The sequence below is a fragment of the Spirillospora sp. NPDC052269 genome (assembly GCF_040679435.1).
Taxonomy (GTDB): Bacteria; Actinomycetota; Actinomycetes; order Streptosporangiales; family Streptosporangiaceae; genus Spirillospora.
The window spans coordinates 167,813-222,277 of the sequence record NZ_JBFAUU010000001.1 but is presented as its reverse complement, the minus strand read 5'-3'; the positions used below and the strand labels follow the sequence as shown (position 1 = coordinate 222,277).

The following is a 54,465-nucleotide window of genomic DNA, read 5'->3' as shown; positions in this document are numbered from 1 at the left end:
GAGCCGACGGACCTGGAGTCCGTCGGCTCATGTCCTTGAGGCTGTTCGGCGGCTAGCGCGGTCCCCTGGCGCTGTAGGGGGAGACGACGGTGAAGCGGCCGGTCTTGCGGTCGAAGAGTGAGCCGTTCAGGTTGCAGTGGCCACCGGCCGTGCCGTCTATCGGGCGGCTCTGCCCATTGATGCTGACGGTGCCGCACTTGTAGACGGGCCTGCCCCTCCAGGGCACGCTCACATCGATGTCGACGCAGACGGGCCCCTTGCCTCCGTTGGGAAGGTGGGCCGCCACGCCGGACGGGACGCTCAGTTCTCCAGGTGCGCACCGCACGTCACGCGTCCTGTCGGTGGCGTCGGGCTCGACGAAGTCGGGCCGCCAGTCGACGTAGACGACCCCGTGAACGCTCAGGGCGCCGTTGACGTGCCGGGCGTCGTAGACCCTCGTGGTCGAGGAAGCGGTCGAGGAGCCCCCGGCGTCGGTCGGCGGCGATGTCTCCGCGAGCGCCGGACGAACGCCGACCAGGCTCACGGCGACCCCGAGGGTCGTCCAGGCGAGGGCGGTGCGACAACGCTTTGCTGACATGACGATTCTCCCTTTCGTGACGTCCAACGTGACGCGCCGATCCGCCCCCGGACACTCAAAGTCATCGCTCGTCGCAGTCGGTGACTGACGTACTTCCCGCCCCCTGACCAGGCAAAACCCCAGGGTGAGCCAACCCGACCCCTCCAGCCGCACGCGCCCCGCCGCGAACACTCCAGGAACGCGGAAGCCCTCCCGTGGACGTCGCCACGAGGAGGGCCTGCGACTCGCCGAGCGAGGTCAGCCCACGGCGCGGGTCACGAGCTCGGAGATCCGAGCTTCGATCTCGGGCGTCAGGCCGGTCAGCGCGAAGGCGGTCGGCCACATCTCGCCGTCGTCCAGGGACGCCACGTCGTTGAACCCGAACGTCGCGTACCGGGCCTTGAACTTGTCGGCGGCCTGGAAGAAGCAGAGCACCTTGCCGTCCTTGGCGTAGGCGGGCATCCCGTACCAGGTCCGCGGCGCGAGGGACGGCGCGACGTCCTTGATGATCTTGTGCAGCCGCTCGGCGAGGGCGCGGTCCTCGTCCGGCATCTCGGCGATCTTCGTGAGGACGTCCTGCTCCGCCTCGGCCGCCTTCTCCGCAGCCTTCGACTCCCGCGCGTTCCGCCGGGCCTCCTTCCTCAGCTCGGCGGCGTGCTCCTTCATCGCGGCCCGCTCCTCGGCCGAGAACCCCCCGCCCGCCCCGTCCCCACCTGCGCCCATGACCGGCGCTCCTTCCGCCCAACAAAACGATCTCGGCCGGGAACCTACCCCGAACTCGACGCGCCGCCCCGGCCCGCGCCCGGTGATCGTTTCGCGTGGGGGCGAAGGTTTGGGGGTTGGGCGGCCGGGGCGGGAGGGTTTGGGGCATGACGACTGATGTGATCGAGGCGGCGGGTGCCGGGGTCTGGACGCTGGGGGACGTGGAGGTTCGGCGGGTCGGGTTCGGGACGATGCGGCTTCCTCAGACGGGGAAGGCGCTGATCCCGGACGCGGTGCCGCGGGATCGGGGGCAGGCGGTCGCCGTGCTCCGGCGGGCCGTCGAGTTGGGGGTCAACCACATCGACACGGCAGCGTTCTATTTCTCGCCGCTGCTGTCGGCGAACGAGCTGATCAACAGCGCACTGTCGCCCCACCGGGACGAACTGGTCATCGCGACCAAGGTCGGCCCCATGCGCGATGCCAATGGAGAGTGGGGCACGCATGCCATGACACCCGGTGCGCTGCGTGGGCAGGTCGAGGAGAACCTGCGGCAGCTGGGGACCGACCACCTTGATGTTGTAAACCTGAGGATTGTCCGGGATGACCAGTTCGCCGAGCGGTTCGGAGCGCTGGCGGAGATGCGGGACGCCGGGCTCATCCGGAATCTGGGGCTGTCCAACGTGCGGCCGGAGCATCTGGTGACGGCTCGGGCGATCGCGCCGGTCGTGTGCGTCCAGAACCCGTTCGGGTTCGGCGCGTTCGCCGAGCAGCGGGAGATGCTGCGGCTGTGCGGCGAGCTGGGGATCGCGTTCGTGCCGTTCTACTCACTCGCCGGGACGCGGCGGGAGGCCGGAGCGGCCGAGGGCGAGGACGGCCCGGAAGTGCTGGCGGTCGCGCGTGCGCACGAGGTCACCCCGGCGCAGGTCCGCCTCGCCTGGACGCTCCACCAGGGCGCGCACGTTCTCATGATCCCGGGCACCGGAGACCTCCGGCACCTGGCCGAGAACGTCGCGGCCGGGGACATCCGGCTCACCGAGGACGATCTCCAGCTGCTCAGCGCCGCGGACAGGACCGGGCAGGCACAGTAGGCGGCCCAGAGATCATCCGCGGGCGGTGTCGTCCTCGGGGGCGGGGGCGGTCAGTCGGCGGCGAGGCGGTTGAGGATGGCGCCGAAGACGCGCAGGTCGTTCTCGTCCAGGCGGCCCAGGACGTACTCGCGGACGCCCCGCTGGTAGGTCGGGGTCGCCTCGGAGAGGCGGGTGCGGCCGGACGGGGTGAGGACGGCGAAGAGGCCGCGCGCGTCGCTGCTGCACGTCTCGCGGCAGACCAGGCCGTCCCGCTGGAGCCGGTCGACCAGGCGGGTCAGGCCGCTGCGGGACAGCAGGACGCGGTCGGCGAGATCGTTCATGCGGAGCCGGCCGTCCTCGGCCTCGCCCAGGTGCAGGAGCACGTCGTAGGAGGCGAGCGCGAGATCGTGATCGGCGAGCAGGTCCGCCTGCAGCCGCCGGGAGATCTTCGCCTGCGCGCGCAGCATCGTCCGCCAGACGGTCAGCTCGGCGGGGCTCATCGGCCCGTCCGGCGCGCCGGTGGACGGCTGGACGGGCTGCTGCGGGGCCGCCGTAGCGGCGGACGGCACTGTCACGTCCCCCAGGGTACGCCCGACCACCCCTGTGACCTAGCCAACTTTTGGGGCCTTGACCTGCGGCGACACGAGTCACACCCCGGGATTCGCGAGGGGTGGTATGGACTTCGTAGCATGGGGGGTATGGCCTCCCCATTGACGACCGAGCAGGTGACCGCGGCTCTCGCCACGGTGAACGACCCTGAGATCCGCAAACCCATCACCGAGCTCGGCATGGTCAAGAGCGTCGACATCGCCGCGGACGGCTCCGTGCGCGTCGGCATCTTCCTGACCATTGCCGGCTGTCCCATGAAGGACACCCTCACCAAGAGCGTCACCGAGGCCGTCTCGAAACTCGACGGGGTCGCGTCCGTCCAGGTCGAACTGGACGTCATGAGCGACGAGCAGCGCAAGGCCCTGCGCTCCCAGCTCCGCCCCGACGAGTCGGCGAAGGAGATCCCCTTCGCCAAGCCGAACTCGCTGACCAAGGTGTACGCGGTGGCGTCCGGCAAGGGCGGCGTCGGCAAGTCCTCGGTCACGGTGAACCTGGCGGCGGCCCTCGCCGCCCAGGGCCGCAAGGTCGGCGTCGTCGACGCCGACATCTACGGCCACTCGATCCCGCGCATGCTCGGCGTCGAGCACTCGCCCACCAAGGTCGAGGACATGATCATGCCCCCGACCGCCCACGACGTGAAGGTCATCTCGGTCGGCATGTTCACCGCCGGGAACCAGCCGGTCGTGTGGCGCGGGCCGATGCTGCACCGCGCGCTCCAGCAGTTCCTCTCGGACGTGTACTGGGGCGACCTGGACGTCCTGCTGATGGACCTGCCGCCCGGCACCGGCGACATCGCGATCTCGGTCGCGCAGCTGCTGCCGTCCGCGGAGATCCTGGTCGTGACCACGCCGCAGCAGGCCGCCGCCGAGGTCGCCGAGCGCGCCGGCGCGATCGCCGCGCAGACCCACCAGCAGGTCGCCGGCGTGATCGAGAACATGTCCTACCTGACCTGCGCGCACTGCGGCGAGCGTCAGGAGATCTTCGGCTCCGGCGGCGGCGCGGCCGTCGCGGACGCCCTGACCCGCACCCTCGGCACCCAGGTGCCGGTGCTCGGCCAGGTCCCGATCGACGTCCGGCTGCGCGAGGGCGGCGACGAGGGCAAGCCGCTCGTCCTGTCCGACCCGGACGCCGAGGCCGCCAAGGAGCTGCGCTCCATCGCCGACAAGCTCGGCGCCCGCTCCCGCGGCCTGGCCGGAATGTCCCTGGGCATCTCCCCCAAGGGCCGCTGACGCCCCACGTGAAAAGGCCCGGCCGTTTGGCCGGGCCTTTCTTCGTCTTCGTCGTGAAGTACCGCGCCTTGATCGGCGATCAGGTGGCTTCGGTGTCGTACGGGGGACGCTCGCCGTACTCCAGCTGGCTCGCGGTGGACGCGGCGTACGAGGTGTCGCCGAAGGAGGAGCCGTTGCGGTGCTCCGGCTCGGAGTCGAGGTCGTCGAGCAGGTGCTTGCGGACGAACGTCTTCGGGTGCAGGTCGGCGATGTCGAAGTCCTTGAACTCCGGCCCGAGCCCGTCCTGGAGATCGGCCTTGGCGCTGTCGGCCATCTGGCGGAGCTGGCGGAGCGCGCGGCCCGCCTGGCCCGCGACGGTCGGCAGCTTGTCCCCGAAGATCACCAGGGCGAGTACGACGAGCACGACCATCTCGCCGAGTCCTACGTCGAACAACCCGTCCTCCACACGTGCCAAGGGGACCGGACACCTTCACCGCGTCCGATCCCCCAGCGTATCCGCACTCGGCCGAGCACGGCTCCCGCGGTCCGGTGCACCGGGACCGCCGCAGCCGGGATTCCCCGGCCCGGCAGCCGCCCTTTGCCGCCGCGACGCCCGGACTTCACCCTCGGCCTTCACCTGGAGCGTGTCCGGCGCCGGGACGGCCGCGGCCGGCGGCCCCTGGTGGGGACGCCGGCCGGCGGTCGTCGCGGTGGTCGTCAGCCTGCGGTGAGGGTGACGTCCACGGTCTTCTCCTGGCCCTTGCCACCGGGCAGGTAGGACACCTTGATCACGTTGCCGGGGGCCCTGCTCCGGATCGTCGCGATCAGATCGGAGGCGTTCTCGATCGGACGGCCGTCGACCTTGGTGATCACGTCGCCGGGCTTGAGTCCGGCGCGGTCGGCCGCGCCGCCCTTGGTGACCGGGGCGGTGCCCTGCTGCGCCTGGGTCATGATCTTGGCGCCGCCGCCCTGCCACTGCGGGTCGGGCAGCACGCCGAGCTTGGCCTGCTTGACCGTCCCGGTGTTGATGATCTCCTCGGCGACCCGGCTGGCCTGGTTCACCGGGATGGCGAAGCCGAGCCCGATCGAACCCTGCTGGTCGGAGCCACCGGTGAGGATCGCGGTGTTCATCCCGATCACGCGGCCCTTGGCGTCCACCAGCGGGCCGCCCGAGTTGCCGGGGTTGATCGCCGCGTCCGTCTGGATCGCGTTCATCACCGTCGACTCGCCGCCGCCCTCGCCCCGGGTCGGGACGGCGCGGTTCAGCGAGGACACGATGCCGGTCGTCACCGACCCCTGGAGGCCGAGCGGCGAGCCGATCGCGATCACCGGGTCGCCGACGGCGAGCTTGTTGGAGTCGCCGAGGGCCAGCGGCGGCAGCGCGTGGCTGCCCGACGGCTTGATGACGGCCACGTCCGAGGACGGGTCGGTGCCCTTGACCGTCGCGGGCAGCGACGACTTGTCGTTGAACACCACGCGGATGGACGAGCCGGCGCCCAGCCCGGACACCACGTGGTTGTTGGTGATGATGTAACCGCCGCTGACGATGAACCCGGTGCCCGCGGCGTCCTCGCCGTTCGCGCCGGACACGCGGATCATGACGACGCTCGGCAGGACGCGCTGCGCGACGCCCGCGACCGAGTCCGGCGGACGGTTCTGCACGGGCGCGTTGTCGTTGCCGCTGCTGAAGCTCACCTTGCTGCCGTCACCGTTGCCGTCGCTGGTGCCGAGCGCCACGATGCCCGCGCCGAAACCGCCCGCGACCAGCGCGATCAGCAGTCCGATGAGCGCCAGGGCGCCGAGGCCCGGCCCGCCGCGCCCCGCGGACGGCGGGGAGGGCACCGGCGCCCAGTTGGGGCCGCCCGGCGGCTGGCCGAACGCGCCGGGGCCACCCGGCCCGCCCGGCATCGTGCCACCGGGACCGCCCGCGGCCGGACCGGCCGGAGCCGGGCCGCCCGGAGCACCCGGGGGGTGCGGCATCGGCCGGGGCGCTCCGGGAGCGGGCGGCGGGCCGCCCATCGGCGGACGCGCCCCCGGCGGAGGCGGCTGGGGCGACGCCTGCCCGCCCCAGCCGTACTGGCCCGCCACTCCGGCGGAACGCGGGTCCTGCTCGTGCGGCGCGAACGCCGGGCGGGCCCGGCCGTCCTCCAGCGGCTCCTGCTGCGCGGCGTACGGCTCCTGGCCACCCGCGCCCGGCGCTCCGGGCGTCCGGTAAGGCTCCTGGCCGCCCGCGGCGGGCGTCGCGTAAGGCTCCTGGCCGCTCGCGGGCGCTCCCGGAGTCGGGCCGCCGTAGGGCTCCTGGTTCGAGGCGGCGTAGGCGTCCCTGAGGGCGCCACCCTGGGCGGGCTGCGCCGGACCGCCGTAGGACGGCTCGTCGGACGCGCCACCGGCGGAGTCCGGCGGGGCGAACCCGCCCTGGTCGCCGTCGGTCATGGTCGGAAGCGGACCGGACGTGGCGGCCGGGGCGTCGGCGCGTCCCGGCTCGGCTCCGGCGGCGGACGGCTCGGAACCGGCGTCCCCACCGGGGACGGTGTCCGTGGGCTGCTCCGGGTCGTGGTCGGTCAGGGTCTCCGGCGGAGCGCTCGCGGGCCGCGCGGCCCTCCCGGCCACCGGGCGGTCACCGGGCGACGGGGAGTCGTCCACTCCGACGCCCCCGCGGCCGTTCGCCCGCTCGGCCGCGGCACCCGCGGCGCTCCCGGATCCGGAGGCGTCCTGCCGCCCGTCCCCCTGGCCGGGGGCGAGGTCGTCCCGCTCCGTCCCCTCGACCGGTCCGCGGCTGTCTTCGGTCATCCCCACACTCCTACCGGGCATGAATCTCACTGATCCACGCTTATCGTCGCCGACCCGGCGTGTGATGAGCGTAAAGCTCTGGGCAACCTCCCCCGGGCCTCCGACCCATTGTCGAGGATCACCACCCCGGCCGCGCACAACACACCCCACAAGCCCCTCGCCACGGCCTCCCCCACACGGCCTGGGAGCGCCACGAAAACGCCTCCCGCCCTGGCGGCCATAAACCTGGCGGGGTCCGGAGGGCGACCCCGCGCGGCTGGTCGAAGGGACCCGCGGACGTCATACGAGAACGCCACGCGCCCCTGGCAGCCACCAAAACCTGGCGGGGTTCGGGTGGGACGCCCCCGCGGGGTTGGTCGAAGGGCTCGCGGGCGTCAGTCGAAGGGGTTGGCCCAGGAGATGAGACGGCCGAAACCGCGGCGCACGCGCGTCCAAGCGGAGGTGTGGACGACCGGGAAGGCCTCGGCGACGGCCGACGCCGTGCTCTCCGGGGCGTCCGTGAGCACCGTGTAGACGTAGTCGCCGCGCTGCTCGACCACCCAGTTGCGGACGGCGTCGCGGCGGTAGGCGGGGCGGCCGTCCAGTTCGTCCCGCTTCCAGCCGGTCATCTGGCGCTTGTTCAGCCCGCCGTGCTGCACGAACACCGACACGACGGCCAGCCCGTCGGAGTAGCTGAGGTGCAGCGCCTCCCCGCCGGACGGCACGGTCGAGCGGCGCGCGTCGTACAGCGCCAGCCGGCCGGGCAGCTTGCGGGGCACCGGCCAGCCGTCCTGCCGCAGTTCGTCGACCTGCGCGGACGTGAGCCGCACCTCGGACGGGACGGGCGTCACACGGCCGGACGTGGTCCGGTACGGCTCGGGCGCCACGTCGCCCGGATCGTCCCCGCGGACGGACGAGCCGCGGAGCGGCGTGCGCTCCAGCGCCGCCGACTTGACCACCTGGAACCGGTTGAAACCGACCACGACGACCGCGCGGCCCGCCGCGTCGAGCAGCTCGCGGTGCAGCATGAGGCCCGTCTCGTCGTCGAGCCAGAAGCGGCCGGCGGTCGAGCCGTCCGGGCGGCGGGCCTCCACGACGGCGGCGGGGCGGCCGCACATCGTGCCGTCGGCGCGCCGCACCAGCGAGTAGTTGCGGACGAGCAGCGTGATCGTGGCCTCCGACACGCCGACCGGGACGTCCACGCCCGCCGCGTGCTCGACCGCCGCGGTCGAGGTGTGCGTGCCGTGCCGTCCCCAGGTGGTGAGCACCCGCTCGCCCTCGTAGGACACCGAGCTCGCCGCGTCGGCGGCGTCGCGCAGCAGGCGCAGCGCGTCCGGGTCGCTCGGCGCGGGACGGCCGGCGTGCGCGTCGCCGGTCAGCACCGCCCCGGCGCAGACGGCGCCGGCGAGACCGAGCGCCGCGAGCACACGACGCCCCCGCCTCCCGCCGTCCCGATGCGGACGGCGCGGACGCGGGCGGACGGTCCCGATCACGGCCCCGGGGCGGACGGAACGGCGGTCCGGAGCGTGCCCGGATCGGTCAGCGGGTCGGTGATGGGCGTGTCGCCCGAGGTCAGCGCGTGCTGGACGGCGAACCGGTCGAACGCGGGCGTGACGGTCGGCGCGTCCTGGTCGCCGCCGGCCACGTAGGACGCGACGCCGAGCCCGAGGAACAGCGACGCCGCCCCGACGGCCAGGTAGCGCCGCCGGTGGGTGCGCCCGGCCCGCATGGGCCCGGCGGGAACCGACCCCATCGCCGCGGCGCCGGCCATCATCCCGGCGCCCACGGGCGCGCTGCGGGCCCGGGCCCGTCCGGCGGAGACCGGCGGACGGTTGTCACGCGGCCTGCCGGGCCGTGTCGTGCCTCCGGACGGCGAGACCCACGGCGTGCGGCTCCTCGCCGGCGGCACGATCCACGGCCCGCCGGGATCGGGCAGCTCGTCCGGCCGAGTCACGTCGGCCGGGCGAGCGGATTCCTCCCGCGCGTCGAAACCGCTTTCGGCCCTGGCCCGCTCGCCGGTCCCGTCGAGGTCGCGCCGTTCGTCCGCGGCGTCGGATGCGGCGAGGGTCTCGCCCAGGCCGCGCAGGCGGGCGAGGAAGTCGGGGGTCGGCATGTCGTCCGGCACACCGGCGGACGAGGCGGCGGCGCGGTCGGCGCCCGCGTCGCGGCCCCCGAGACCAGGGGTGGACGCACCGGGCGTGCCCGGCGCCGCGCGACCCGGCAGCCCGGAACCGGCGAGGTCGGACAGGCCGGGACCAGCGAGATCAGACAAGCCGGGACCGGTGAGGTCGGACAGGCCGGATGCGGCCAGATCGGGCAAGCCGGGCGTCGTCAGACCCGGTAGGCCGGGTGCGGACAGGTCGGGCAGGCCGGGTAGACCGCGGTCGGGGGCGGAGAGGTCGGGCGGTGTGGCCAGGCCGCGAAGCCGGGCCTTCAGGCGTCGCAGCGCGTCGGCCTCGGCGCGGCACGACGCACAGCCCGCGAGATGGCGCAGAGCGCGCTCGCGCTCCTCATGCCCCAGCTCGCCGTCGACCAGAGCGGTCAGACGCTCCCCCAGACAACTCACGCGGCTCCCTCGTCGATCAATTCAGGTGTGGCGCCCCGGCGCGCCGGACCACCCGTCAGCGGCCCTCCGCGACCGCCGCCACCACCGGTTCGGCGGTGGACCCGGCCGCGGCGGACCCGGCTGCCCCGCGACGGGGCGCCCGGTGTTCCAACGCGGCGCGCAGCTGCGCCCTTCCCCGGTGGATGCGGCTGCGCACGGTTCCCAGTTTGACATCCAGGGTCGCGGAGATCTCCTCGTAGGAGAGCCCCTCGATGTCGCACAGCACCACGGCCGCCCGGTACTCGGGGGCCAGGGCGTCGAGCGCGGCCTGGACGTCGGAGTCGAAGTTGCGGTCGTCGTACGCCTGCGCCGGGGTGGGCTCGCGGCCCTGGAGGCGCTCGGCGGCGTCGTCCGCCAGCCCCTCGAACCGGATGCGCTGCTTGCGCCGCGCCTGGTCGAGGAACAGGTTCGTGGTGATGCGGTGCAACCAGCCCTCGAACGTGCCGGGCGTGTAGTTCGACAAGGAACGGAACACCCGGACGAAGACCTCCTGGGTGAGGTCCTCAGCGTCGTGCTGGTTGCCGGTCAGGCGGTAGGCGAGCCGGTAGACCCGGCTCGAGTGCTCCCGGACGACCTCGTCCCAGGACGGCGGCGCCCACTCGGCTTCGGGTGCGTTGTCGCGCGTACGCGCCGCCGCGTCGGCCCGGCTTCTCCCGGAGCCGACCCCGACGGCACTCTTGAACGTCAGTGCTGCCACTCCCATGGTGCCGGGCTGTTCCTCTCTTCAAAGGTGGAACGACACGGTCGCGCCTGGGCTGGGGCGGTTGCCGTACGTGCGATCCACACCCACCCCTTGCGGGGCGGGCGCCATCGAGAGATAGAACGTGCTGAAACGCCAGTTGGTTCCCCGTCAGCGATATTGTCTTTCCAGCATGAGCCAGGCGGGGGTCCCGCGAGGAGGCAGCCATCGACGCCATTGAGGCCACCCTGACCTACGTGGAGGAGTTCCTCCCCGAGGACGAGGCGACCGCCAACGCCCGCCAGCGGGGCCAGGAGGTCGGCGCGACGCCGATCGGTCCCGCCGGCGGCGCCGCGCTGCGCTTCCTCGCCACGCTGATCGGCGCGCGCACGGTCGTGGAGATCGGCACGGGCTGCGGCGTGTCCGGGATCTCCCTGATGCGCGGGATGCCGAAGGACGGCGTCCTCACGAGCGTGGACGTCGACCACGAGAACCAGCGCCTGGCCAAGCTCGCCTACCGCGAGGCGGGCCTCGGCTCGTTCCGCACCCGCATGATCGTCGGACGCGCGCTCGAGGTGCTCCCCCGCCTCACCGACGGCGCCTACGACATGGTCTTCTTCGACGCGGTCAAGGCCGAGTACCCCGAGTACTTCACCGCCGCCCTGCGGCTCCTGCGGCCCGGCGGCGTCGTGGCGTTCGACGACGCCCTCTGGCACCAGCGCACCGCCGGCTCCGCCTACCGCAGCGCCCCAGCGACCGAGGCGATCCGCGACGTCCACCATATGATCCGCGAGGACGAGCGGCTCGTCCCGCTCCTGCTCCCGGTCGGCGACGGCCTGCTCTGCGCCGTCAAGCGCGACTGACCCCCATGCCCGCCCCCCGGGACCCGCGCGCCGACACGCCCACGAGCGAGGACGGCCCGGTCCGCAGGGCCAGATGGGTCGACACCGCCCACGACGTCGAACCGCCCGCGCCGGAGCCCCCGCCCGCCCCCGAGCCCCTCGTCCAGGACGAGGACGCCTCGGACGGCGCCTCAGCCCTGGGCGGCGCCTCCGAGACGTTCGCGGTCCGGATGGGGATGACGTGGCGGACGGCCTGGCGCGGCGTCGCGTTCGGGATCCTGATGCTGGCGTCGGCCGGGTTCGTGGCCGGTGGCCTGATGCGCGGCGGGTTCGGCGTGGGGAGCTTCGCCTTCATCGTGCTCGGCGCGGTCGGGCTGGCGGCGTTCGGCGGCGGTTTCGTGGCCGCGGTCGGGGGGCCGCTGGCGAGGCGTCCCGTCCTGGAGCTGTCGCCCGAGGGCGTGCGGCGTCCGGCGCGCTGGCCGCTGCCCCGCTCGCGCGACCGCGTCCTGCCCTGGACGGACGTGAGGGCCCTCGCCGCGGTGCGCCGCGGCGTCGCGGGCACCAAGCGCGGCGAACAGGACCACCTGGTCTTCCTCGGCACGGACGAGCTGGTCGAGCTGGCCCGCACCGCCGAGCGCCCCGCCCTGATCGTCTTCACCCTCGCGGACGTCCCGGAGACGACGCCGGGTATGCCCGAGGCGACCCGCTGGTGCTTCGGCGTCGAGCCCGGCTGGGACACCACCCTGCCCGCCCTGGTCAAGGAGATCCGCCGCCGCCACCCGGTCCCCGTCATCGACCGCCGCACGCGCTGACCCCACCCCGCACAGCGAACGCGCTACCAAACGTGCGAGGGGCGACGCCGAAGGCGAGCCCCTCGCACGTTTGATCGCGAAGCGATGTCGCGTTCGCACGAGCCTCCGGGCCGAGGGCGAGCCGCCAGGCGAGTCCTCGGAGCCGGAGGCTCGATCAGCTCGCGGAAAGCCATTCCAGGAGGAGGCGGGTGGAGAAGCCCGTGGCGCCCTTGGTGATCTCGAAGTCGTCGCCGGTGGCGCGGGCCGGGCCGGCGATGTCGAGGTGGGCCCAGGTGCGCTTGCCGACGAACTCGCGGAGGAAGAGCGCGGCCATGATGGAGCCGCCGCCCATGCCGCCGCGCTCGATGTTGGCGACGTCCGCGACGTCGGACTCGATGGCCCTGCGGTAGTCCTCGATGATCGGGAGGCGCCAGAGCGGCTCTCCGGCGGCCTCTCCGGCCTCGGTGAGAGCCGTGGCGAGGGCGTCGTCGTTGGCGAACAGGGCGCCGTGGCGGAGGCCGAGGGCGACCTTGGCGGCGCCGGTGAGGGTCGCGACGTCCACGACCAGGTCGGGGTCCAGCTCGGCGTCGGCGTAGGCGAGCGCGTCGGCGAGGACGAGCCGGCCCTCGGCGTCGGTGTTGAGCACCTCCGACGTCCGGCCGCCGAAGTGGGTGATCACGTCGCTCGGCCGCATGGACGACCCGGACGGCATGTTCTCGGCCGCGGCGACCAGCCCGGTGACCTTGGCGCGGACGCCGAGGTCGCGCAGGGCGGCCATGACGGCCATGACGATGCCGCCGCCCTGCATGTCGGTCTTCATGAGCTTCATGTTGTCGTTCGGCTTCAGCGACAGGCCGCCGGAGTCGAACGTGATGCCCTTGCCGACCAGGACGATGTGCCGGTCGGCGCCGTCCGGCTCGTAGGTGAGCTCGATCAGGCGCGGCGGGTGCAGCGGCGAGCCGGCGCCGACGGCGAGGAGGCCGCCGAAGCCGCCCTCGGAGAGGTCGCCCTCGTCCCGGACGCGGACGGTCAGGCCGTTCTCGGCGGCGAGTTCGCGGGCCCGGTCGGCCAGCCACGCCGGGGTCTTCTCCGAGGACGGCGTGTTGGCGAGGTCGCGGGCGAGGCCGGTGGCGCGGGCGAGGGCGGCGCCACGCTCGATCCCCGGCGCGGCGGCCTCGGGGCCGGACTCGGTGAGGACGGTCAGGGCACCCAGCGGGCCCTTCTTCGGAGCCTCGCCGATGCGGAAGTCGTAGGACGCCAGCAGCGCGCCGACCACGAACGCGGACAGGTCGCCCTCGGGGACGCCGACGACGAGGTTGTCCCGTCCGCGCGCGCGACGGGCGAGGGCCGCACCGGCCTTGCGCAGGTCGGCGGGGGTGGCGTCGCCGACGCCGTAGAGCAGCAGCTCGCGGATCTTGTCGCCGACGCGGACGGGCGTGGCGACGATCTCACCGGGCTCGCCCTTGGCGCCGTGGAGGGAGAGCACCTCGTCCAGCGCGAACGGGAGGGCGGCGGCGATCTCGGCGGCGGGCGCGACCGGGCCCCGCCGGACGGGGATCGCGGCCAGTTCGGCGTCGAGTTCGGTCACGGCCTGCGTGACGGTCCCGCCGGCGGTCGCGACGCTGGTCTGGATGGGCATGCTGGACGCTTCCCCCTGTGCTGGAGCCCGTGGAGCCGGAGCCCCCGGGCTGTGCTGCTGTGCTGAGCCGTACCGCTGTGCTTGTGCTGGAGCCAGCCGTGCTGGCCGGCTGCTGAGGGGTCTACCCGGGAGCCGCGCCCCCGAGAACGGCGAAGGCCCCGGCGTCACCACCGGGGCCCGCCGTCAACGCCGAAGCGAGCAGGAGGTCAGCCCACGACCTGCTTCAGGGCCTCGCCGAGTTCCTTCGCCTCGTCGGCGGAGAGCTCGACCACGAGACGGCCGCCGCCTTCGAGCGGGACCCGCATGACGATGCCGCGTCCCTCCTTGGTCACTTCGAGCGGACCGTCTCCCGTCCGCGGCTTCATCGCCGCCATGCGTGCATCCCCTTCCTGCCCAGGACCGCGTGGGGCCTCTCGGGCACCGTTGGCCGCCTGGCCGCCTGTGCATCCGCGTCATCAGTGGTAGTGGTCCATTATCTCGCCTTCCGAGCGCGAAGTGGTAACGATCAGCCTCCAGATCGCGGGACTCGCCCCAAAAAATCCCCTTTTGGGGCGCTACCTACCAACCCATTCGTCCGGGATTCGGGGGCCCGTCCGGAGGGGGCCCGAAGGGCGTCGCGAAAGTCCCCGAACGGCCCCTCGCCACGGACGACGCGGACCTCGCCGGAAGCGGTTGGGGGCTTGCCCTCCGGGGCAGTGGTCGTCGAGGGTGGCGGAGGCGAGACCGTGAGCAGATTGTGAGGACGAGGATGTCCGACGCGACGACGGAACCGGTGCGGTACGAGGTGGACGAGGGTGTGGCGACGATCACACTCGACCGTCCCGAGGGCATGAACGCGCTGACGGAGGCGACCAAGGAGGCGCTGCGGGCGGCCGTCGAGCGCGCCGCCGCGGACGCCGCGGTGCGCGCCGTCGTGCTCACCGGCTCCGGACGGGCCTTCAGCGCCGGGCAGGACCTGCGCGAGCACGCCGACAATCTCGCCGCCGGACGCGGCCTGGACGACACGCTGCGGCGGCACTACAACCCGACCGTCGAGGCGATCACGGGCATGCCCAAGCCGGTGGTCGCGGCCGTGAACGGCATGGCCGTCGGGGCCGGGATGTCCCTCGTCCTGGCCTGCGACCTGGTGGTGGCCTCGGAGAAGGCGTCCTTCGCCACCGCGTTCAGCAAGATCGGCCTGGGCCCGGACAGCGGCCTGTCGTGGACGCTGCAGCGCCTGGTGGGCCGTGCGAGGGCCACCGAGCTGATCATGCTCGCCGAGCCCCTGCGCGCCCCGGACGCGCTCGCCCTCGGCCTGGTGAACCGGGTCGTCCCGCCGGAGGACGTGCTGCCCGCCGCGACCGAGCTGGCCCGGACCCTCGCGTCCGGCCCGACGGTCGCGTACGCCGCGATCAAGACCGCGCTCGTCCACGCGGCCTCGCACGACCTGCCGTCCGCGCTCGAACGCGAGGCCGAGCTCCAGGACGCCCTCGCCGAGACCGCCGACCACAAGAACGCCACCGAGGCGTTCCTCAAGAAAGAGCAGCCGACCTTCGAGGGCCGCTGATTCGAGGGCCGCTGAGCCGAAGGCGCTGAGCCGGAGGAGAGCGCCGTGACGAAGGAGACCGCGTCCCCGGTCCGGGCGCGGTCTCCGGGTGCGGTCTGCGGGGCGCTGAGGGTCAGCTGTAGGCGCCCCGGCGGTGGCAGGCGGCCAGATGGTCGTCGACCAGGCCGCAGGCCTCCATGAGGGCGTAGGCCGTGGTGGGGCCGACGAAGCGGAAGCCGTTCTTCTTCAGCTCCTTCGACAGGGCCTTGGAGCCGGGCGTGGACGGCGGGACGTCGTCCATCGTCTCCGGGACGGCCGCCCCGGGGTCGGCGTAGCGCCAGATGATCTCCGCCAGGCCGTCCTTCAGCTCGAGGGCGGCGCGGGCGTTGTTGATGGTGGCGTCGATCTTCATCCGGTTGCGGACGATCCCGGCGTCCGCCATCAGCCGCTCGACGTCGTGCTCGTCGAACGCGGCGACCTTCTCCATGTCGAAGCCCGCGAACGCGGCGCGGAACCCCTCGCGCTTGCGCAGGATGGTCAGCCAGCTCAGCCCCGACTGGAACGTCTCCAGGCAGAGCCGCTCGTAGAGGCCCTGGTCGTCCCGGATGGGACGCCCCCATTCCTCGTCGTGGTAGGCGACGTACTCGGGCGCCGACAGGCCCCAGGGGCAGCGAGCCAGACCGTCCTCGCCGATGACCGCGGTATTCACCCGCCCGTTCTACCGCATACCACCGACAGAACCGGTTCCGCCGAGTGCGGCCGGGCGGCCCGGCGGCCGCCGGGAGCCGCTCAGAACTTGCGCGGCTTCTCGTTCTCCAGAAGCTCGCGGCGGCCTTCGAACAGGCCGCCCCCGAACGAGTCCGAGCCGTCGCCGCCATCGCCGAGGATGCGGTCGCCGCCATCCCGGTACCCCTCGGACGCGTCGTCCCGGCGGCCGGGGCCGTCCTCGAAGGGCCCCGCGGCAGCCGGGATGTCGGCGGCCGTCGCGGGCGCCTCGCCCGGCATCGGCCAGCCCCCGGACGCCTCGGACGGCCCGTCGGGGGACTCCTCGTCCGCGAGGCGGCGGCGCAGGTCGGCGATCCGCTGCTCCATCGCCGCCATCCGCGTGTCGCGCTCGGTGAGGGCGTAGGCGAGCCGGTGCAGGGCCTCGTCGGTGACGTTCATCTGGTAGCCCCAGAGCGCGCGGGGCAGCCGCAGCATCGCGACCTCGGGCCCGGTCACCCGGGCCCCGTCCAGCAGGGGCAGGGGCGGGACGTCCGGATGCGTGCGGCCCAGCTCGCCGCCGCGCCCCATCGCGAGCACGACGACGGCGCCCAGCACGGCGACGCCCGCCAGTACGAGGACCACCATCACCACGGTCTTGCTCCCGTCTGTCTGTTCGTCCCGCAGGACGATCGTGCCATGCCGGACGCCTCCGTGCGGGCAGCCCCGCATCCCCGGTCCCGTCCCGCGCCCTCCGGGACGCATTCCGGAGGGCGGGGCCCGGCCCTTACGGCTGTGCCTCGGAGAAGTCCTCCGGGGTGGCCTCGATCCGGGGGCGGGACCGTTCGAGCAGGTCCATGGCCTCGTCGAGATCGGCCGTCCAGCCGATCGCGTCGAAGATCTTCGGCCGGGCGAAACCCAGCTCGGTCAGGTTCTCGGCCAGCTCGCGCAGCGGCGCGTAGACGCCGAGCGGGTCGAGGACGACGAGGGGCTTGTCGTGCATGCCGAGCGTCCGGGAGGTCCAGATCTCGAACAGCTCCTCCAGCGTGCCGATGCCGCCGGGGAGTACCAGGAAGGCGTCGCTGCGCCGGTCCATCTCGCCCTTGCGGGACCGCATGTCGGGGGTGATGACCAGCTCGTCGCTGTCCTCGTCGGAGACCTCGACGTCGCGCAGCGCCTCGGGGATCACGCCGATCGTGCGGCCTCCCCCGGCGCGGGCGCCGCGCGCGACGGCGCCCATCGAGGAGATCCGCCCGCCGCCGCTGACCAGGGTGTGGCCGCGCTCCGCCAGCGCCCGCCCGACCTGCTCGGCGAACTCGACGTGCACCGGGTCGATGCGGGTGGACGAGGCGCAGAACACGCAGACCGCGATGCCCATCAGGTCGCGTCCCCGGCGCGGCGGGCGGTCTCGGCCACGGCCTCGAGCTCGTCGCGCTTGCGCTCCTCCTCCTCGTGCGCCTCCACGATCACGCGGACGGCCTCGTCCGGGTCGTCGGTGAGGTGGATGAGGTCCAGGTCGTCGGCGGAGATGTTGCCGGCGGGGAGCACCGACTTCTTGACCCAGTCGAGCAGCCCGCCCCAGTAGTCCACGCCGACCAGCACGATCGGGAACCGGGTGATCTTGCCGGTCTGGACGAGGGTGATCGCCTCGAACAGCTCGTCCAGGGTGCCGTAGCCTCCGGGCAGCACGACGAACGCCTGGGAGTACTTCACGAAGACCGTCTTGCGGACGAAGAAGTACCGGAACTGGACGCCGATGTCGATGTAGTCGTTGAGCGACTGCTCGAACGGCAGCTCGATGCCGAGCCCGACCGACAGGCCGCCCGCCTCGTGGCAGCCCTTGTTGGCGGCCTCCATGATGCCGGGGCCGCCGCCGGTGATCACCGCGTAGCCCGCCTCGTGCAGCTTCGCGCCGATCTCCATGCCGAGCTTGTACTCGGCGGTGTCCGGCTTCGTCCGCGCGCTGCCGAACACCGAGACGGCCTTGGGCAGCTCGGCGAGCAGCCCGAACCCCTCCACGAACTCGGCCTGGATGCGCAGCACCCGCCACGGGTCGGCGTGCACCCAGTCGGTGGGGCCGCGCCGGTCCAGCAGCCGCTGGTCGGTGGTCGTCGGGGGGATGGCCTTGCCTCGCAGGGTCGCCGGTCCCTGCCTCCTGGTGCGGATCTCGCGCTTCATGGCCTCACCTTAGCCACGCCAGCAGGCGGTTCTCGGCGTCGGTGATCAAGGGCAGCTCGACGTACTCGTCCTTGGTGTGCGCGAGGGTGGGGTGGCCCGGCCCGTAGTTGACGGCCGGGACGCCCAGGGAGTCGAACCGCGCGACGTCGGTCCAGCCGAGCTTGGCGCGCACGTCCGCGCCGGTCTCGGCCACGAACGCCTGCGCGGCCGGACGGTCCAGACCGGGCCGCGCGCCGGGGGCGGCGTCCACGGGCTTCACCTCGAAGCCATCGAAAAATGTTCGGACGTACTCCTCCGCTTCCGCCACGGACTTGTCGGGCGCGAAGCGGTAGTTCACGGTGACGACGCACTCGTCCGGGATGACGTTGCCCGCGACGCCGCCGCTGATGAACACGGCGTTGAGGCCCTCATGGAACTCCAGGCCGTCCACGACCGGCTTGGCGGGCTCGTACGCGCGCAGGCGGTCGAGGATCGCGGCGGCGGCGTGGATGGCGTTGGAGCCCATCCAGGCGCGCGCGCTGTGCGCCCGCTCCCCGCGCGCGGTCACCTCGACGCGGAGCGTGCCCTGGCAGCCGCCCTCGATGAGCCCGCCGGTGGGCTCCATCAGGACGGCGAAGTCGGCGGCGAGCAGCTCGGGACGGGTCTCGGCGATCCGCTTCAGCCCGTTGCGCTCGGCCTCGATCTCCTCGCACTCGTAGAAGACGTAGGTCACGTCCCGGGAGGGCTCGGACAGCGCGGCGGCCAGCTTGAGCTGGACGGCGACCCCGGCCTTCATGTCGGTCGTGCCGCAGCCGTAGAGCCGGTCGCCCTCGCGGCGGGACGGGAGGTTCCCGTTCAGCGGGACGGTGTCCAGGTGCCCGGCGAGCAGGACGCGCTCGTCCCGGCCGAGGTCCGTCCGCGCGATGACGCAGTCGCCGTCCCGGACGACCTCCAGGTGCGGAAGGGCCCGCAGCGCGGCCTCGACGGCGTCCGCGAGCGCCTTCTCGTTCCCGCTCACCGACTCGATGTCGACGATCGCCGCCGTCAGGTCCGTCACGTCCGTCTGGAGATCGAGAGTGGTCATGCCGAAACCCTATGCAAAGGGGACGGCCGCATGGACCGTCCCCCCGGTGCGTGTGCGCGCGGCCGTCAGGTGTTGATGCCGTGGTCGCGCAGGATGTCGTTCAGCTCGGCCTTGTTGTGCCGCTGGCCGGGCTCGAGCCTCTTGAGGATCAGGACGGCGGGCATGCCGAAGCTGCCGCCCTTGAACTCCTTGATCCGGGTGCCGCCGACGGCGACGCACCAGTCGGGGATGCGGCCGCGGCCGATCTCCTCGCCGGTCTCGACGTCGATCACCGGCATGGACGCCGACAGGTTCGTGCCGGAGCCGACGACCGCGCCCGTCCCGACGCGCGCGCCCTCGACGATCATCGAACGGGAGCCGATCATGGCCTCGTCCCCGATGACGACGGGCTTGGCGTTCGGCGGCTCGAGCACGCCGCCGATGCCGACGCCGCCCGACAGGTGCACGTTCTTGCCGACCTGGGCGCAGGAGCCCACGGTCGCCCACGTGTCGACCATCGTCCCGGAGTCGACGTAGGCGCCGATGTTGGTGAACGACGGCATGAGCACGACGCCGGGGGCCAGGTAGGAGCCCCAGCGGGCGATCGCGCCCGGGACCACCCGGACGCCGTCCAGGCGGCTCTTCAGCGGGATGCGGTCGTGGTACTGGAAGTCGCCCACCTGGGACCGCACCATGCCGAGCACCTTGAAGCTCAGCAGGATCGCGCGCTTGGCGCGCTCGTCCACGACGACCTCGTCGGTCGCGGGGTCGACGAAGGCGACCCGGGCCTCGCCGGCGTCGATCTGGTCCACGGCGGCGACGATCGCCGCGCGGGCCTCGGTGTCGTCCGGCCCGAGGTCGGCGCGGCGCTCCCAGAGCTCGTCGACGGCGGTGGAGATCGGGCTGGTGAACGTCTCGGTCATGGACATTGAGCTTACCGACGGCCGGAGCCCGGTACGGTCAGGGCGTGGCAGTGTGGGCGAAGCTGGGATCCGGCCCCCGGCAGGAATCCGGCGGCGGGCGGAGTGGACGGCGTAAGCGCTGGTGGATCGTGGCGCTCGTCGCCGTCATCGCGCTGTCCGCGGGTGGCTGGGTGCTGTACACGCGCGCGCGGCCCTACCTTCACGGGTCCGGCTGCGAGGTGCGGACGTCGCTGGGCAAGATGCCCCTCGATCTGGACCAGGGCGCGAACGGCTCGACGATCGCCGCCGTGGTCATCCGCAAGGGGCTGCCCGAGCGGGCCGCGGTGATCTCGTACGCGACCGCGATCCAGGAGTCGCACATGCGCAACCTGGCGGGCGGCGACCGCGACTCGGTCGGCATGTTCCAGCAGCGGCCCTCGCAGGGCTGGGGCTCGCCGGACAAGCTGCGCGACCCCGTCCAGTCCACCAGCAAGTTCCTCGACGCCCTGGTCAAGGTCAAGGACTACCTGGACCTCGACCTCCACGACGCCGCGCAGCGCGTCCAGCGCAGCGCCGACGGCAACGCCTACGCGCAGCACGAGGGTGACGCGAAGGTGCTGGCGCAGGCGTTCGGCGGACGGTCCGCCGCGGGCGTCCGCTGCTGGTACCCGCCGAACAAGCGCACCGACGCACGCCGCGCCGACGCCCTCCGCGAGATGCGCCGCGCCTTCGGCAGCCGCCTCCAGGTCGTCGCGCCCGCCGCGCCCGACTACGCCGCGGTGCGCGCCCCCAACGAGCGGACGGGCTGGGCCGTGGCGTCCTGGGCCGTGACCCACGCCCAGACCTTCGGCCTGAGCGAGGTCCGCTTCGCCGGACGGCACTGGCGGGCCACCGAGGGCCACGACGGCTGGACGCACGACGCCAAGGCCCCCGCCACGACCGTCATCGTCCGCTAGCCCGTCCGGGGCGCCCGTCCGGGGACGCCCGCCCGCGACCGGGCCTACAGCGCGACGAACTGGAGGCCGCGCTTCTTGAGCTGCGGCAGGACGGTCTTGAGCGCGTCGATCGTCTGGATGCGGTCGCCGCCGCCGTCGTGGCAGAGCAGGATGTCGCCGGGCTGGGCGCGCAGCATCGCGCTGGTGATCTTGGCGATGCCGGGACGGGCCCAGTCGCGCGGGTCGATCTTCCAGTCCACGCAGATCAGTTTGTGCTGGTCGGCGACGTCGAACACCGCCTGCGACCAGTTACCGCCGGGCGACCGGAAGAACCGGGGCGCGACCCCGGTGGTCTGCGCGATCTGGTCGTGCGCCTCGCCGATCTCCTTGGAGATCTTCGCGGTGCTCAGGGCGGGCAGGTTGAGCGGGTGGGTGACGGTGTGGTCGGCGATCTGGTGGCCGTCCGCGACGATCCGCTGGACGATCTTCGTCTGCTCCACCACCTGCTCACCGATCATGTTGAAGGTGGCCTTCACCCCGTGCGCGGCCAGCAGGTCGAGCATCATCGGCGTGTACTTCGGGTGCGGGCCGTCGTCGATCGTCAGCGCGATCGCGTTGGGGGGCGCGGCCGGGGTGAGGTCGGCCAGGCTGCGGACGGGCTTGTGCAGGGCCTGCATGGGCTGCCCGTGGGCGTAGCCCGGGTCCGGCGGCTGGGCGGGGCCCTTCCCGTGATGGCCGCCGTGCCCGCCGCGCCCACCGTCCGCGCGGGCCGATCGCGACGGGCCCGCGTGCCACAGCTCCGGGGCCGCGGCGGCGGCGATGCCCGCCGCTCCGGCGGCGAGCACCCCGAGGGCACGGCGGCGGTCCACGTTCGGCATGAGTACTCCGGTGTCTGTCTGGTGGTCGGCTGATCACAACGTTGGACGCCGCCCGCGGCGCATGTGTTCGATCGCCCGACATCGTGACAGATGTTGAGAGACGGATCCCATTTTCACCGGCGATGTCACACTTCGGTGGTCGGCGCACCTCAGGGTGGCGGCGAACAGGAGGATCCATGTCCCACCACATGCCGACGGCGACCCCCTCGACCGAGCCCGTCCCGCCGGATGAGACCGTCCTGCCGGACGATGCCGTGACGATCTCGGACGAGGTGACGGCGGTCTACGCCGAGCACCGCGAACTGCTGTTCTCGATCGTCTACAACCTGCTGGGAAGCGTCGCCGACACCGAGGACGTCCTCCAGGACACCTGGATGGCGTGGGCCGCCCACGGCATGGACGACGTGGAGAAGCCGCGCGCGTACCTGGTGCGGATCGCGGTCAACATGGCGCTCACGCGGCAGGCGGCGGTCGCGCGGCGGCGCGAGTCGTATCCGGGGCCGTGGCTGCCGGAGCCGCTGGTCGGAGCGGCCGGCGCCGGCACCGGGCCCGGGGAGGACGCGGCGGAGGACGTGGCGCGCGGCGAGGCCGTGTCGCTGGCGATGCTGGTCGTGCTGGAGACGCTGACCCCGCTGAGCCGGGCGGTGTTCATCCTGCACGAGGTGTTCGGCTACCCGCACACCGAGATCGCCGAGATCCTGGGCCGCTCCCCCGCGTCCGTCCGGCAGGTGTCGCATCGCGCGAAGCTGCACGTCCGGTCCAGGCGGACGCGCCGGACGATCGACCCGCGCACGCAGCGCGCGGCGACCGAGCGGTTCCTCGCCGCCGCGCTCGGCGGCGACCTGGCCGAGCTGATGAGGATCCTCGCGCCCGAGGTGACCATGTGGACCGACGGCGGCGGCATCCGCCGGGCCGCGCTGCGCCCGATCACGGGCCGCGACAAGATCGCCCGGCTCATCGCCGGCCCGGCCTACCACCTTCCGGACGGCCTCGACATCCGCTACCGGACCGTCAACGGCGAGCCGTCCGCGGTGCTCTTCGCAGAGGGCGCGCCGTTCGTCGTCATGGTGCTCGACCTGTCCGAGGACGGTCAGCGCGTCGAGGGCATCTACGCCCTCAGCAACCCCGACAAGCTCACCCACCTCGTCGACGACGAGGAGGGTGCGGAGGAGGGCTGAGCCTCAGGCTGGCGGGGTGATGCGGATGCCGCCGAGCAGGCTCGTCAGGACGGTGGCGTACTCGGCGCGGAGCCGCTCCTTGTCCTGCTCGGGGGCCTCGGCGATGGCGGTGCCCGCCGCGCCGAGGACGTGGAAGGCGACGCGCGCGAGCGGCTGCCGGGGCAGCGGCGGCAGCTCCCCGGCCTCCTGGAGGGACGCGACGAGCCGTTCGACCAGGCCGTAGCCGTACTTCTCCTCGCACTCGCGCCAGAGCCGCCAGCCGAGGGCGAGCGGGCCCTCCTGCCAGATGATGCGGCCGTGGACGGGGTCGCAGCAGTGGTCGAGGTAGGTGTCCTGCGCGATGACGGCCGCGGACCAGGCGTCCGGGGCGTCCGCGGCGGCGCGCAGGATGCCCTCGATCGACGCCTCCTCCAGGCGTTCGAACACGGCCTGGAACAGCGCGGACTTGCTCGCGAAGTGGTGGTAGACCGCGCCGCGCGTGGCGTTGATGTCGGCGGCGACGTCCTCCAGGGACGTGCCCGCGAACCCGTGCTCGGCGAACCGCCGGGTCGCCGCGTCCAGCAGGGCCGTGCGGGTCTCCTCCGAGTACTTCGCCCGGCGGCTCTTGACGTCCGACATACGCGGAGCATACTACATACACAGCGTATGTGACCGACGCGGAGTAGGTCAGCGTCCGCGTGTCCGCGAGTCCGCGACCGGGAGGCCCCCGATGTCCGAACCGGCGATGTCCGAACCAGCGATGCCTGAACCGGCGACACCTGAACCGGAACTGCTGTTCAACCCGTTCGAGCCCGGCTTCACCGACGACCCGTACCCCGCCTACCGCCGGCTGCGTGAGGCGGACCCCGTCCACCAGAGCCCGTTCGGCATCTGGATCATGACCACCCACCGGGACGTCGAGGACCTGCTGCGGTCCGACCATTCGGTGGACGAGCGAAAGGCCGCCGAAGGCCTGGTCGTGGACCAGATGCGCGCGTACGACAGCGCCCTGGAGGGCCGCGGCCGCTCGCTGCTCGACCGCGACCCGCCCGACCACACGCGGCTGCGCGGCCTGGTCTCCAAGGTGTTCACCCCGCGCCGCGTCGCCGCGCTGGAGCCCGAGATCACCGCCCTGGTGGACGAGGCGCTCGACCGGATCGAGGACGCCGGGACCGCCGACCTGGTCGAGACGCTGGCGTTCCCGCTGCCGTTCGCGGTGATCTCCTCGATGCTCGGCATGCCGCCGACCGACCACGCGCGCGTCCGAGAGTTGAGCGGCTGGGTCGTCCGGTCCCTGGAGCCGCTGCCGGACGAGGCGACCGTCAAGCGCGTCGGCGAGGCGGGCATCGAGCTGTACGAGCTGGTCAGGGGCCTGATCGCGGACAAGCGCGCGCACCCGGGCGACGACCTGCTGAGCGCGCTCATCGCCGCCGAGGCGGAGGGCGACCGGCTCACCGACGACGAGCTGGTCGACCAGGTCGTGCTGCTGTACGTGGCGGGGCACGAGACGACCGTCAGCCTGATCGGCGGCGGGACGCTCGCGCTCCTCGAGAACCCAGGTGAGCTCGCGAGGCTCCGCGCGGATCCGGGGCTCGCCCCGAACGCGGTCGAGGAGCTGCTGCGGTTCGTCAGCCCCGTCCAGCAGAGCCGCCGCGTGACCCTCACCCCGTACAAGGTGCGCGACAAGGAGATCCCGCCGCGCGCGTTCGTGGTGGCGGGTCTCGCCGCCGCCAACCGCGACCCCTCCTTCTGGGGCCCGGACGCCGAGGAGTTGCGCCTGGACCGTCCGAACGCCCGCCGGCACGTCGCGTTCGGCGGCGGACCGCACCACTGCCTGGGCGCGGCGCTGGCCCGCCTGGAGGCGCGCGTGGCGTTCGAGCGCCTGACGGGCCGTTTCGGCGGCCTGGCGCTGGACGGTGACGCCACGTGGAACGGGCGCGTCAACCTCCGGGGTCCCGCGACCGTCCCGATCACCGTCTGACACCCGATCACCGTCCGGCACCCGATCACCGTCCGGCACCGGTTCCCCACGGCCCGCGCGAGTCAAGGCCGGGCCGTGGGGACGGTGCCGGGGGTGCTCGGACCTGGGTCAGTGGTGCCTTATCGTGGACAGATGCCCCAGTCAGCGGAGGAACGGACGGCTCGCCCGACGCCGCGACGGCTGCCCCGGGGACGCCACGCGCTCGCACCGGAGGAGGTCGAGCGCATCCACCGCGACCGGCTCTACGCGGCGATGGCCGAGGCGATGGCCGAACGCGGCTACGTCCGGACGTCCGTGGAGGACGTGCTCAAGCGCGCGGTCGTGTCCCGGCAGAGCTTCTACCGGTTGTTCGATTCCAAGCTCGACTGCTTCATGGGGGCGTTCGAGCGCGCGGGCGAGATCCTGGTGGCGCACGTCCTGGAGGCCCTCGGGCTCTACCAGAAGTCCGGCGCTCCGTCCGGGGACGCGGCGAGCGGCGTCCCGGCCGACCGGCTGTCGGCGGTCGAGCACGCGCTCACCGCGTACCTGGACGTCCTCGCCAAGGAGCTGCCGTACGCGCGGCTGTTCCTGGTCGAGGTGTTCGCGGCGGGGCCCGAGGCCGTCCGGCAGCGGACGGCCATGCAGGCCGGCCTCGCCGGGGTGTTCGCCGACCTGATCGGGGCGGAGGACGAGGCGGGCCGCTACACCTGCCAGATGATCGTCGCCGCGACCAGCGCGATGGTCACGCCGGCCGTCGCGGCGGGCGACACCGCCGCGCTGCGCGCGCTCGGCGCGCCGCTCATGGAGCACATCCGCCGGCTCTGGGACAAGGGCATGTTCGCCGCCGAGCCCGCCTGACCCGGTCGTTCCCGCCTGACTCAGTCGGTGAGCCATCCCGGGCTGACCAGGCCGGACTCGTAGGCCAGCACGACGAGCTGGGCGCGGTCGCGCGCGGCGAGCTTGGTCATGATGCGGCTGATGTGCGTCTTGGCCGTGGTCGGGCTCAGGACGAGGTGGGCGGCGATCTCGTCGTTGCTCAGCCCGGCGGCGGCGAGCCGCAGCACCTCGCGTTCGCGGTCGGTGAGGGCGCCCATCCGCGGTCCCGGGTCGGGCGCGCGGACGCGTCCGGCGAACTCGCCGATCAGGCGGCGGGTGATCCGCGGGGTGATGAGCGCGTCGCCGCGGTGCACGACCCGGACGGCCTGGATCAGCTCCTCCGGCTCGGTGTCCTTCAGCAGGAACCCGCTCGCCCCGGCGCGCAGCGCGCCGTAGACGTACTCGTCCAGGTCGAAGGTGGTCAGGATGACCACGCGGATGCCGGACATGCGCGGGTCGGCGGTGATCGTCCGGGCCGCCTCCAGGCCGTCGGTGCCGGGCATGCGGATGTCCATCAGCACGACGTCGGGACGCAGCTCGCGGACGCGCTCGACGGCCTGCGCGCCGTCCCCCGCCTCTCCGACGACCTCGATGTCGTCCTCGCCTGCGAGGATCGAGCGGAAGCCCGCCCGCACCAGCCGCTGGTCGTCGGCCAGCAGAACCTTGATCATGCCGTCCTCTTCTCGTGGGGCAGGCGGGCGCGCACGCGGAAACCGCCGTCCGGGCCGGGGCCCGCCTCCAGGTCACCGCCGAGCGCGCGGGCGCGCTCGCGCATCCCGCCGATCCCGCTCCCCGACCCCCCGCCCGCGCCCCACCCGGACGCAGCGCTGCGGGCGGATACGCCGCTGCGGGCGGGGACGGCGCGGCGTTCGGACACAGGGCCGCGGCCGTCGTCGGTCACCTCGATCGTGACCGCGTCGGGGGCGCGGTCGACGCGGACGGCGACGCGGTTCGCGCGGGCGTGCTTGACCACGTTGGTGAGCGCCTCCTGGACGATCCGGAACGCGGCCAGCTCGACCTCGGTCGGCGGACGTCCCGGACCCGACACGTCCGCGCGGACGTCCAGTCCGGCGGAGCGGGCGCGGTCGACGAGCTCCTCGACGCGGTCGAGGCCCCGGGCGGGCGCGGTCGGGGCGTCCTCGCCGTCCATGCGGAGCATGCCGAGCATCGTGCGCAGCTCGCGCAGGGCCTCGGTGCTGGTCTCGCGGATGGCGGTCAGCGACTCCTCGGCCATCTCCTCGCCGCGCCGCCGGTCCTTGCCGAAGCGGCGCAGCGCGGCCGCCGACTGGACGCTGATGAGCGACAGGTGGTGGCCGACGACGTCGTGCAGTTCGCGCGCGATGCGCAGCCGCTCCTCGGTCGCGGCGCGTTGCTCGACCTCGCGCGCGTGCGCGGCGGAGGTGTGGCGCAGCCATCCGATCAGGACGACCGCGACCAGCCAGCCTCCGAGCATGAACAGCGCGATGCCGTTGATCGAGCCGTTGCCCGCGGCGGTGCCCGCGCCGACGAGGGCGATGGCGAGGGCGGTGAGCCCGGCGGCCACGCGCGGACGGCCCGCCTCCGCGACCGTGTACAGCGCGAGGATGAACGCGACGAGCAGCGGCCCGTCGTAGGTGCTCATCACGTAGTAGACGATCGTCACCAGCAGCGTGAACACGGCGACGGGGACGGGGTGGACGCGCCGCAGGGCGAGCGAGCCGCACACCGCGAGGATCAGCACCCAGCCGACGGCCGTGATCGACCAGGGCTCCTCGCGCGGCCCGTACAGCGACTGCGCGCTGCCGGCGGTGACGAGTGCCAGGACGCCGCCGGCGATCACGACGTCGGCCGTCCGTCCGCGAGGCCAAGCGACCACCATGGCCCCACCCTAGAGTCGACCGCACACCGGGAGGAAACCGGCATTCCACCGGACGGAACACGCCGAGCCGGGCGTTGACCCGGCAGTGGAACCGGTTCTACTCTCGGCGCGGAACCAAGCTAACGCTTGACCGACACGATCCGGGAGGTCCGGTGGCCGCGGAACCCGAAGGACCCGAACCGCCCGGAAGGCCCGGGAGCTGGGACGATCAGGCGACCGAGGGGTTCGCGCGGGCGGTCGCGGAGGCGGAGCGGATCATCCGGTCCGCGCCGCACGTCCGGTCGGAGCTCGACCTGGCCGAGGGCCTGGAGTACCTGGCCGGAAGCGTCAGGGCGTCGCTGCACATGGCGTGGGCGTACGAGCGCGACTTCCCGTTCTTCGCGTGCTCGACCGGGCCGCACTCCAAGCTCGGCCTCGACAACCCCGACACCCTCTACTTCAACGCCTACCTGCGCGACGACGCCGAGTACGTGGTCACCGGACGCCGCGGGACCACCGCCGACCTGAGCTTCCAGGTGCTGAACGGCGACTACACCCCGTCCTCGTCCCCGCACAGCCTCAACGCGTTCGACGACCGCGCGTTCGACATCGCCCCGGACGGCTCGTACGAACTGCGCCTCGGTCCGGAGAACCCCGACCGCAAGGACGACCCGAATTACGTCACCCTCGGGACGGGCGCGGCGATGCTGCTCGTCCGGGAGGTGTTCAGTGACTGGGCGGACGAGCGTCCCGGCGAGATCCGGATCCACCGCGCCGACCGCCTCGGGTCCGCGCCGGACGCGCCGACCGCGCGCCGCGAGGCGAAGCGCTTCGACGTCGCCGGGAAGATGCTGGTCTCGCGGCTGCGGACGTTCCTCGCGTTCCCCGAGTGGCACTACCTGAAGCTGCCGGTGAACACGATGACCGAGCCGCGTCCCACGCCCGGCGGCCTCGCCACGCAGTACTCGTCCGCCGGGCACTTCGACCTCGGCCCGGACGAGGCGCTGGTCGTGACCGTCCCGCGCTCGGACGCGCCCTACCAGGGCTTCCAGCTCGGCAGCCGGTGGTACGTCTCGCTCGACTACGTCCACCACCAGACGAGCCTCACCGCCGACCAGGCCGTCCCCGACCCGGACGGCATGATCCGCATGGTCGTCGCCGAGCGCGATCCCGGTCTGGCGAACTGGGTCGAGCTCACCGGGCACGACCGCGGCTTCCTCCAGATCCGCTGGCAGCGGCTCTCGCGCGCGCTCACCCCCGGGGACGGGCCGCGCGTCGAGGCCGTGCCGTTCGCGGACCTCCCGGCGCGCCTGCCGTTCCACGACCGGCAGCGCGTCACCCCCTCCGAGTGGGCGGAGCGGATCGCCGCCCGCCAGATCTCGACCGCGCGAAGGATGCTGGGCTGATGCTGCTGGACGGCCGTGTGATCGTCATCTCCGGGGTGGGCCCCGGCCTCGGGCGCGGGCTCGCGCTCCAGTGCGCGAGGGCGGGCGCGGACGTCGTGCTCGCCGCCCGCACCGAGTCGCGCCTGGCGGACGTGGCGAAGGACGTGCGCGCGCTCGGCCGGCGCGCGACCGTCGTCCGCACCGACATCCGCGACCAGGAGTCCTGCGAGCGGCTCGTCCGGGAGACGCTCGACGCGCACGGGCACGTCGACGGCCTGGTCAACAACGCGTTCGCGATCCCGCCGCTGCAGAACCTGCTGGAGGTGGACGTCGCCGCCGTCCGGCGCGGGTTCGAGACGAACGTCCTCGCCGCACTGTCGCTGACCAGGCTGTTCGTCCCGTCGCTGGTCGCGTCCAAGGGGTCGGTCGTGATGGTGAACTCGGCCGTCCTGCGGCACTCGAAGGCGACCTTCGGCGCGTACAAGATGGCGAAGTCGGCGCTGCTCGCGCTCGCGCAGGGCCTGTCCACCGAGCTCGGGCCGCGCGGCGTCCGGGTGAACACGATCGCGCCCGGCTGGATCTGGGCGGACAACCTGAAGTGGTACTTCGACCTGCTCGCGACCGAGCGCGGCACGACGTCCCGGCAGGTCTACGACGAGACCGCCGCGACCATCGACCTGCGGAAGCTCCCCGAACCGGACGAGATCGCGGACGCCGCCGTCTTCCTGCTGTCCTCGTACGCGCGCGCGATCACCGGGCAGTGCCTGGACGTCAACGGCGGCGAATTCCACCACTGAGGAGACCGCGATGAGGACGAACGTCGGCACGGTCGAGGATCTGCATGCCTCGGCCACCCGCGCGACCGGCCTGACCGATTTCGGCGAGGACGACTACACCGACGGCCTCGAAACGCTCCTCGCGTCCTTCCGGCGGGACGAGCGACTGACGCCGCTCGGCAGCAAGACGCAGCGCGCGTTCCTGCGCGGCGCGCTCACGGCCCGCCTGTTCGCCGAGGACGCGTGGAAGCGGCACCCTGGGTACGCGGACGTCCCGGTCGAGCGTCCGATCTTCGTCACCGGGCTCCCCCGCACCGGGACGACCGCGCTGCACCGGCTGCTCACCGCCGACCCCGCCCACCAGGGCCTCGAGCTGTGGCTGACCGAGGTGCCGCAGCCGCGTCCGCCGCGCGACGCGTGGGCGGACGACCCGGTCTTCCAGGCCGTCCAGGCGGCCTACGAGCGGCACCACGTCGAACGTCCGGAGTTCATGGGCGTCCACTACATGTCGGCGGACATGGTCGAGGAGTGCTGGCAGCTGCTGCGCCAGTCGATGCGGTCGATCTCGTTCGAGTGCCTGGCGCACGTGCCGTCCTACTCCGCGTGGCTCGCCGAACAGGACTGGACGCCCGCGTACCGCCGCCACCGCCGCCTGCTCCAGCTGATCGGCCTGAACGACCCCGGACGGCGCTGGGTGCTGAAGAACCCGAGCCACCTGTTCGCCCTGGACGCCCTGTTCGCCGTGTACCCGAACGCGCTGGTCGTCCAGACGCACCGCGACCCGCGCACGGCGATGGCGTCGATGTGCAGCCTCGCCGCGCAGGCGACCGACGGCTGGTCCGAGTTGTTCCGGGGCGAGGTCATAAGCCGTGACCAGCTCGAGCTGTGGAGCCGCGGGCTGGACGCCTTCCAGGCCGAACGCGGACGCCGCGACCCGTCCCGCTTCTTCGACGTCCGGTACGAGGACTTCGTCCGCGACCCGCTGGGCACGGCCGAGGCGATCTACGCCCACTTCGCCCTGCCGCTCACCGACGGCGCACGGGACGCGATGAAGCACCTGCACACCGCGTCGAGCGAAGGGCGCGGCCGTCCGTCCCACCACTACACGCTCGCCGACTTCGGCCTGACCCCGGCTCAGGTCGACGCCCGCTTCAGCTGAATCATCCGCAAGGAGGATCCTCGGTCGTACAACTGGCCGGGCGGACGGCCCGTCGGCGGGAGGCGCTCCCTCCGCGCGCGCACGAGGCTGGGCATCATGACGACGACCAACATCCCGCGGCCGCGCGGCCGCTGGGCTCGCGGCCCCCGTCGGTCGCCCGACCGGATCCTCGCCGGAGTGCTCGCGACCGGCGCCGCCGTCCTGCTGGTGTGGACGGTCGGCATGGCGTTCTCGATCCCGCCGTCCGAGCCCCGCCCCGTGAACTGGGCGCTGCTGTGGTGCGGCTTCGACGCGATCGAGATCGTCGTGATGGCGGCCGCCGCGTGGCTGGTCCGCCGCCGCGACGCCCTCGCCCCGCTGGCCCTGTCCGCCCTGGCCACCCTCATGGTCGCCGACGCCTGGTTCGACACCATGACGGCCCGCTCCGGCTACCTCCCGGCCGCGGTCTCCATGGCCGCCTTCCTCGAACTCCCCCTGGCCGCCGTCCTACTCACCTCCGCCATCCGCCTCACCCGCCGCGGCGCCTCCCGCGCGTCCTGACTCCGGGCGCGGCTAGCCGATGTAGCCGAGTTTGTAGGCGGCGACGAGGGCCGCGACCACCAGGAGCACCGCCAGGACCACTGAGACGATCTTGGCGGCGCTGTACGGGCGGTTCCCGTACACCGTGCCGGTGACGCCGTTGACCACGATGTTCCACGGCTTCCCGCCGTACAGGTACGAACCCGCCCACACCGGGAGCAGCACCAGCTTGTACGTCACGTCCCGGTATCCGGTCGAGACCGCGTGGACGCGCTGCTCGTCCCCGCCGATGTCGTTGCGGCAGTCGTTGGTGATGACCTGGGCCATCCGCTGCTTCGCCAGGTCCAGGCCGACCTCCGGCTCGACGTCGTAGCGCAGCGACTCGTGCCCGGCGACGTATCCGGCCTGGTACGGCACCACCCGCGCGAGCGGCCAGTTCCCGAGCTTCTCCAGGGTCTTGTCGTTCATCCGGCGCGTCCCGGGGATGAGGACGTCGTCGAAGTCCCGCGCGACCGTGCCGCTGACGTTCCGCCAGCGGGTCTTGCGGACCTGCCGGGTGCGGGTGACCGTCTTGCCGTCGACCTCCTCGGTGTAGGTCTCGGTCACGTAGTAGTACGTGCCGCGCTCGCCCTGGTACCGCGACGTCGTGCGCGCGTCGAACGTCCAGTACGGCAGGTACGTGCTCGCCATGGTCTCCGCCTCGGTGACCTGCTTGAGGCGGTTCGGGGCGAACCAGCGGGACTTCGTCCACGTGCGCAGCGCGCTCCGCGCGGCGCCCCGGTCGAGCGCGAACGGCAGGACGGCCTCGGGCGCGACCTGATGGTCGTCCCCGGTGGCCACGACGAGCGGCGTGGTGCAGAACTGGCAGCGCTGCGACACTGCGTCGCCCTGGAGCTGCGCACCGCATCCCGGGCAGACGTACCGCTGCCGCGCGAACTGCTGCGCGGGCACGCGCGGCCTGCCGACCAACTCGTTGAAGGAGTGCTCCCGCACCTGGCGCTCCGCTTGGGGAAGCGGCTGCTCGCTCCCGCAGTACGGACACCGCAGGACGTTCGTCCCCGGTGCGTACTCGGTCGCGGCCCCGCAGCTCTGGCAGGCCGCGTTCACGCGGGCGGAAGGGGCGGAGGGGTGTCGCCGAGCAGGCGCGCCAGCTCGGGCACGTCCCGCGCGGGCGTCCACTGGCCCATCCCGGACTTCCACACCAGCGTGGACTCGGTGACGCCCTGCCGCCCGAGCTCCGCGAGGCCGAACGGCCCCCGCCGCTCGCCGTCCACGCCGACGTACCACTGGTCCTGCGGCAGCGGCGGCGGCCCGGCCACAGGTTGTTGCGGCGCGGCCTGCTGCTGCGGCGCGAACTGCGGGTTCAGCGCGTTCGCCATCTGCTGCCCGGCGGCGATCCCCATGCCGAGGCCGATGCCCTGGCCGCCGCCGCCCGGGTTGTTCGCGGCGTCCTCCAGCGCGTTCGCGGCCTGGTACTGCGCGTACTTCCCGAGGTCCCCGATCACGCCCATCGACGTGCGCTTGTCGAGCGCCTCCTCCACCTCGGGGGGCAGGGAGATGTTCTCGATGACGAACCGCGGCACCGCGATCCCGACCCCGGCGAGGTCGGCGCTCAGCACGGCCGCCAGCCGGTCCCCGATCGCCTGCTGGTGCGTGGCGAGGTCGAGCACGGGGGTCTCGGACGCGGCGCCGCCGAGGGCTCCGGCGAGCCGTCCGACGATCATCTGCCGCAGGTACCCGGAGACCTCCTCGGTGCGGAACTCCGGATCGGTGCCGGCCAGCTCGCGCAGCAGGAGCGGCGCGTCCACGACCCGCACCGCGAAGCCGCCGAACGCCCGCACGCGGACGGGCCCGAACTCGGCGTCCCGCACCAGGACGGGGTTCTGCGTCCCCCACTTGAGCTCGGTGAACTGCCGCGAGCTGACGAAGTACACCTCCGCCTTGAACGGCGACTGGAAGCCGTGCTTCCACCCCTTCAGGGTGGACAGCACGGGCAGGTTCCGCGTCTCCAGCGTGTAGGTGCCGGGCCCGAAGTGGTCCGCGATCACGCCCTCGTTGACGAACACCGCGGTCTGCGACTCCCGCACCACGAGCCGCGCGCCCATCTTGATCTCGTTGTTGTGACGCGGGAACCGCCACACGATCGTGTCGCGGCTGTCGTCCAGCCACTCCACGACGTCGACCAGTTCGCCCCGAATCCGCTCGAACAACGCCACATCCACCCCTTATCCGACAAACCGCCCAAGCGAATGTTGGACGCGCCGGATCAGCGAACGGTTGCGTGATGGTTGCGTCATCGCATCATCGTCGGCGCCGACGGCGGGCTAGATGCCGAGGCCGCGGCCGATGATCTCCTTCATGATCTCGGTGGTGCCGCCGAAGATGGTCTGGATGCGGACGTCCTGGTACGCCTTGGCGATGGGGTACTCGTTCATGTAGCCGTAGCCGCCGTGCAGCTGGAGGCAGCGGTCGACGACGGTCTTCAGCATCTCGGTCGTCCAGTACTTGGCCATGGACGCCTCCTCGGCGTCCAGCCCGCCGCGGACCTCCTTGGTGAGGCACTGGTCGACGAACGCGCGGCTGACAGCGATCTCGGTCTTCATCTCGGCCAGCGTGAAGCGGTTGTGCTGGAACTTGCCGATCGGACGGCCGAACGCCTCGCGGTTCTTGCAGTACTCCAGGGTCATGTCGAAGGCGGCCTGCGCGCCCGCGACGGCGGAGACGGCGATGCAGAGGCGCTCGCGGGCGAGGTTCTGCATGAGGTAGATGAAGCCCATGCCCTCCTCGCCGAGGAGGTTCGCCTTCGGCACCCGGACGTTGTCGAAGAACAGCTCGGCGGTGTCCTGGGCGTGCATGCCGATCTTGTCGAGGTTGCGGCCGCGCTCGAAGCCGTCCATGCCGCGCTCGACCATGAGGAGCGAGACGCCGTGCGCGCCGGCGGACGGGTCGGTCTTCGCCGCGACGATCACCAGGTCGGACAGGATGCCGTTGGTGATGAAGGTCTTCTGCCCGTTGAGGACGTAGTCGTCACCGTCCCGGACGGCGGTCGTCCTCATGCCCTGCAGGTCGGACCCGGCGGCGGGCTCGGTCATCGCGATGGCGGTGATCAGCTCGCCGGAGCAGTAGCCGGGCAGCCAGCGCGCCTTCTGCTCGTCGTTCAGCAGCTGCACCAGGTAGCCGCCGACGACGTCGTTGTGGACCCCGAAGCCCGGCCCGGACGCGCCGGCGAGCGCCAGCTCCTCGTTGAGGACGGCGTAGTAGCGGTAGTCGGACTCGCCCCCGCCGCCGTACTCCTCGGGCATCTCGATGCCGAGCAGGCCCTGCCGTCCGGCGGCGCGCCACACGTCCCGGGAGACGATCTCGTCCTTCTCCCACTGGGCGTGGTGCGGCTCGATCTCCTTCGCGATGAAGGACCGCACCATGTCCCGGAAGGACTCGTGCTCCTCGGTGAAGACGTCGCGTGACATGCGGCGGGACTCCTCGCGTGTAGGTGCGTGCCGTGGAGGCGCGTCTTGCGGTGTAAGTGCGTACTGACCTGCCTTCAATGTAGCGCAGCGTCCCGCCGTCGCCCCAGGCAGCACGGCTGTGACGTACGCCAAAGGCCCGTCCTCCCTCGACGGGACGACGGGCCTTGGACGCGGATCAGAGGCGGGCGGCGGCGGCCTCGACGCGCTCGTCGGTGGCGGTGAAGGCCACGCGGACGTGGTTCGCGCCCGCCCGGCCGTAGAAGTCGCCGGGGCCGACGAGGATGCCGAGGTCGGCGAGGTGGGCGACGGTGTCCCAGCACGACTCGTCCCGGGTGGCCCACAGGTACAGGGACGCCTCGGAGTGGTCGATGCGGAAGCCGTGCCGTTCGAACGCCGTGCGCAGGGCCGTCCGGCGGCGGGCGTACCGGTCGTACTGGACGCGGACGTGCTCGTCGTCGTCGAACGCGGCGCGCATCGCGGCCTGCACCGGCGCCGGGACGATCATCCCCGCGTGCTTGCGGACCTCGAGCAGCCGCTTGACGATGTCGAGGTCGCCGCTGACGAACCCGGCGCGGTACCCGGCCATGTTGGACCGCTTGGACAGCGAGTTCACCACGAGCAGTCCCTTGTGGGAGCCCTCGCAGACGTCCGGGTGGAGGATCGAGACGGGCTGCCTCTCCTTGTCCCAGCCGAACTCGACGTAGCACTCGTCGCCGGCGACGATCGCGCCGCGCTCGCGCGCCCACGCGACGACCTTGCGCAGGTGGTCGACGGGCAGCACCTTGCCGGTCGGGTTGGACGGCGAGTTCACCCAGACGAGCCGCGGCGTCTCCGGGCCGAGCGACAGCAGCGAGTCGGTGGCGACGGAGCCGGCGCCCGCCAGGCGCGCGCCGACGTCGTAGGTCGGGTAGGCGAGCGCCGGGAAGGCGACCTTGTCGCTGGGGCCGAGGCCGAGCAGCGTCGGCAGCCAGGCGACGAGCTCCTTGGTGCCGACGACCGGGAGGACGGCGTCGGGGTCGGCCTCGAGGACGCCGAGGCGGCGGCGCATCCAGCCCGCGACGGACTCGCGCAGCACGGGCGTCCCGTACGTCTGCGGGTAGCCGGGGGCGTCGGCCGCGGCGCGCAGCGCCTCACGGACCGGCTCGGGGGTGGGGTCGACCGGCGTGCCGACCGAGAGGTCCACGATCCCGTCCGGATGCGCGGCGGCGCGCTCCTTGAACGGCGTCAGCCGATCCCACGGGAAATCCGGCAGCGGAAGCAATCCCACCCCTCCTGTCACACACGGTAGCGAAAAGGGCCGCGACCTCCTGCGAGGCCACGGCCCGACGACTCAAACCGTACCGGGGGGCGTCCCGGCCGTCGTCACTCCTCCGTCGACTGCGGGGGCAGCGCGGCGACGATCGGGTGGTCCTTGGCGATCTTGCCGACCTTGGAGGCGCCGCCCGGGGAGCCGAGGTCGTCGAAGAACTCCACGTTCACCTTGTAGAAGTCCTTCCACTGCTCGGGGGTGTCGTCCTCGTAGTAGATGGCCTCCACCGGGCAGACCGGCTCGCAGGCGCCGCAGTCCACGCACTCGTCGGGGTGGATGTAGAGCATCCGCTGGCCCTCGTAGATGCAGTCGACCGGGCACTCCTCGATGCATGCCTTGTCGAGCAGGTCCACGCAGGGCTGCGCAATGACGTAGGTCACGTGAGTGACTCCTCTCGGGTTACCGGCCCCGCCGCACGTCACGGCTCACCGCAAGCTCGCTGTGAATAGTATGGCCATCACCGCACGGTCGATTCGACATGGGGGTCGCACATGCCAGGGCGTATCGGCGCGCGTCTGGTGGTCTCCGTCACACCGGCCGACGTCGGCGAGCGGGTGTCGCTGCGCCGCCGTCTGCCAACGGGAGAGTACAGCGACGTGGTCGGAGTGCTCGAATCCTGGTCCAAGGGTCTGTTGAAGGTGCGCCGCCGCGGCGGCGAGCTGGTGGACGTCCCCGAGGCGATCGTCGTGGCGGGCAAGGTCGTCCCGCCCACCCCTCCACCCAAGCGCCGTCCCCGCTCCGAATGACCCAACAAGTCCCCTGACCTGGGCAAAGTTTCGGCGAAGTTCGCAATCGTCCCGCCGGTTCGGTGATCCGGGCGGGCACGCCTCCGGAGGGTGTCTCTCCGGGGGGACGATATGGAAGCTGTGCTCGCGGCCGAGGGGCTCGGCGCGCGGACGCGCCGGGGCCCGGTGTTCTCCGGGGTGACGGTCAGGGCCGGGCCGGGCGAGGTGGTCGCGGTCTCCGGCCCCGGCGGCAGCGGACGCACGTCGCTGCTGCTCACGCTGGCCGGGCGGATGCGTCCGGCGGCGGGCGCGCTGGTGGTCGCGGGCACCTCGGACACGGCGCGGATCCGCGCCCGGGTCGGGGTCGCGCGGGTGACCGGAGCGGCCGAGCCGGAGCCCGAACTGCGCGTCGGCCAGCACGTCAGGGAGCGTCTGCTGACCCTGCGCGGCCTCCCCTCCGACCTCGAATCCGCCCCTGAGGGCGACTCCGATCCCGAATCCGAACCTGAAGTCGATCTTGGTGACTTCGGGGACGTCCGGGCGCTCGTGGGGCTGCGTGCGGACGACCACGAGCTCGTCCGGGACCTGCCGGACGCCCAGGTCACCCGGCTCGCGCTCGGTCTCGCACTTCTGGAGAAGCCCCCCGTGATCGTCCTGGACGACCTGGACCGGGGCGCGAACGCGGCCGAGCAGGTCGCGCTGTGGGCGGCGGCCCGGCGCGCGGCGGACACCGGCCCCACGATCGTCGCGACGGTCGCCGAGCCGTCCCCGGCGCACGGCCTCGCGAACGTGTTCACCCACCTCGGAGGGGGTGCGTGATGCGCGCGCCCGGTCCCGGGGGCGGTGGGTGATGCGCGCGTTCCGCCTCGCGCCGTTCGAACTGCTGCGCTTCCGGACGCTGCTGCAGCGGCTCGGCCTGGCGTTCGTGGTGATCGTCCCGACCATCTACGGCGGGATCTACCTGTGGTCCAACTGGAACCCGTACGCGCGGCTCGGGCGGGTGCCGGTCGCGGTGGTGAACGAGGACCGGCCCGTCCAGGTGGAGGGACGGACGATCGACGCGGGCTCGCAGTTCGTGGCCGAGCTGCGGAAGGCCCCGTTCCTGGGCTGGCGCTTCGTGGACGCCGGGAACGCCGCCCGCGGCCTGGAGCGCGGCCGCTACTACGCCGTGATCACCGTCCCGCACGACTTCAGCTCCCGCCTGACCAGCGGTGCGACCGGGACGCCGGAGAAGGCCGCGATGTCGATCCGGCTGGACGACGCGAACAACTACCTGGTCGGCGTCATGGCCAAGACCGTCCAGTCGGAGCTGGAGCGGAAGATCTCGGCGGCGGCGGTCAGCGCGTACTTCGAGGCGGCGTTCGGCAAGCTCTCCGAGCTGCACGGCGGCATCTCGGACGCGGCGGACGGCGCGGCCCGGCTCAGCTCCGGCCTGACGACCGCCAAGGACGGGTCGGCGCAGCTCGTGAGCGGTCTGGGCACGGCCAAGCAGGGCAGCGCCCAGCTGGTCTCGGGCCTCGGCCAGGCCAGCGCCGGGACGACGCGGCTCGCGGACGGACTGGGTCGGCTCAAGGCCGGTTCCGCCAGGCTCGCTCCGGGCGCGGAGCAGGTGGCCGGGGGCGTGCACACCCTGGCCACGACGGCGGCCCCGCTGGCCGAGCTCGCCGCCGCCGGCCTGCCGCCGCTGGCGGCGAGGGCGGCCTCGGTGACCAAGGACGCCGCGCGGCTGACCTCGACGGCGGCCGTCCTCACCCAGCGGCTCGCGAAGAACACGAGAGCAATCTCGGAGTGGCTGCGGGCGCTCGCCGCCCGGCACCGCCGGATTGCGGGAAGTCCCCAGTTCCAGAGGTTGCTGACCTCCTTCCGGACCGTGGACGGGACGGCGGAGCAACGCCTCCGCCGCCTCGCGTCCCGATTCCCGGCCGTCGCCCGCTCCTCCGGCTACTGGACGGCCCTCGAACTCGCCCGCGGCCTCGACGCGACGATCTCCGGCAGGCTGAACCGGCTCGCCGCCCGCTTCCGCATCTCCCCGGACGACCCGGTCTTCCGGCCTCTGGTCGAGGAGGCCGACCTGCTCTCCGAACGGACCGCCGCCCTCGCCGGGACGACCGCGCGGGTGAACGGCGCCGCGGCGGGCCTCGCCGCCGACGCGCGCGCCTTCCAGCAGATCGTCCCGGCGCTGCGGTCGAGGCTGCTGGAGGGCGCGTCCGGGCTCCGGACCCTGGACCAGGGCGCGGCGGCCGTCGCGGTCGGCGCGCGACAGCTCGACAACGGTGTGACGCCCCTGCTCGCGGGCGCGCGGCAGCTCCAGTCCGGCTCGGGCGCGCTGCTGTCGGGGGCTCAGCGGCTCGACAACGGCAACGCGCGGCTGCTGGCCGGGGCTCAGCAGTTGGACGACGGGAACGCGCAGCTCAAGACGGGTGCGGAGAAGCTCGCGTCCGGGCTGGCGTCCGCCCGGGACCAGATCCCGCTGCTCAAGGACGGCGCGCTGCACCACGCCGCCGAGAACTTCGCGAATCCGGTCAATATCGGCACGTCCAACGCGCATCCGGCCCGGGTGTACGGGCGCGGCCTCGCGCCGTTCTTCATCGCGATCGGCCTGTGGGTGTTCGGCATCGTCGCGTTCCTGCTGATGCGGCCGGTCTCCGGGCGGCTGCTGGTCTCCCGCCTCGGCGCCTGGACGGTCGCGTTCGCCGCGTTCCTGCCGGTTCTGGCGGTCGGGCTGGTCGCGGCGCTGTTCCTGTTCCTCGTCCTGGACGTCGGGCTCGGCCTCGATCCGGTCTCCACGGCCGGGACGCTCGGCCTGATGGCCCTCGGCGTCGCGACGTTCGGCGCGATCGTGCAGGTCCTGCGGGTCGCGTTCGGCGCGGTCGCGGACGCGCTGGCGCTCGTCCTGCTGATCACGCAGCTGGTGTCGTGCGGCGGCCTGTACCCGGTGGAGACGCTCCCGCAGCCGTTCCGCGCGATCCACGAGGTCGTCCCGATGACGTACCTGGTCCAGCCGCTGCGGACGACGATCTCCGGCGGCCCGGCAGGGCGCGCGCTGCGCGACACGGGCGTCCTCGGGATCTACCTGCTCGCCGCACTGGGCCTGCTCGCCGGGGCGGTCGCGCTGCGCCGCCGCTGGACGATGTCCCAGCTCAAACCGGAGATCGAGCTGTGAGGGCGAGGGCTGGGCCGGGGGCTAGGACCAGGCGGGGAAGGTGTGCCCGGCGGCCAGCCGCCGTCCCGCGGTCAGCTCACCGACCGTGACGAAGGTGAACCCGCGCTTCTTCAGCCCGGCGAGGACGCGCGGGATGGCCTGCACGGTCGTCTTGTGGATGTCGTGGAACAGGACGACGTCGCCCTTCTTCGGCTCCCGCGTCCCGACCCGGATGTTCCGGGCGACGCTGCGGTACCGCCAGTCGAGGCTGTCGACGTCCCAGACGATCTCCGGCATCCCGATGGCCTTGCCGACCCGGGCGTTCGTCGCGCCGTAGGGCGGCCGGAACAGCGTCGGCGTCACCCCGCCGGACGCGTCGTAGATGGCCTTCTGGGTCCGCTGGACCTGCGACCGGACCGCCTTGCTCGACAGCCCGGTCAGCTGCGGATGCGACCAGCTGTGGTTGCCGAGCTGGTGCCCTTCGAGCACCATCCGCCGCACCTCGGCCCGGTGCCCGCCGACGTTCTGGCCGAGCATGAAGAACGTCGCGCGCGCCCCGGCGCCCTTCAGGACGTCCAGCAGGTGCGCGGTGTACGGGCCGGGTCCGTCGTCGAACGTCAGCGCCACGCACTTCAGCTGGGCGCAGTCGATGTTCCGCGGCGGCGGCGCCGCGGGTGCCGGGTTCGGCGCGGGCGCACGCTTCCCGAGCACGGCGTGCTGCCTCAGCTCCCCGGTGTGGACGGACCCGCAGGCGGCGACCGCCCCGGCCATGAACCCGGCCACGGCGACGCTCGCCACCGGTGTGACTCTCATCCCGCGCACCTCCGTCCCTCCGGCCTCGCGTCCCTTCGGCCTCGCCTTCTCAGGCGTGCCCCGGAACGACTCACGCGCCGTCGAGGAACCCGTCCAGAATCGGCAAAAACCCCCAGATCGCCCAGGAGCTTCGCCGAACCGGCGGACGGAAGGACGGTCAGCGCACGGAGGGACCGTCGGCGGACGGAGGGACGGTCAGCGGACGCACGGAGGGACGGTCAGTGGAGGGGCCAGTCGGGGACCTCGGCGGGGAGGTTCTCGCTGACCCGCATGGGGAACGCGGCGGGCCGCTTCTCCAGGAAGGACGTGATGCCCTCGGCCGCGTCCGGGGCGGCGCCGAGCGCGGCCATGAGGCGCGAGTCGTTGACGTGCGCCTCCCACGGGGACGGCGCGGACAGCCCGGACCACATCAGCCGCCGGATCGCCGCGACCGAGACCGCCGAGGTGTTGTCGGCGATCTCGCGCGCGAGCGCGTACGCGGCGGGGAGCAGTTCGTCCGGCGCGTAAAGGCGGGAGACCAGGCCTCCGGCCAGAGCCTCCTGGGCGTCGAACACGCGTCCCGTCGCGGCCCACTCCATGGCCTGCGCGATCCCGACCAGGCGCGGCAGGAACCAGGACGAGGCCGCCTCGGTGACGATCCCGCGCCGCGCGAACACGAACCCGAACTTGGCCTTCTCGCTGGCCAGCCGGATGTCCATGGGCAGCGTCACGGTCACCCCGACCCCGACCGCCGCGCCGTTGAACGCGCCGATCACGGGCTTGAGGCAGCGCGCGATGCGCAGCGCGACCGTGCCGCCGCCGTCGCGCGGGGTGCCGTCCTCGAGGACGTCGTCCTCGCCCGCGAACATGTCGTGCGACTTGTCCTTGTTGAAGGTGTCGCCCCCGCCGCCGAGGTCGGCTCCGGCGCAGAACGCCCGGCCCGCGCCGGTCACGACGACCACGCGCACGTCGTCGTCGGCGTCGATCCGGTCGAACGCGTCGAGCATCTCGGCGCGCATCGTGTGGGTGTAGGCGTTCATCCGGTCGGGGCGGTTCAGGGTGATCGTGGCGATCCCGTCCCGCACCTCGTACTCGATCTCGGTGTACGTCACCCAGGCCGTCCCTTCCTCGAATTGGAAGCCGATTCTAGAACGTGGCTCTGGACAGGTCAGGAGGAGGCCGAGGGGAACAGGCGCCCGACGACGTCCCGCCGCCAGTCGGCCACGCTGAGCGACACGCCGGGCGGCGGGTGCGGGGCGAGGAAGTCACCGTCCGGCACCAGATTGATCGTCACGTCCCCGCCCTCGGCCCCTCCGGCGGGGAGGTCGAAGGTCGTCGGATGGCCCGGTCCGGCGGCGGCGATCCGCCGCGCCAGCTCCCCCAGCACCTGGGACCAGCCGGACCCGAGATACCAGGCGAGCCCGGTCACCCGCAGCTCCGCCAGCCCGCGCGCCGCCAGGCCCGCCGTCCGCAGTTCCAGTCCGCCAGGCCGTTCGGCCCCGACGATCCGGACCTCTCCCCGTGTCCGCTGCTGCTCCACCGGTCCATCCCTTCTCGGTCGCTCAACGTCACGATATGGCGGCGTGGCCGGGGTCGTGCGCTCGGACGGAGTGGCAAGTCCGATAAATTGCGACAGTGAACTGGTCCGTGTCGACGTACGACTCAGCCTTCGGGTACGTCTCCGCACACGGCGCCCCGCTGGTCGACCTGCTCGACCCGCAACCCGGCGAGAAGATCATCGACCTGGGCTGCGGGACCGGCGCGTTCAGCGCGGAGATCGCCGAGCGCGGGGCCGAGGTGCTGGGCATCGACGGCGCGCCGGAGATGGTCGCGCGGGCCTCCACGATGAACCCGGGGCTGTCGTTCACGATCGGCGACGCGCACGACTTCAGCACCAGCGAGCCGTTCGACGCGGTCGCCTCCAACGCGGCCCTGCACTGGATGACCCGCGACCCGGACGCCGTGATCGCCCGCGTCCACGCGGCGCTGCGTCCCGGCGGACGGTTCGTCGGCGAGCTCGGCGGCGCCGGGAACTGCGCCGAGCTGATCGCCGCGATGCAGACCGCGTGGCGCGTGTTCGGCCTCGGCGAGCCCGAGCTGCCCTGGTACTTCCCGACGCCCGCCGAGTACGCGGCGCGCCTGGAGGACGGCGGGTTCACGATCCGGCTGCTGGAGCACGCGGACCGGCCGTCCCGGATGACCGAGTGCCCGGACGGCGCGGCCGACTGGATCCGCATCTACGCCCCGAGCGCCCTGGCGGACGTCCCGCCCGAGCTGGTCGAACAGCTGCTGGCGCGGGTGAACGAGCTGGCCGCCCCGGCGCTGCGCCGCGAGTCCGGCTGGGTCGCCGACTACGTCCGGCTGCGGTTCGCGGCCGTCCGGAAGCCGGACGGCTCGACCACCCTCCCCTAACCCCCCGGCTCCGCCCGCCCGCCCCCTCGCCGTCCGCCCGGCCCCTCGGCATCAGGCCGGTCCTCGGCATCGGGCCGGCCATTCGGCATCGGGCCGGTCCCTCGGTGTCGGGTCGGGATCGCTTAGGCTCCGAAGCATGCTGCGCCTGCACGACCCTCGCACCGGACGGCTCGAAGGTCTGCCCAGGGCGGAGGTCCTGCGCGTCCACCTCCTGGACGGCACCGACCTCCGGGCCCTCGTCGTCGCCGACCTCCTCCGCCGCGTCGCCGAACGCGGCCGGCGAAGCGTCCTCCTCTCGGGCGCGCACGAGGACGCCTCGGACTACGGCGTCGCTCCCCTCTACCCGGAGACCCCGGCCAAGGCCGACCTCTACGTCTCCGCGCGCGCGCACGAGGCGAACGAGCTGACGCTTGTGGTGCCGCCCGCATCCGGGGTGTCCGGGTCGTCCGATGTCGATCCGCTGGCTCTGCGCCTGGCGTTCCTGGCGGTGCCCTACCGCGAGCCCCTGGTCCTGGAAGCCGAGACCGCCGACGCCGCCGCATCCCGTCTGCGGGCCTGGCGCGCGGACGTGGCGCACTGGGCGAACGCGCCGGGCCGTCCGCTGCACCGCCCGTCGATCACCGAGGCCGAGACGGCCCTCGCGGACGACCTGAACACGCCCGCCGCGCTGGACGTCCTCGACCGGGTCGCGTCCAACGAGTCGATCGCACCGGGCGGGAAGCTGGAGACGTTCATCAACCTGGACCTCCTGCTCGGCCTGAACGTCGTCGCGGACATCGGCCGAACCGCCTGATTCCGCTGCGATAGCGGCCCTTCGGGACGTTCCCCAGAGCCCCGGTGCGCCGCCCGATCACGCCGTTAGCCTGCGAGCCCGACACCTGAGGAGGGCTCGATGAGAGGCAGCGCCCGAGGCCCAGCGACCGCCGCCGCGCTCGCGCTGTGCCTGTCCGCCACGGCCTGCACGGACTCGGCGACGACGGTGTCCCCCGGGTCGCTGGACCCGTCCGGCGCGGCCGAGAGCCAGCACGTCACCACCGCCGCCCCGGTCGCCGCGCCGCCCACGGCCGCCGCCGCCCGGACGGACGTCCTCATCCGGTACCGCCGTTTTCACCAGGTCATCGAACGGGCGCTGGCGACCGGCGACGCGTCCCAGATCCCGGACGTCGCAACCGGCGCGGAGGCCACCCGCCTTCAGGACGAGATCGCCGCGGACACCCGTGCCGGGCTCGTCCGCCGGGGGCACGCCGTCCCGCATCCGCACCTGGCAGCCGTCCGGCCGGACGAGGCGCAGATCATCGACTGCATGGTCGCGGCGGGCCCGTACACGTTCCGCCGCGACACCGGGAAGCGCGTGGGCGACGCGCCCGCTCCCCGCCGCTACCTGCTGTACGCCGCCCTCAGCCACGCCGACGGCGCCTGGAAGGTCACGACCCTCGCCACCCCGGAGGACTCCCGATGCTGACCGCGCCCCTCCTGGTCTGGACGCTGGCGACCGGCGGTTGCACCAAGCCGACGGGCTGGACCTGCACGATCGGCGCGTACGCGGCCCACGCGGGCAGCGCTGGTCGGCCCCACGCCCACCCGGACGGCCACGGCCGTCAGGCGCCTGCGACACCACGTCTTCCGATCAAGCCGATGTGCCAGGTGACCGGCGGCGCGGACCACTGCTTCACGCTCCCCGACGAACCCGCCAGGACGCCGACCGCCGATGTGGTGGCGATGGCGTGGGCCTCGTTCTCGCTTCCCACCCCGGTGCCGCACACCAACCCGTCCGGCCGTTCGTGGGTATCACTGCCGACGTACCTGTGGGTGGACCCGTCCGCCTGGAAGCCGCAGAGGGCCCAGGCCAGCGTGGACGGCCAGACCGTCACCATGACCGGCGCCCCGCAGCGCGTCGAGTGGTCGCTGGACGACACGACGATCACCTGCGAGGGTCCGGGCACCCCGTATTTTCGGGGCGGCCCGCCCTCCGGCTGCGCCTACCGGTTCCGCCGCTCCGGCTCCGCGTCGGTGACCGCCACCGTCTTCTATTCGGTGACCTGGTCCTGCACGGGTGCCTGCGACGCCCGGGGCGGGTCCTACGGCACCTTCCCCGCCTCCGGCTCGACCCGCCTGACCGTCCGGGAGATCCAGACCCTGACGGGCGGCTGACCTCGGCCGCTCCGCCTCAGGCGGCCGCCGCGACGGGCTTGCGGGACGGCGTGACCTGGTTGCGGACCCAGGTCGCCGCCGCCACGGTCGGCCAGAGGCGGGACGCCAGGTTGCGCGTGGCGACGCCCTTGCGGGTCGCCGGGACCATGAGCGCGCTCGCCACCGCGACGTTGTTCTGCCTCGGGTCGACCAGGAGGCGGTGCCGGGCCTCATAGCGGGCGAAGGCCGCCTGCGGGTCGTCCGGGGTGGCGGCGAGCTCCTCGGCGAGGGTGTGGGCGCCCGCCATGGCCAGGGTCGAGCCGTCCCCGAAGAGCGAGACGGACGAGGCGGCGTCGCCGAGCAGCGCGACGCGCCCCTTCGCCCAGGAGTCGAGCCGGACCTGGCTGACGGAGTCGAACCACAGGTCGTCGGCCTCGCGCGCCCGCTCCAGCAGTTCGGGGACGCGCCATCCGTCGCCGGCGTACGCATCGGCCAGGATCCGCCGGTGCTGCGCGAGGTCGCGGTGGTCGAAGCCCTCCACCTCCGCGTGGCGGAAGATGAACGCCGCCAGGCCGCGGCCGTGCACGGGGTGGACGGACGCCATCCGCCCCGGCGCGTTGTGGATGACCACGTGATCGGGGTCGTCGGACGGGCCGTCCAGCTGCATCGTCGCGACGTACAGGCCCATGTGGCGGACGAAGTCGGACTCAGGCCCGAAGGCGATCCGGCGGGTCGTCGAGTGCAGGCCGTCCGCGCCGATGACCAGGTCGAACCGGCGGGGCGCGGCGTTGGCGAAGGTGACGTCGACGCCGTCCCCGTCCTGGTGGAGCCCGGTGATGGTGTCGCCCCACAGCGTCTCGGCCGAGTCGCGGCCCGCGTCGTGGAGGATCGCCGCCAGGTCGCTGCGGGTCACCTCGACCTCGCGGCTCGCGGACGCCGTCCGCAGCGCCCGCATGTTCACCCGCCCGACCCGGCGTCCGGACCGGTTGACGAAGCTCATCCCCGTCACCCGCGTCGACGCCTCGCGCAGCCGCGGCATCACGCCCATCGCCTCGGCGACCTCGACCGCCGGTCCGCGCACGTCCACCGGGTTCCCGCTGGACCGCAGGCCCGCCGCGCGCTCGATGACGGTCGGCTCGAACCCCCGCTCGGCCAGCCAGTACGCCAGCGTCGAACCGGCGATCCCGGCTCCGGAGATCAGGACCGTCTTCTTCTCGCCGTTGCCGCTGCCGTTGCTCATCGCGCTCTCCCGCCGCCGTCGTCGCCTCATGGCCGACTCCAGGACCATATGACTGGATTTGAAAATTAGTCAACAGACAGTCGCGAGTTGACCAGAACCGAAACCTGGTCATACGGTGCGGCGCATGAGCGCGAACGGTGAGCGGCTCCGGGACCCGCGGCAGCGGGACGAGCGGGCCACGCGGATCCTCGACGTCGCCGGCGGGCTGCTGCTCCGGCACGGCTACCGGCGGGTGACCATCGACGACGTCGCCGCCGAGGCGGCCATCGGCAAGGGCACCGTCTACCTGCACTGGAAGACGCGGGAGCAGCTGTTCCGCGCGGTCTTCGCCCGCGAGGTCCTGTTCGCGCTGGACGAGCTGCGCCGGGCCCTCGAGGACGACGCGCGCAGCTGCCTCCTGCACCGCTTCGCGTCCACGTACTACCTGGCCATCGCGGGCCGTCCGCTGCTCCGCCGTTTCCTGCTCGGCGACCCGGATCTGCTCGGCAAGCTGACCAGCTCCCCCGACGACGACCGCGACGCCCGCCACGGCGAGGTCGCGCAGGGCTACTTCGCCCTCCTCGCCGAACACGGCATGCTCCGGGACGACCTGACCGCCGCCGAGACCGGACACGCCTACCAGGCGACCTTCGAAGGCTTCCTCCGCGCCGGGGCCACCCCCGCCGCGCCGACCCCGGAGCGTCAGGCGGAGCTGCTCGCCCGGACCGTCCGGCGCGCCTTCGAGAGCGACGCGGACGTCCCCGACGCCACCGCCGCACAGGTCGCCACCGCCACGGCCGCCCTGCTCAGCGACCTCATCACCGCCGACCGGACCGCCTTCGGCATTCCCCGCCCCCAACCGCACCGAGGGTCGGCGGACTATCCACTTTCGCGGTAATTCATCGCATCTATAGCGCTTGGCGTAAGTTGACGCACTGGCCCCAAGTCTTGCGGCTTGGGGCTTTCATCACGGCTGTTACCGATTCCCTCAACGGAAGGCCAGTTGGTGCGTCCCTCCCAGACCCGATTCCTCATCGCGGGCGGTGCTGCCGGCGTGCTCGCCATCGGCGGCGGGGTGGCCTATGCCACCGTCGGCTCCTCCACCCACGCCGCTGGGAAGGTCTCGGCGCAGGCCCCGGCCGGGCCGGACATCATCTCCAAGGACTTCGGCTCGGGGATGTCCGCGCAGGCGAACCTCGACCCGTCGAAGCTGAAGGTGAAGCCGATGCCCGACCCGGCACCGGCCGCTCAGCCGGGTGTCCAGGCGGACGCGGCGGACACACGGTCGCTCAGCCTCGACGGCGCCCTGCCGGAGGAAACACCGGACGCGCTCAACGCCAAGGGAACGGTCACCGCCGCCAGCTCCAAGGCGAAGCTCTGGACGCGGCATGGGAAGGCCCCCGCCCGCACCATCGGACGCCTGATCGCCACCGACGGCGGCCCGGACAGCATGTCCTACTCCTGCACGGCGACCGTCATCACGTCGCACAACAAGTCCACCGTCTGGACCGCCGGTCACTGCGTCCACAAGGGCAAGGGCGGCGTGAACGGCTTCTACAAGTACTACTGGTTCCAGCCCGACCTCAACAGGTCCAAGAGCCTCGGCACCTGGTACCTCTCCAACATCCGGGTCATGGCGCCCTGGGCCAACAACAAGGACCTGCGGTACGACTTCGCCGCCTTCACCGTGCAGAAGCACGGCAAGACCGCGATCCAGTCCGTCACCGGCGCGCAGGGTGTGAGCTTCGGCTACAAGCACCGCAAGTACCCGTTCCGCACGTTCGGCTACCCGGCCGTCAGCCTGCCCTCGGGGAAGACGTTGAACAAGAACGCGGACCTGCTCTACTACTGCTCGGGGACGAGCTTCGCGTCCCGGTACCCGACCGGTGGGCTCGGCATCATGTGCTCCATGGGCGACGGCGCGAGCGGCGGGCCGTGGCTGTACGGGATGAAGAGCAACGGCATCGGACGCGTCGCGGGCGTCAACAGCACGCACATGACCAGGACGCTGCAGATGAACTCGCCGTACCTCGGATCCGCGGCGATCAAGCTCTACAAGGCCATCCAGGGCTGACGTCCTGTGGCGATCCAGGGCTGACGTCCTGGTAGCGAGGCCCCCGTCGTCCGGATGGTCGGCGGGGGTCTGGCATTTCAGGATTCCGGGGGCGGAATTAGACCCAAACGTGATCTCCCCCAGAGATCATCTCCGTGTCCCCGCAGACCCCCCATCCACAGGAGTCCCCTCACCGTGACCCTTATGGGCCGCACGGCGGGATTCGCCGCGGCCGCCGCCCTGGCGGCGGTGCCGCTGCTCTCCACGCCGGCGCAGGCCGCGTCCCCCGCCAAGATCACCTGGAAGCCGTGCGCGGACGATCATTCCGCGCAGTGCGGCACACTCTCCGTCCTCATCGACAGGGCCCACCCCAAGCTCGGCAGGATCAAGCTCGCCGTGGCACGGGCGAAGGCCACCGACCCCAAGCACCGCCTCGGAACCATCTTCGTGAACCCGGGCGGGCCGGGCGCGTCAGGCATCGACTTCGTGCTCGACCGCGCCGGGCTGTCCGCCCAGGTGCGCAAGCAGTACGACATCGTCGGGTTCGACCCGCGCGGCGTCGGCGGCAGCCATCCCGTCAAGTGCGGGAAGCTCGGCAAGGCCCCGGCCCTCTACCCGAAGAACCAGGCCGAGTTCGGCAAGCTCGCGTCCTACCAGCGCGCGCTGTACAAGGCCTGCCGCAAGAACACCGGCCCCATGTACGACCACATGGGCGCCACCGACTACGCGCGGGACATGGACGCCGTCCGCGCGGCGCTCGGCGAGAAGAAGATCACCTACTACGGCGTCTCCTACGGCACCTGGCTCGGGCAGCGGTACGCCGAGCTGTTCCCGGGCCGCGTCAAGGCCCTGGTCGTGGACGGCCCGATGGACCACACCGTCGCGGGCGCGACGCGGTTCACCGTGGACGAGTCGCGCGGCCTCGAGGCGGCGTACGCGCAGTTCGCGCGCTGGTGCCCGACGTCGAAGTACTGCGCCCTCCGCGGCAAGAACCCGTGGAAGGTGCTGGACGGGCTGATGAAGCGGGCCGACAAGGGCACGCTGCACGACATCGACTCGTCCAGGATCCGGCTGACCCGGGCCGGGATCACTCAGATGGTCCGCGCGACGATGTACGACCCGATCTCGTGGAACGAGCTGAGCGAGGAGTTCGCGTACCTGTCCAGGCAGAAGGTCCGCAAGGTCTCCAGCGCCCGGGCCAAGGCGTCCCCGGACGGCCGGTTCGCCGGGATCATGTGCTCCGACTGGACGTTCCCGGTCCGGAACTACAAGGCCCTGTCCGCGCTGTGGAAGGCGAACCGCAAGGCCGCCCCGCACTTCGGGACGAGCCCGCTCGGGTACGAGGCGGTCGTCTCGTGCCTGGGCCGTCCGCGTGGGGCCGACCGGCAGCGGCCGACCCGGATCGCGCCGTCCGTGCCCGTGGTGGTGGTCGGCGGCGTCGGTGACCCGGCGACCGTCTACCCGTGGGCGCGGAACGTGAACCGGCAGGTCAGGACCTCGTCCCTGGTGACCTACCAGGGCGCGGGCCACGGCGTGTACGGACTCAGCAAGTGCGTCCGCACATCGGTGGACCCGTTCCTGCTGTCCGGGAAGCGTCCGGCCTCGGGTGCGAACTGCCCGGCCGTCATGCCGGACTACAGCGCGCAGAGCGAGCGCCGCGCCCCGCGCGACTCGAAGGAGCCCTTGCGCTTCTAGGGCGCTATCGCGTGTTGGCGCTTCGTGTCTTGGCGCTTCGCATGCTGGCGCTTCGTGTGTTGGCGAACCCCCGGTCGGACTCTCCGGCCGGGGGTTCCGCTTATCCGATTGCGCCCGTCGCGCGGCTTCCGCCACGCTCGGGGGATGACCATGGACGAGCTTCTCGAACTGGAGAAACGCGACAAGCTCCCGGAATTCGTGCTGTTCTGGGGCGGCAAGGAGCCGAAGGGCTGCCTGAGCCAGTGGCACCCGTCGCCGTTCACCGTGGACGGCGTGCGGTACCCGACCGCCGAGCACTTCATGATGTGCGAGAAGGCGCGGCTCTTCGGGGACGAGGCGACCGCCCGCGAGATCCTCACGTCCCCGTCCCCGGGCCGCGCCAAGGCGTTCGGCCGGAAGGTCCGCGGCTTCGACGAGGCCACCTGGGTCGAACACCGCTACGACATCGTCCGGCGCGGCAGCGTCGCCAAGTTCGCGTCGAACCCGGCCCTGCTCGACTACCTGATGGCGACGGACGGGAAGGTGCTGGTCGAGGCCAGCCCGCAGGACCGCATCTGGGGCATCGGCTACGACGAGCACGCGCCGCAGGCGGAGCGTCCGTCCCGGTGGCGCGGCCTGAACCTGCTGGGCTTCGCCCTCATGGACGCCCGCGACGAACTCCGCGGCGCCCAACCCACCTCTCACGCCTGATCCCTGTGAGCGGCCGAGCCAGGCACAGCCCGACCGAGCACCACCAGGCCGGACCCCACCAGGCCAGGGCCGGTCGGGCCGGACCGGGGCCGGGGCCGGTCGGGGCAGGAGCCGGTCGGGGTTGGGTCGACGGGTGGTGGATGGCTGAGTCGGGACGCACTAGTCGGTGACCTCCGTTAACGTCGGGGTCGTGTCCCTCCGAAGCGTCCTGACCGCTGCGAAGCCCGCCAAATCGTCCCGCCCCCGCCTCAGCCCGGGACGGTTCTTCGTGTCCGGGGTGGCCGCCGTCCTGCTCCTGGCGTTCGCGGCGTCGATCTCGATCGGCTGGTACTTCTCGGGCGTGGCCACGCAGGTCGAGCACGGACGCCAGTACGACCTGCTGGTCCGCTCCGTCGGCGACGGGACGGTCACGCTCCCCAGGACGGACGAGACCGAGCGGCCCGGCGTCTTCGCCCTGGAGTGGCGCGGGGAAGGCCTGGCCGCCGGCGGCCGGGCGATCATCGGCGACGTGGTCAAGAACGGCGAGAAGATCGCCGGGGTCGACACCGGGACGGTCGTCCGGAAGGTGCTCTCGGTGCCGTCCGGAAAGCTGGTGCCGCGGCTGCAGGTCGCGCTCGACCACTGGGTGTACGGCGGCGACCCGAAGAAGGCGCTCGGCCTGGACTTCGAGAACGTCACCTATCCCTCGCAGGTCGGCGCGATGCCCGCGTGGCTGCTGCCCGGCCGGACGAAGAACTCCACGTGGGTGATCGCCGTCCACGGCCGCAACGCCGACCGCGCCGAGACGTTCCGCGTGATGAAGGCCGTCCACGGCACCGGGATGCCGATGCTGTCGATCGCCTACCGGAACGACCAGAAAGCGCCGTCCTCGCCGAACGGCCGGAACCTGCTCGGCTCGAAGGAGTGGAACGACGTCGCGTCCGCGATCGCCTACGCCCGTTCGCAGGGCGCGACGGGCGTCGTCCTGTACGGGTGGTCGATGGGCGGGTCGATGGTGATGTCCGCGCTGCGGCACGCGCCGGACCCGTCGTTCGTCCACGGTGTCGTGCTGGACTCGCCCGTCCTGGACTGGCGGGCCACGCTCCGCAAGCAGGGCGCGGCGCGCGGCCTCCCGGGCATCGAGACCGACGTCGCGATGCGGATGGTGGGCTGGCGCTACGGCGTCGACCTCGACGCCCTGGACATGCGTCCGTTCGCGCGGCACCTCAAGGCCCCGACACTGCTCTTCACGGCAGGGAAGGACGGCATGGTCGACAACGGCCCGTCCCTGGAGTTCGCGCGGAAGGCCCCGGCCGGGCTGGTCACGCACGTCTCGGAGGCGGACGCCGACCACACCGAGGACTGGAACGTCGACTCGGCCGCGTACGAGCGGGCGCTGACGGGCTTCCTTGGGAAGCTGGCGTCATGACCGTCCTGCGCTCCGTGGCGCTGTTCGTGCTGGCCGCGGTCGCCGAGATCGGCGGCGCGTGGCTGGTCTGGCAGGGCGTCCGCGAACACCGCGGCGTCGCGTGGATGGGCGCGGGCGTGATCGCGCTCGGCCTCTACGGCTTCGTCGCCACCCTCCAGCCGGACGCCGAGTTCGGCCGCATCCTCGCCGCGTACGGCGGCGTCTTCGTCGCGGGCTCGCTGGCGTGGGGCATGCTCGTGGACGGCTTCCGTCCCGACCGCTTCGACGTCCTCGGCGCGCTGATCTGCCTGGTCGGCGTCGCCGTCATCATGTACGCCCCCCGCTCCTGACGCCACGCGAGCCACTCCCCCGAACGAGGTCGAGCACCCTACCCAGGTGCGCGGACAGGCCCCCGAACGAGGTCGAGCGCCCTGCCCGGGTGCGCGGGCAGGGCGCTCGACCTTCGGCTTTCCCCGGCCGACCTGTGTCAGCCGGCTAGGGCCGAACCGGCCGGACGGCGGTGGATCAGCCGCCCGCCCAGATGCGGTAGCGGCCCTGGAAGGTGCCCATGACGTCGGAGTACGGACGGTAGTAGCGGTGGTTGCCCGTGTAGTAGAAGGTGTACCCGCTCTTGGCCAGCACCGTCGCCCACGTGCTGTCGTGCGTCAGCGAGTGCTGCCGCCAGCCCTTCAGGCGCCAGGTCCGCTTGTTGTAGGTGTAGGCGGACCGGTTGGCCCGCGCCGAGTTGACGTGCAGCCCGTCATAGCACCAGGTCAGGCGGGTCTTCACGTAGATGATCCAGCGGCCGTGCTTGGACGTCTTGCGCCCTTGCGTCCGCTCGATCCAGCGGCAGGACGTGGCGTGCACCGTCCCGCCCGCCGCCTTGGTCATCTGGGGCAGGACGAGCTGCTGCCCCGAGCCGCGCGCCATCTTCTGGGCGGCCGCCCCGGTCACCGAGCCCTGCTGGACGGTCGTGGCCTCGACGCCGAACCCGTCCGCCCGGGTCGTCGCGCCGGCCGGGACGGCCGTCCCGGCGACTCCGGCCACGAGGGCCCCGGACGTGATCGCCACTGCGGCGAACCTTCGCATCTGCATCTCTCCTCGCGTGGGGGGATGTGCGAGCCATGCAGACGATAACGTTCTTCTGGCCTTCCGTGATCGTGTCGATCCCCACACAAAGAGTGGCGAACCAGTCCGTCCCGGGCCGCGTCTAACTGCCTGCACGAGGGAACGCCCACCGTGCGGACAAATCAGACCGAACCACGACAATTACGGACGCAGTTCGTGGTCCGTCACCGCGGCAGCAGGGTACGCATCTCTCGCGGCCTAACCTCCCGCTCGTCGAAGCGGACGGTCTCGCCCAGCTCAACGGCCACGACACCGAAGGCCGCCTGGAGCGCCTCCGCGGACTCGAACTCGCCGGTGGTCACCGCGGCGTCCCCCTCGGGGGTCGTCCAGACCTCGGCACGCATGAACCCCGGCTGGACGGCGAGCACTCCGCGGACCTGCTTGGCGCGGCCGACGAACTCCTCGACGTATTCGGCCTTCGGGTAGTGGAAGGCGACGAACCCCAGCGACATGACGGCCCCCTCTTGAGATATACGATGACGTATAACTGGAGACTAGACCCGTTATACGGAGGCGTACAACGGGTGGGACGGTGAGGTGGACCACACCATGGGAACGCTGCGCACACCGCGCGAGAAGTGGGTCGAGGCGGGCCTGCGGGCGCTGGCCGAGGGCGGTGTGGACGCCGTCCGCGTCGAGGCCCTGGCCAAGTCCCTCGGCGTGACCAAGGGCGGGTTCTACGGCTACTTCGCCGACCGCGACGCGCTGCTGACCGAGATGCTGGACACCTGGGAGCGCGAGGCCACCGACGGCGCCGTCGAGCAGAGCGAGCGCGAGGGCGGAGACATCCTGGAGCGGGCCCGGCTCGCCGGCGAGTTCACCTTCTCCGACCGCCTGCTTCCCATCGAGCTGGCCATCCGCGACTGGGCCCGCCGCGACCAGACCGTCGCCGAGCGCCTGCGCCGCGTGGACAACGCGCGCATGGGCCTGCTGCGCGAGACGATGAGTTCCTTCTGCGACGACCCCGTCGAGATCGAGGCCCGCAGCGTGCTGGCCTTCTGCGCGGCCATCGGCAGCC

General features: G+C 72.5%; 59 protein-coding genes (2 of these 59 only partly in view). 28 read left to right on the top strand and 31 right to left on the bottom strand.

Annotation, left to right across the window (positions count from 1 at the left end; all coding sequences use genetic code 11):
- Positions 1-2 carry a 2-nt sliver of a WD40 repeat domain-containing protein gene (locus tag AB0L06_RS01095; protein ID WP_500228854.1) on the top strand. 1,072 nt of this gene lie to the left of the window's left edge, so only 2 of the gene's 1,074 nt are visible here; the start codon falls outside the window, past its left edge; the stop codon is cut by the window's left edge — 2 of its three bases fall inside, at positions 1-2.
- A 50-nt stretch (positions 3-52) separates the two neighbouring features.
- Here the strand turns inward: AB0L06_RS01095 and AB0L06_RS01090 are convergent, their stop codons facing one another.
- Both AB0L06_RS01090 and AB0L06_RS01085 read right to left on the bottom strand, forming a co-directional pair.
- On the bottom strand, positions 53-577 hold the full coding sequence (locus AB0L06_RS01090) for a hypothetical protein (RefSeq protein ID WP_500228853.1): 525 nt from the start codon (positions 575-577) through the stop codon (positions 53-55).
- A gap of 237 nt (positions 578-814) precedes the next feature.
- Positions 815-1,279, bottom strand: coding sequence for an iron chaperone (locus AB0L06_RS01085; protein ID WP_500228852.1), 465 nt, complete (start codon positions 1,277-1,279; stop codon positions 815-817).
- A 146-nt stretch (positions 1,280-1,425) separates the two neighbouring features.
- Between AB0L06_RS01085 and AB0L06_RS01080 the strand changes: the two genes are divergently transcribed.
- Entirely contained in the window at positions 1,426-2,346 is a 921-nt protein-coding gene (locus AB0L06_RS01080) for an aldo/keto reductase (RefSeq protein ID WP_500228851.1), read from the top strand.
- A 50-nt stretch (positions 2,347-2,396) separates the two neighbouring features.
- Here AB0L06_RS01080 and AB0L06_RS01075 read toward each other — a convergent pair whose 3' ends face one another.
- On the bottom strand, positions 2,397-2,900 hold the full coding sequence (locus AB0L06_RS01075; protein ID WP_500228850.1) for a MarR family winged helix-turn-helix transcriptional regulator: 504 nt from the start codon (positions 2,898-2,900) through the stop codon (positions 2,397-2,399).
- A 123-nt stretch (positions 2,901-3,023) separates the two neighbouring features.
- On the opposite strand from AB0L06_RS01075, the gene AB0L06_RS01070 reads away from it, so the two are divergent.
- Positions 3,024-4,163, top strand: a complete 1,140-nt coding sequence (locus AB0L06_RS01070; RefSeq protein WP_500228849.1) for an Mrp/NBP35 family ATP-binding protein — start codon at positions 3,024-3,026, stop codon at positions 4,161-4,163.
- A gap of 79 nt (positions 4,164-4,242) precedes the next feature.
- On the opposite strand, the gene AB0L06_RS01065 is transcribed toward AB0L06_RS01070, so the two are convergent.
- The 5 genes from AB0L06_RS01065 to sigE form a co-directional block, all read right to left on the bottom strand.
- On the bottom strand, positions 4,243-4,596 hold the full coding sequence (locus AB0L06_RS01065) for a sec-independent translocase (protein ID WP_500229289.1): 354 nt from the start codon (positions 4,594-4,596) through the stop codon (positions 4,243-4,245).
- Positions 4,597-4,859: 263 nt separating this feature from the next.
- Entirely contained in the window at positions 4,860-6,932 is a 2,073-nt protein-coding gene (locus tag AB0L06_RS01060) for a S1C family serine protease (protein ID WP_500228848.1), read from the bottom strand.
- Between the two features lie 374 nt (positions 6,933-7,306).
- Complete coding sequence (locus AB0L06_RS01055; RefSeq protein ID WP_500228847.1) at positions 7,307-8,404, bottom strand: hypothetical protein; 1,098 nt, start codon at positions 8,402-8,404, stop codon at positions 7,307-7,309.
- Positions 8,401-9,477, bottom strand: a complete 1,077-nt coding sequence (locus tag AB0L06_RS01050) for a zf-HC2 domain-containing protein (RefSeq protein WP_500228846.1) — start codon at positions 9,475-9,477, stop codon at positions 8,401-8,403. Before AB0L06_RS01050 ends, AB0L06_RS01055 begins: the two co-directional genes overlap by 4 nt.
- Before the next feature lie 55 nt (positions 9,478-9,532).
- Positions 9,533-10,219: an RNA polymerase sigma factor SigE gene (gene sigE, locus AB0L06_RS01045; RefSeq protein WP_500228845.1), complete on the bottom strand. Its 687-nt coding sequence runs from the start codon at positions 10,217-10,219 to the stop codon at positions 9,533-9,535.
- A gap of 233 nt (positions 10,220-10,452) precedes the next feature.
- Between sigE and AB0L06_RS01040 the strand changes: the two genes are divergently transcribed.
- Both AB0L06_RS01040 and AB0L06_RS01035 read left to right on the top strand, forming a co-directional pair.
- Positions 10,453-11,058, top strand: a complete 606-nt coding sequence (locus AB0L06_RS01040; RefSeq protein WP_500228844.1) for an O-methyltransferase — start codon at positions 10,453-10,455, stop codon at positions 11,056-11,058.
- Positions 11,059-11,063: 5 nt separating this feature from the next.
- Positions 11,064-11,849 (top strand): hypothetical protein, encoded by a 786-nt coding sequence (locus tag AB0L06_RS01035; RefSeq protein ID WP_500228843.1) that lies wholly within the window; start codon positions 11,064-11,066, stop codon positions 11,847-11,849.
- Between the two features lie 154 nt (positions 11,850-12,003).
- Here the strand turns inward: AB0L06_RS01035 and AB0L06_RS01030 are convergent, their stop codons facing one another.
- Positions 12,004-13,467 carry a leucyl aminopeptidase gene (locus AB0L06_RS01030; protein ID WP_500228842.1) on the bottom strand — a complete coding sequence of 488 codons (1,464 nt, stop codon included), beginning with the start codon at positions 13,465-13,467 and terminating at the stop codon, positions 12,004-12,006.
- A gap of 206 nt (positions 13,468-13,673) precedes the next feature.
- Positions 13,674-13,841, bottom strand: a complete 168-nt coding sequence (locus tag AB0L06_RS01025) for a DUF3117 domain-containing protein (RefSeq protein ID WP_083952185.1) — start codon at positions 13,839-13,841, stop codon at positions 13,674-13,676.
- A 374-nt stretch (positions 13,842-14,215) separates the two neighbouring features.
- On the opposite strand from AB0L06_RS01025, the gene AB0L06_RS01020 reads away from it, so the two are divergent.
- On the top strand, positions 14,216-15,013 hold the full coding sequence (locus AB0L06_RS01020; protein ID WP_500228841.1) for an enoyl-CoA hydratase/isomerase family protein: 798 nt from the start codon (positions 14,216-14,218) through the stop codon (positions 15,011-15,013).
- 112 nt (positions 15,014-15,125) lie between these two features.
- On the opposite strand, the gene AB0L06_RS01015 is transcribed toward AB0L06_RS01020, so the two are convergent.
- From AB0L06_RS01015 to AB0L06_RS00990, 6 genes are all read right to left on the bottom strand, one after another.
- Complete coding sequence (locus tag AB0L06_RS01015) at positions 15,126-15,701, bottom strand: DNA-3-methyladenine glycosylase I (protein ID WP_500228840.1); 576 nt, start codon at positions 15,699-15,701, stop codon at positions 15,126-15,128.
- Between the two features lie 80 nt (positions 15,702-15,781).
- Entirely contained in the window at positions 15,782-16,348 is a 567-nt protein-coding gene (locus AB0L06_RS01010) for a hypothetical protein (protein ID WP_500228839.1), read from the bottom strand.
- A 133-nt stretch (positions 16,349-16,481) separates the two neighbouring features.
- Positions 16,482-17,072 (bottom strand): LOG family protein, encoded by a 591-nt coding sequence (locus AB0L06_RS01005; protein ID WP_500228838.1) that lies wholly within the window; start codon positions 17,070-17,072, stop codon positions 16,482-16,484.
- A complete protein-coding gene (locus tag AB0L06_RS01000) occupies positions 17,072-17,872 on the bottom strand; it encodes an LOG family protein (protein ID WP_500228837.1) in 801 nt (266 codons plus the stop codon). The genes AB0L06_RS01005 and AB0L06_RS01000 overlap by 1 nt, the downstream gene beginning before the upstream one ends.
- 4 nt (positions 17,873-17,876) lie before the next feature.
- Complete coding sequence (dapE, locus tag AB0L06_RS00995) at positions 17,877-18,935, bottom strand: succinyl-diaminopimelate desuccinylase (RefSeq protein WP_500228836.1); 1,059 nt, start codon at positions 18,933-18,935, stop codon at positions 17,877-17,879.
- Between the two features lie 65 nt (positions 18,936-19,000).
- The gene (locus AB0L06_RS00990) at positions 19,001-19,837 is read right to left on the bottom strand and encodes a 2,3,4,5-tetrahydropyridine-2,6-dicarboxylate N-succinyltransferase (RefSeq protein WP_500228835.1); all 837 of its coding nucleotides are present in this window, start codon (positions 19,835-19,837) and stop codon (positions 19,001-19,003) included.
- Between the two features lie 44 nt (positions 19,838-19,881).
- Between AB0L06_RS00990 and AB0L06_RS00985 the strand changes: the two genes are divergently transcribed.
- On the top strand, positions 19,882-20,772 hold the full coding sequence (locus tag AB0L06_RS00985; protein ID WP_500228834.1) for a hypothetical protein: 891 nt from the start codon (positions 19,882-19,884) through the stop codon (positions 20,770-20,772).
- Between the two features lie 44 nt (positions 20,773-20,816).
- On the opposite strand, the gene AB0L06_RS00980 is transcribed toward AB0L06_RS00985, so the two are convergent.
- Positions 20,817-21,629: a polysaccharide deacetylase family protein gene (locus tag AB0L06_RS00980; RefSeq protein WP_500228833.1), complete on the bottom strand. Its 813-nt coding sequence runs from the start codon at positions 21,627-21,629 to the stop codon at positions 20,817-20,819.
- 176 nt (positions 21,630-21,805) lie between these two features.
- Between AB0L06_RS00980 and sigJ the strand changes: the two genes are divergently transcribed.
- Positions 21,806-22,807, top strand: a complete 1,002-nt coding sequence (sigJ, locus tag AB0L06_RS00975) for an RNA polymerase sigma factor SigJ (protein WP_500228832.1) — start codon at positions 21,806-21,808, stop codon at positions 22,805-22,807.
- 3 nt (positions 22,808-22,810) lie between these two features.
- Here the strand turns inward: sigJ and AB0L06_RS00970 are convergent, their stop codons facing one another.
- A complete protein-coding gene (locus AB0L06_RS00970) occupies positions 22,811-23,425 on the bottom strand; it encodes a TetR/AcrR family transcriptional regulator (protein ID WP_500228831.1) in 615 nt (204 codons plus the stop codon).
- Positions 23,426-23,546: 121 nt separating this feature from the next.
- Here AB0L06_RS00970 and AB0L06_RS00965 point away from each other — a divergent pair, with 121 nt between their 5' ends.
- Together AB0L06_RS00965 and AB0L06_RS00960 are read left to right on the top strand one after the other, a co-directional pair.
- Positions 23,547-24,767 (top strand): cytochrome P450, encoded by a 1,221-nt coding sequence (locus AB0L06_RS00965; RefSeq protein WP_500228830.1) that lies wholly within the window; start codon positions 23,547-23,549, stop codon positions 24,765-24,767.
- 132 nt (positions 24,768-24,899) lie between these two features.
- The gene (locus AB0L06_RS00960; protein ID WP_500228829.1) at positions 24,900-25,604 is read left to right on the top strand and encodes a TetR/AcrR family transcriptional regulator; all 705 of its coding nucleotides are present in this window, start codon (positions 24,900-24,902) and stop codon (positions 25,602-25,604) included.
- 20 nt (positions 25,605-25,624) lie between these two features.
- Here AB0L06_RS00960 and AB0L06_RS00955 read toward each other — a convergent pair whose 3' ends face one another.
- Together AB0L06_RS00955 and AB0L06_RS00950 are read right to left on the bottom strand one after the other, a co-directional pair.
- Positions 25,625-26,293: a response regulator transcription factor gene (locus AB0L06_RS00955; RefSeq protein WP_500228828.1), complete on the bottom strand. Its 669-nt coding sequence runs from the start codon at positions 26,291-26,293 to the stop codon at positions 25,625-25,627.
- Positions 26,290-27,480, bottom strand: coding sequence for a sensor histidine kinase (locus AB0L06_RS00950; protein ID WP_500228827.1), 1,191 nt, complete (start codon positions 27,478-27,480; stop codon positions 26,290-26,292). The genes AB0L06_RS00955 and AB0L06_RS00950 overlap by 4 nt, the downstream gene beginning before the upstream one ends.
- A gap of 152 nt (positions 27,481-27,632) precedes the next feature.
- Between AB0L06_RS00950 and AB0L06_RS00945 the strand changes: the two genes are divergently transcribed.
- The 4 genes from AB0L06_RS00945 to AB0L06_RS00930 all read left to right on the top strand — a co-directional run bounded on the left by AB0L06_RS00945 (position 27,633) and on the right by AB0L06_RS00930 (position 31,319).
- Positions 27,633-28,865 (top strand): hypothetical protein, encoded by a 1,233-nt coding sequence (locus tag AB0L06_RS00945; RefSeq protein ID WP_500228826.1) that lies wholly within the window; start codon positions 27,633-27,635, stop codon positions 28,863-28,865.
- Complete coding sequence (locus AB0L06_RS00940) at positions 28,865-29,641, top strand: SDR family oxidoreductase (RefSeq protein WP_500228825.1); 777 nt, start codon at positions 28,865-28,867, stop codon at positions 29,639-29,641. Before AB0L06_RS00945 ends, AB0L06_RS00940 begins: the two co-directional genes overlap by 1 nt.
- A gap of 10 nt (positions 29,642-29,651) precedes the next feature.
- On the top strand, positions 29,652-30,779 hold the full coding sequence (locus AB0L06_RS00935) for a sulfotransferase family protein (protein WP_500228824.1): 1,128 nt from the start codon (positions 29,652-29,654) through the stop codon (positions 30,777-30,779).
- A gap of 96 nt (positions 30,780-30,875) precedes the next feature.
- Positions 30,876-31,319, top strand: coding sequence for a hypothetical protein (locus AB0L06_RS00930; RefSeq protein WP_500228823.1), 444 nt, complete (start codon positions 30,876-30,878; stop codon positions 31,317-31,319).
- A gap of 12 nt (positions 31,320-31,331) precedes the next feature.
- Here the strand turns inward: AB0L06_RS00930 and AB0L06_RS00925 are convergent, their stop codons facing one another.
- The 5 genes from AB0L06_RS00925 to fdxA all read right to left on the bottom strand — a co-directional run bounded on the left by AB0L06_RS00925 (position 31,332) and on the right by fdxA (position 36,454).
- Positions 31,332-32,291, bottom strand: coding sequence for a hypothetical protein (locus tag AB0L06_RS00925; RefSeq protein ID WP_500228822.1), 960 nt, complete (start codon positions 32,289-32,291; stop codon positions 31,332-31,334).
- Positions 32,292-32,401: 110 nt separating this feature from the next.
- On the bottom strand, positions 32,402-33,514 hold the full coding sequence (locus tag AB0L06_RS00920) for an SPFH domain-containing protein (protein ID WP_500228821.1): 1,113 nt from the start codon (positions 33,512-33,514) through the stop codon (positions 32,402-32,404).
- A 108-nt stretch (positions 33,515-33,622) separates the two neighbouring features.
- Positions 33,623-34,765, bottom strand: a complete 1,143-nt coding sequence (locus tag AB0L06_RS00915) for an acyl-CoA dehydrogenase family protein (protein ID WP_500228820.1) — start codon at positions 34,763-34,765, stop codon at positions 33,623-33,625.
- 175 nt (positions 34,766-34,940) lie between these two features.
- Positions 34,941-36,026, bottom strand: a complete 1,086-nt coding sequence (gene dapC, locus AB0L06_RS00910) for a succinyldiaminopimelate transaminase (protein ID WP_500229288.1) — start codon at positions 36,024-36,026, stop codon at positions 34,941-34,943.
- A 101-nt stretch (positions 36,027-36,127) separates the two neighbouring features.
- Positions 36,128-36,454: a ferredoxin gene (fdxA, locus tag AB0L06_RS00905; protein WP_500228819.1), complete on the bottom strand. Its 327-nt coding sequence runs from the start codon at positions 36,452-36,454 to the stop codon at positions 36,128-36,130.
- Positions 36,455-36,565: 111 nt separating this feature from the next.
- On the opposite strand from fdxA, the gene AB0L06_RS00900 reads away from it, so the two are divergent.
- The 3 genes from AB0L06_RS00900 to AB0L06_RS00890 all read left to right on the top strand — a co-directional run bounded on the left by AB0L06_RS00900 (position 36,566) and on the right by AB0L06_RS00890 (position 39,962).
- Positions 36,566-36,820, top strand: coding sequence for a putative acetyltransferase (locus tag AB0L06_RS00900; RefSeq protein WP_500228818.1), 255 nt, complete (start codon positions 36,566-36,568; stop codon positions 36,818-36,820).
- A 111-nt stretch (positions 36,821-36,931) separates the two neighbouring features.
- A complete protein-coding gene (locus AB0L06_RS00895) occupies positions 36,932-37,618 on the top strand; it encodes an ATP-binding cassette domain-containing protein (RefSeq protein ID WP_500228817.1) in 687 nt (228 codons plus the stop codon).
- 31 nt (positions 37,619-37,649) lie between these two features.
- The gene (locus tag AB0L06_RS00890; RefSeq protein WP_500228816.1) at positions 37,650-39,962 is read left to right on the top strand and encodes a YhgE/Pip family protein; all 2,313 of its coding nucleotides are present in this window, start codon (positions 37,650-37,652) and stop codon (positions 39,960-39,962) included.
- Between the two features lie 21 nt (positions 39,963-39,983).
- Here AB0L06_RS00890 and AB0L06_RS00885 read toward each other — a convergent pair whose 3' ends face one another.
- The 3 genes from AB0L06_RS00885 to AB0L06_RS00875 form a co-directional block, all read right to left on the bottom strand.
- On the bottom strand, positions 39,984-40,754 hold the full coding sequence (locus tag AB0L06_RS00885; RefSeq protein WP_500228815.1) for a polysaccharide deacetylase family protein: 771 nt from the start codon (positions 40,752-40,754) through the stop codon (positions 39,984-39,986).
- Between the two features lie 218 nt (positions 40,755-40,972).
- Positions 40,973-41,845: an enoyl-CoA hydratase-related protein gene (locus AB0L06_RS00880; RefSeq protein WP_500228814.1), complete on the bottom strand. Its 873-nt coding sequence runs from the start codon at positions 41,843-41,845 to the stop codon at positions 40,973-40,975.
- Positions 41,846-41,901: 56 nt separating this feature from the next.
- Positions 41,902-42,273, bottom strand: coding sequence for a hypothetical protein (locus AB0L06_RS00875; protein ID WP_500228813.1), 372 nt, complete (start codon positions 42,271-42,273; stop codon positions 41,902-41,904).
- A 95-nt stretch (positions 42,274-42,368) separates the two neighbouring features.
- Between AB0L06_RS00875 and AB0L06_RS00870 the strand changes: the two genes are divergently transcribed.
- The 4 genes from AB0L06_RS00870 (at position 42,369) to AB0L06_RS00855 (ending at position 45,296) form a co-directional block, all read left to right on the top strand.
- Positions 42,369-43,145: a class I SAM-dependent methyltransferase gene (locus AB0L06_RS00870; protein WP_500228812.1), complete on the top strand. Its 777-nt coding sequence runs from the start codon at positions 42,369-42,371 to the stop codon at positions 43,143-43,145.
- Between the two features lie 136 nt (positions 43,146-43,281).
- On the top strand, positions 43,282-43,938 hold the full coding sequence (locus AB0L06_RS00865) for a hypothetical protein (protein WP_500228811.1): 657 nt from the start codon (positions 43,282-43,284) through the stop codon (positions 43,936-43,938).
- A gap of 99 nt (positions 43,939-44,037) precedes the next feature.
- Positions 44,038-44,607 (top strand): hypothetical protein, encoded by a 570-nt coding sequence (locus tag AB0L06_RS00860; RefSeq protein ID WP_500228810.1) that lies wholly within the window; start codon positions 44,038-44,040, stop codon positions 44,605-44,607.
- Positions 44,601-45,296 (top strand): hypothetical protein, encoded by a 696-nt coding sequence (locus AB0L06_RS00855; protein WP_500228809.1) that lies wholly within the window; start codon positions 44,601-44,603, stop codon positions 45,294-45,296. Before AB0L06_RS00860 ends, AB0L06_RS00855 begins: the two co-directional genes overlap by 7 nt.
- A 16-nt stretch (positions 45,297-45,312) precedes the next feature.
- Here the strand turns inward: AB0L06_RS00855 and AB0L06_RS00850 are convergent, their stop codons facing one another.
- Entirely contained in the window at positions 45,313-46,515 is a 1,203-nt protein-coding gene (locus tag AB0L06_RS00850; protein ID WP_500228808.1) for an FAD-dependent monooxygenase, read from the bottom strand.
- A 124-nt stretch (positions 46,516-46,639) separates the two neighbouring features.
- Here AB0L06_RS00850 and AB0L06_RS00845 point away from each other — a divergent pair, with 124 nt between their 5' ends.
- From AB0L06_RS00845 to AB0L06_RS00820, 6 genes are all read left to right on the top strand, one after another.
- Positions 46,640-47,392 carry a TetR/AcrR family transcriptional regulator gene (locus AB0L06_RS00845; protein ID WP_500228807.1) on the top strand — a complete coding sequence of 251 codons (753 nt, stop codon included), beginning with the start codon at positions 46,640-46,642 and terminating at the stop codon, positions 47,390-47,392.
- A 105-nt stretch (positions 47,393-47,497) separates the two neighbouring features.
- Complete coding sequence (locus AB0L06_RS00840; RefSeq protein ID WP_500228806.1) at positions 47,498-48,568, top strand: trypsin-like serine peptidase; 1,071 nt, start codon at positions 47,498-47,500, stop codon at positions 48,566-48,568.
- Positions 48,569-48,751: 183 nt separating this feature from the next.
- Entirely contained in the window at positions 48,752-50,242 is a 1,491-nt protein-coding gene (locus tag AB0L06_RS00835; protein WP_500229287.1) for an alpha/beta hydrolase, read from the top strand.
- Between the two features lie 144 nt (positions 50,243-50,386).
- Complete coding sequence (gene ybiA / locus AB0L06_RS00830; protein WP_500228805.1) at positions 50,387-50,932, top strand: riboflavin biosynthesis intermediates N-glycosidase; 546 nt, start codon at positions 50,387-50,389, stop codon at positions 50,930-50,932.
- A gap of 190 nt (positions 50,933-51,122) precedes the next feature.
- Positions 51,123-52,340 carry an alpha/beta hydrolase family protein gene (locus AB0L06_RS00825; protein WP_500228804.1) on the top strand — a complete coding sequence of 406 codons (1,218 nt, stop codon included), beginning with the start codon at positions 51,123-51,125 and terminating at the stop codon, positions 52,338-52,340.
- On the top strand, positions 52,337-52,669 hold the full coding sequence (locus tag AB0L06_RS00820; protein WP_500228803.1) for a YnfA family protein: 333 nt from the start codon (positions 52,337-52,339) through the stop codon (positions 52,667-52,669). Before AB0L06_RS00825 ends, AB0L06_RS00820 begins: the two co-directional genes overlap by 4 nt.
- A 175-nt stretch (positions 52,670-52,844) precedes the next feature.
- Here the strand turns inward: AB0L06_RS00820 and AB0L06_RS00815 are convergent, their stop codons facing one another.
- On the bottom strand, positions 52,845-53,414 hold the full coding sequence (locus tag AB0L06_RS00815) for a hypothetical protein (RefSeq protein WP_500228802.1): 570 nt from the start codon (positions 53,412-53,414) through the stop codon (positions 52,845-52,847).
- A 197-nt stretch (positions 53,415-53,611) separates the two neighbouring features.
- Positions 53,612-53,899 (bottom strand): antibiotic biosynthesis monooxygenase, encoded by a 288-nt coding sequence (locus AB0L06_RS00810; protein WP_500228801.1) that lies wholly within the window; start codon positions 53,897-53,899, stop codon positions 53,612-53,614.
- 97 nt (positions 53,900-53,996) lie between these two features.
- Between AB0L06_RS00810 and AB0L06_RS00805 the strand changes: the two genes are divergently transcribed.
- A protein-coding gene (locus tag AB0L06_RS00805; protein ID WP_500228800.1) for a TetR/AcrR family transcriptional regulator crosses the window boundary here: on the top strand, positions 53,997-54,465 show its 5' portion. The gene runs 101 nt beyond the window's last position; 469 of the gene's 570 nt are visible here — the first part of the coding sequence; the start codon lies at positions 53,997-53,999; its stop codon lies beyond the right edge, outside the window.

Excerpts from the sequence above, each read along its gene's own strand:
- AB0L06_RS00835 (WP_500229287.1), top strand. The coding sequence starts at position 48,752 with ATGGGCCGCACGGCGGGATTCGCCGCGGCCGCCGCCCTGGCGGCGGTG.
- AB0L06_RS00955 (WP_500228828.1), bottom strand. The coding sequence starts at position 26,293 with ATGATCAAGGTTCTGCTGGCCGACGACCAGCGGCTGGTGCGGGCGGGC.
- AB0L06_RS00855 (WP_500228809.1), top strand. The coding sequence starts at position 44,601 with ATGCTGACCGCGCCCCTCCTGGTCTGGACGCTGGCGACCGGCGGTTGC.
- AB0L06_RS00915 (WP_500228820.1), bottom strand. The coding sequence starts at position 34,765 with ATGTCACGCGACGTCTTCACCGAGGAGCACGAGTCCTTCCGGGACATG.
- AB0L06_RS01005 (WP_500228838.1), bottom strand. The coding sequence starts at position 17,072 with ATGGGCATCGCGGTCTGCGTGTTCTGCGCCTCGTCCACCCGCATCGAC.
- AB0L06_RS00980 (WP_500228833.1), bottom strand. The coding sequence starts at position 21,629 with ATGCCGAACGTGGACCGCCGCCGTGCCCTCGGGGTGCTCGCCGCCGGA.
- AB0L06_RS01090 (WP_500228853.1), bottom strand. The coding sequence starts at position 577 with ATGTCAGCAAAGCGTTGTCGCACCGCCCTCGCCTGGACGACCCTCGGG.
- AB0L06_RS00950 (WP_500228827.1), bottom strand. The coding sequence starts at position 27,480 with ATGGTGGTCGCTTGGCCTCGCGGACGGACGGCCGACGTCGTGATCGCC.
- AB0L06_RS00935 (WP_500228824.1), top strand. The coding sequence starts at position 29,652 with ATGAGGACGAACGTCGGCACGGTCGAGGATCTGCATGCCTCGGCCACC.
- sigE (WP_500228845.1), bottom strand. The coding sequence starts at position 10,219 with ATGGGAGTGGCAGCACTGACGTTCAAGAGTGCCGTCGGGGTCGGCTCC.
- AB0L06_RS00970 (WP_500228831.1), bottom strand. The coding sequence starts at position 23,425 with ATGTCGGACGTCAAGAGCCGCCGGGCGAAGTACTCGGAGGAGACCCGC.
- AB0L06_RS01025 (WP_083952185.1), bottom strand. The coding sequence starts at position 13,841 with ATGGCGGCGATGAAGCCGCGGACGGGAGACGGTCCGCTCGAAGTGACC.
- AB0L06_RS00890 (WP_500228816.1), top strand. The coding sequence starts at position 37,650 with ATGCGCGCGTTCCGCCTCGCGCCGTTCGAACTGCTGCGCTTCCGGACG.
- dapE (WP_500228836.1), bottom strand. The coding sequence starts at position 18,935 with ATGACCACTCTCGATCTCCAGACGGACGTGACGGACCTGACGGCGGCG.
- AB0L06_RS01060 (WP_500228848.1), bottom strand. The coding sequence starts at position 6,932 with ATGACCGAAGACAGCCGCGGACCGGTCGAGGGGACGGAGCGGGACGAC.
- AB0L06_RS00965 (WP_500228830.1), top strand. The coding sequence starts at position 23,547 with ATGCCTGAACCGGCGACACCTGAACCGGAACTGCTGTTCAACCCGTTC.
- AB0L06_RS01070 (WP_500228849.1), top strand. The coding sequence starts at position 3,024 with ATGGCCTCCCCATTGACGACCGAGCAGGTGACCGCGGCTCTCGCCACG.
- AB0L06_RS00940 (WP_500228825.1), top strand. The coding sequence starts at position 28,865 with ATGCTGCTGGACGGCCGTGTGATCGTCATCTCCGGGGTGGGCCCCGGC.
- AB0L06_RS01000 (WP_500228837.1), bottom strand. The coding sequence starts at position 17,872 with ATGAAGCGCGAGATCCGCACCAGGAGGCAGGGACCGGCGACCCTGCGA.
- AB0L06_RS00810 (WP_500228801.1), bottom strand. The coding sequence starts at position 53,899 with ATGTCGCTGGGGTTCGTCGCCTTCCACTACCCGAAGGCCGAATACGTC.
- AB0L06_RS00860 (WP_500228810.1), top strand. The coding sequence starts at position 44,038 with ATGAGAGGCAGCGCCCGAGGCCCAGCGACCGCCGCCGCGCTCGCGCTG.
- AB0L06_RS00845 (WP_500228807.1), top strand. The coding sequence starts at position 46,640 with ATGAGCGCGAACGGTGAGCGGCTCCGGGACCCGCGGCAGCGGGACGAG.
- AB0L06_RS00960 (WP_500228829.1), top strand. The coding sequence starts at position 24,900 with ATGCCCCAGTCAGCGGAGGAACGGACGGCTCGCCCGACGCCGCGACGG.
- AB0L06_RS01080 (WP_500228851.1), top strand. The coding sequence starts at position 1,426 with ATGACGACTGATGTGATCGAGGCGGCGGGTGCCGGGGTCTGGACGCTG.
- AB0L06_RS00820 (WP_500228803.1), top strand. The coding sequence starts at position 52,337 with ATGACCGTCCTGCGCTCCGTGGCGCTGTTCGTGCTGGCCGCGGTCGCC.
- AB0L06_RS00930 (WP_500228823.1), top strand. The coding sequence starts at position 30,876 with ATGACGACGACCAACATCCCGCGGCCGCGCGGCCGCTGGGCTCGCGGC.
- ybiA (WP_500228805.1), top strand. The coding sequence starts at position 50,387 with ATGACCATGGACGAGCTTCTCGAACTGGAGAAACGCGACAAGCTCCCG.
- AB0L06_RS01030 (WP_500228842.1), bottom strand. The coding sequence starts at position 13,467 with ATGCCCATCCAGACCAGCGTCGCGACCGCCGGCGGGACCGTCACGCAG.
- AB0L06_RS00850 (WP_500228808.1), bottom strand. The coding sequence starts at position 46,515 with ATGAGCAACGGCAGCGGCAACGGCGAGAAGAAGACGGTCCTGATCTCC.
- AB0L06_RS01085 (WP_500228852.1), bottom strand. The coding sequence starts at position 1,279 with ATGGGCGCAGGTGGGGACGGGGCGGGCGGGGGGTTCTCGGCCGAGGAG.
- AB0L06_RS00885 (WP_500228815.1), bottom strand. The coding sequence starts at position 40,754 with ATGAGAGTCACACCGGTGGCGAGCGTCGCCGTGGCCGGGTTCATGGCC.
- sigJ (WP_500228832.1), top strand. The coding sequence starts at position 21,806 with ATGTCCCACCACATGCCGACGGCGACCCCCTCGACCGAGCCCGTCCCG.
- AB0L06_RS00865 (WP_500228811.1), top strand. The coding sequence starts at position 43,282 with ATGCTGCGCCTGCACGACCCTCGCACCGGACGGCTCGAAGGTCTGCCC.
- AB0L06_RS00900 (WP_500228818.1), top strand. The coding sequence starts at position 36,566 with ATGCCAGGGCGTATCGGCGCGCGTCTGGTGGTCTCCGTCACACCGGCC.
- AB0L06_RS00895 (WP_500228817.1), top strand. The coding sequence starts at position 36,932 with ATGGAAGCTGTGCTCGCGGCCGAGGGGCTCGGCGCGCGGACGCGCCGG.
- AB0L06_RS00990 (WP_500228835.1), bottom strand. The coding sequence starts at position 19,837 with ATGACCGAGACGTTCACCAGCCCGATCTCCACCGCCGTCGACGAGCTC.
- AB0L06_RS01020 (WP_500228841.1), top strand. The coding sequence starts at position 14,216 with ATGTCCGACGCGACGACGGAACCGGTGCGGTACGAGGTGGACGAGGGT.
- AB0L06_RS00815 (WP_500228802.1), bottom strand. The coding sequence starts at position 53,414 with ATGCAGATGCGAAGGTTCGCCGCAGTGGCGATCACGTCCGGGGCCCTC.
- AB0L06_RS01035 (WP_500228843.1), top strand. The coding sequence starts at position 11,064 with ATGCCCGCCCCCCGGGACCCGCGCGCCGACACGCCCACGAGCGAGGAC.